Raw genomic sequence first — 54,619 nt, forward strand, 5'->3', positions numbered from 1 at the left:
ATGGCCCGAATGGCGTCAACAGGGGTCGCTGCGCCGACCTTTTGGGCACCGCCTTGCCAGTCGACATGGATGGCCTCAATGGCCTCGAGGCTGACGATCACGGTTCGGTCGACAGGGGTTCCCGTCTTGGCAAGAATACCGCTGACGCGGAAAGGCGTATCCTGATGTTCGCTGAAAGACGCCAGCCCGTGGGCCACGACAATAGGATCGTCGACCTCGTACCCGAGCTGAGCGGCCACATCGGCTCCGATCACCGCATCGAACAGGTCCGCGAACCGGCTGCCGCTGGCAAATTCCAGCGACCGGCCGCCCCGGTATTTGTAGCGGTCGAAATACGCGGCCGCCGTCCCCATGACCCTGAACTGGCGGTGACTGTCGCCCAGCGAGATCGGCACGGCCCAGGTCACTTCGGGGCGGTCGATGATATCCTGGTAGCTCTCCCAGGAAATGTTGTTGGTAGCGTTGCCAATCCGGAAAACGGAATAAAGCAGTAGCTGCACGCTGCCCGAGCGTGCACCGACGATCAGGTCCGTCCCCGAGATGGTGTCCGCAAAACTGGTCCGCGCCCCGTTGCGCAGCTTCTCCACGCCCAGAAACAGGGCAACAGACAGCGCAATCGCCAGAACCGTCATTCCCACAGTCAGCGCCCGCGCGAAAAGCGAGGCCGTAGCAAGGCGCAGGATCATGTCTCGGCCCGTTCCATCTGGGCGATGTCTTCCATGCTCACCACACGATCAAACCTGTCCGCCAATCGGGGGTCGTGGCTTACCATCAGAAGCGAGGTGTCGAGCGCCCGTGTTTGCTCAAAAAGGAGGTCCAGAAACGCGGTTTGACTGGTCGCATCCAAAGCCGAGGTTGGCTCATCCGCCAGAATGACCTGAGGTTGCCCAATCAGGGCCCGGGCGACGGCCACACGCTGTTGCTGTCCCACGCTTAGGGAACCGGCTTTGGCACTCATGATCTCCTTTGGCAGACCGAGTGTGGAACAGAGTTCCGCAGCCGTCGCCTTACTGTCTCCGGCCCGCTTTCTCCGGTTCGGTGCAAATTGAAGCGGGAGCATGATGTTGTCTGCAACGGTCCCGAATGGCAGCAGATTGAACTGCTGAAAGATCACTCCGATATGCTCGGCCCGAAATCTGTCCCGAGCACTACCGGACAGTTTGGTGATGTCGGTTCCCGCAACCGAAACAGTTCCGGTTTGAGGGAGAATTGTGCCGCAGATGAGCGAGAGCAGCGTGGATTTTCCCGACCCGCTCTCCCCCAGCAAAAGCACCGTTTCGCCTTCGCCGACGACGAAGTCAGGCACAGACAAGGCGAACCCTGTCCGACCGGGCCAGTGAAACCCGACATCAGCGACCCTTAGAACGGTTTTCTTCACCTCAGAAAAGGCTCCGCAGATCCAGTACGGGCGCATCGCGTTCCACTTCAAATGCCTGAGCGCCGCTGCCAGTGATGATCTGCACCTCTAGTTCGCGAGCATTCTCAAAGGCGCCGAAATAAGCAAAGGAGATTTCGGTCAGTTCGTTTGGGTTGCCGCAAGTGAGCGTGTATTCTGCGTGAAATTCGGTATGCCCGGCCTCGTCGGAATGGTCTTCGTGATCGTCATGCTCTTCATGCTCGTTGTGGTCTTCATGAGCCTCTTCGCCTTCCAGCCCGGCGCTGGCCAGTGTCACCGAGCATTCAGCAGCAGCCGGCATGACAAACAGGTCCAGCGGAGCCGCGAGCCGTGCAACGGCGGAATCCACGGCAGACCGATCCGCTTCGCTTTGTGCGGCATATTCGAACCCGACGATATCCGCTCCCGGGGCCTCGAACTCCATGACGACCGTCGTGCCGTCGATGGCAATGTTCAACGCGCCCACACCGTGTTCATGGGCGTCAAGCTGGCGCGTACCCTCTGCCAATGCCGGAAGGGCAGCTAGTACGGCGAGGACGGAGAGTGTCAGTCTCATAGCAACTCCAGTGAGGATGACATCAGAAGATCAGGCTGCGCAGCGGCAGCACTGCCCGTGAATTTCAACAATATGACGATCTGCGCAAAACGCGCTTTGATCCGTCAATTCGGTCAGTTTCGGCAGAAGACCGCTTCCATCGTGTTCTTCGACAACGCCGCAATCCTCGCAGATTGCCAGAACCGGGACGCTTTCGTCGTGGCTGCAGCGGCAGGGGACAAAGGCCTTTTTCGATTCCAACCGATGCGCACGCCCCTGATCCGTCAAAGCCGAAAGCGTTCGATACACCGTCGGCGGCGCGATATCGGGCTCGTTCGCCCGCAATTCCTCGAGAATTTCGTAAGCTGTCATCGGTTTGTCGCGTGCGTTCAGCACGTTCAAAACGTCATCCTGCCGGACAGTCGCGCGCTTTCTCATCTTGAGGCTTCCTCCTTGTTAGGTTTGTTATTTTATGAAGTAACAAACGGCAAGGCTTGTTGGATGGGCAATGCGGGCCATAAGGGGACAAAAACTAAGGTGAACACGTCCAAGTTCTATTGCGGAACTGGAGCAAATCAAGCCTCCAAGTTGAACCTAGCCCGCACCGGTGCTCTTAGGGATCTAAGTCAGGAACGCCGAACGAGGATATGTTTCTCAAAGCCGAATCTGGCTTGGGTTTGAGGTTTCCAATACGCAGGCAGCGACGCCAATCGAATGCCGGCTTTCCAATCGTCAGCTTTGTCGGCAATGTACGCGCAATGCGCGACCGTGTTTGGCCAACAGCACTGATCGAAAAACCTCCATCCGGCAGTTAAGGTTCTGTGGCGTGGTTCATTGGACCACAGTGAACTGATTGCTCAAGCCTGTTCCTTCGGTCTGGGCATTTTGTCTGCATTCTGTGCCGTCCATTGATGCATTTGCAGGAGCAGAGGGACCAAGCTCTCGCCCAGAGGCGTCAGGCTGTATTCCACGTGGGACGGTAGGGTCCGGAAGTCTTTGCGGGAAACAAACCCCGACTCCTGCAACTCGGTGAGTTGGCGCGTCAAGGTGCGGTGAGTTATGGCACCGAGGTTACGTTGAAGCTGATTGAACCGGCAGCTTTCTTGGGCCAGCCAGTAGATGATCAACAGCTTCCACCGACCTGAAATTGCAGAGATCAGAGCCTCGATCTGGCAGTGTTCTTCGGGAGCACCTTGCTTCATAGTGGTATCCTGAATGACCGTACTTGCTAGAATGTACGTATGATCCTAGCTGGCGATCAACGCAATCAACCGCAATGAGGTCCGCATGTCCAAAAAGAAAGTTGTCATCGTTGGTGGAGGCTATGTTGGATTCGAAGTCGCCAAGGAATTGGAGGCTTACGCGGACATCACTGTGATCGAACAGCGTAAGGCATTCGTGTTACCGCCTGCCGCGATCCGTGCGCTGGTTCAACCCGAATTGCTGGACGAGATCATATTGCCCTACGACAACCTGTTGAAGCATGGAAAGGTCGTGCGCGGCCGCGCCGTATCAGTTGCACAATCCGAAGTCATTTTGGCGTCCGGGGAAGTGGTGCCGGCAGACTTCATCGTTGTCGCTACCGGATCGTCCTATGCCGCACCATTTAAACCTTCGGGTGAGAGCATCGCCGATTTCCGTCAGGCCAGTTCGGAAATCAGTGCGCAATTGAGAAAGGCGAAGTCCATTGCAATTGTCGGGGCAGGGGCAGTCGGGACAGAGCTTGCCGGCGAAGTGGCCTCGGCACAGCCGGAGAAATCCATCACGCTGATTTCATCCGACGAGACCCTGTTTCCGATGTATCCGGCGCGGATGGGTGCGCAGCTAAAACGCAAATTGGAGCAGCTTGGCGTGACTGTCATTCTCGGCCAGCGGGCCAAGGATTTGCGCCACTTGGATCGGCCCTACGAAGGCTCTGTGACCTTGACCGACGGGCGCAACATTGAGGCTGATCTGATTTTCCCAGTGGTTGGGTCAAAGGCCCAATCGACTTTGCTGGAAAGCCTGCCGGGGGTAACGCATGGATCTTCGGGCAGGGTCAAGACAGACAAGTGGCTGCGCCCGTCCGACTATCCGAATATCTTCGTGGCCGGAGATGTTGCCGAGGTGGGCGACGGAATGACAATCGTTGCAACCACCCGCCAGAATCCTTGGTTGATCAAGACACTGAAGAAGGTTCTTGAGGGTGCAGCCCCCGAGAGCCTGCGACCCTACAGTCCATGGAAGAAAGCGCCCATCCTCCTCCCACTTGGCCCCGTGATTGGCAACAGCTGGATTTTTGCGACGCTCGGTGACCGGGGCACGCGTATGATGAAGGGAAGAGATCTCTTCATTCCGAAATACCGCAAGGCGTTCGGACTGAAATACCGGGGAATCTAGTCTTTGAGTTCATGTCGGGATCTGTTCCTGGTCGCCGACATGTCGCGGCAAACAGACGTTCGCTAAAGTGCCTCAATGATCTGCCTCGTGTGTTTTCGAGGTGTCTGAGCCCGCGTCGCGAATGGTCGATGTTCCACGAAACCAGCGGCCCCATAATCCTGCCGTCACTACCGGTTATCGCACCCCAATTGGAACCCGACATTGCAATGCTCTTGTAGCCTTTTTGTGTCCGCATCCGTCCAGCCCCGAGGGGCGGTTACTTCGACCCAAGGCGAAACATAGTCATGGGCAAAATAGGCGTGGCCGTGGCCGGGTGGGGCGCCGAATGACAAGGCCATGTCCAGCGCAAGCTGAAACTGGGTGACAACCGGTATGAAAACGAGATGCTTGGACACGTCTTCGGCAGGTGGATCGTTCATCCATGGCGGCGCGCGCCACAGGGAAAACGGGTCATAGAACACAATCGGGTCACTTGAATACTGCAGAAAGACGATCCGCAAGCTGCCCCAATTGGCCTCGGCATGGGTCGCGTCGGCAAAATGAGAGGCGTAGCGCACAAAGGATCCGTCTTCGATTGTCGGCAGGACCCACGGGCTGCCCGGACGACGGGCATTCTGGATGCTCTGCCAGAACCGTGATGGGAACGGAGGTCCGGCCCAAAATGCCCCGTCAATCGGGTCATCGACGAGGCGGAAAAGATTGGTGACATACATGGACGACCACGCACCGAGACTGAGCCCGTGGGCATAGAGCCGGGGGCGGTTGTCAGCAGGCAGGGTCTTCCAGTGCTGGTGAACCGCTTCGAGAAGGGCCGTGGCCTGATCCAGACCTGTACGCGTTTCAAGGATCAGCGCCAGAGGCGATTGCAGATAGGAATACTGTGCGCTGACTGTCGCGATATTGCCGTTGTGCATGTACTCCACCGGATCGTGGGATCCGGGGTCCATCCAGCCTGTGCCCGTCGGGCTGGTGACGATCAGCACCTCGCGTTCGAATGCCCTGAGCCGTTTGAGCTCTGCCAGGGCAAGCGCGGCCCGTTCCTCGGGTGTTTCGCCATTGGCACGGCCGACATAAACCCGGATCGGATCCATCGCAGGCTTCCCGGTGAACGCTGAAATGGCGTTAGCATTCGGACCATCCATCACGAAATCCCTGCCGGGTTGCCCCATGGCCCCCCAGTCGATCAGCGACGCAGCCGAGCCGGACTGGTTCGGGTTGACAGGCAGCGGAGGGGCCACGTCAAAGAGTTGCTGTGCGGCCTCATAGCTTTCATCAAGCCCGGTCACGATATGATCGAGAAGTCCATCGCGGGTGACAAAGAATAAGATCAGGGCAACGGTGATCACACCCAGAACGTTGGCGCGGCGTTCAGGCATGAAGCGATAGAACCGGGATCTGATCCAGCGAAATAGTGCGGCGGTCAATGCGCCAACGGCAAAGGCGCCGGAAAAGGTAAGAGCGGCAACGACGAGGATCGTCGTCAGGTGCTTGGCTTCGGCGGGCTCCATGTCCATTTTGACGCGCAGGTCATTTTGCCACTCAAGACTGTTGGTTACAGTCCAGACTGCCAGTGCCACCACTGCGGTCGCGAACAGGAGATTGACGACCAACGCGGGTCTGCCCCGAAGTTGAGGGAAGTCAGCCGCCCGCCAGATCAGCCCAACCGTTTTACCCAACAGGTATCCAAGGGCTATCACAACGCCTCCCAGAACACCCTGAACGACCGGTCCGCGCGGGATCAGAGAGGGGGTCAGCGAAGCGGCAAAAAAGAGCAAGCCGAGCAGCACACAGGGGATCGAGAATCCTGCCAAAAAAGATCTGATCCGGTTCATTGCCCTCTCCCGGCAGTTCAGTCGTGGCAGTTGGCACGAGATTCGTAAAAGATGCCATCGATCATACTATTTGCAAGAAGAGTATCCGGTGGGTGTGGAATGGGAGAGATCAGTTCCGAACGGCCACTGACACTGGCCCGTTACGCGGGGCAGGGGGGCGAGCGGCGCTGAGGTCCGGCATGCGGGACTGCCGGCATGTGGCGCGGTTTTCTTTGTCAGTAGCGAAAATGCCGAAGCACCTTCGGATCTACACAGGCTGCAGCAAGAAGCCCGCCCCATAGCGCACCGGGAATACCCGGACTGGCCACGTCCTGACCTGCCAGAAAGAGACCCGGAATGGGTGTGCTGGCCCGAAGTCCGTCGCACATGACACGTTCGGGTGTCACGTCGAGCCCATAGAACGCGCCCTTGCGATGTCCGGTGAAGGTAACCGTGGACAACGGCGTGGCCAGTTCCCGGTAGACCACAAGTTTGGCGAGTTCGGGGAAATGGTGCCGGAACTGTGCCATCAGCGTGTTTTCGGCCCGGCGTTTGAAGTCCGCATAATCGTCGCCGCGCTCGTCCGGATCCAGGTCGGCCCAGGGCTCGACGCCTGACCAGTCTGACCAGACGATAAACTGCCCCATATGCCGGCCCTCCGGGCCGGGATCATGCGCCGGATTCTTGATTGAGCCAAAAGACGCAACCATGCACGGCGGGGGGGCATCCGGTGCTGCCGTCCAGATCACGTCGGTTTCTCCTGTTGGATAGATCCAGTGGTTCGCCCGGGTGGCTCCGGCGGCCTCGACATCGCCCTCGAAACCCAGAAACAGAGTGTAATGCGCGATGCTGGATGGCAAAGCGCGGATTCCGGCGATCCAATCCTGATGCCCGCATGTCTCGGGGAGCAGGTGGTCGACAGTTTCACGGGCGCCGATATCCGAGATCACGGCCTTGGCCCGGATTTCGGTCCCGTCGTCGGTCCGGACGCCGACAACAGCATCCTCGTCGAACAACAGCTCAGTGACATGGACACCCGAGCGGGTTTCGCCGCCCTGTTTGGCAATGGTTGGGAGGATGTGATCGGCAAACGCAGGGCTGCCACCAACCGGATACCACGACCCGCTTTGCAGATATGACGCGGAAATCAGGGCGTGCATCGCAAAGCTGGCCTTGCTTGGCCGTCCTCCGTGGTCGCCCCATTGCGCCGCCATCACGGCGGCCAGCTCCGGATCGTCAGTGATGTCGTCAATGACTTCCTTGGTTGTCCGGGCGCACCATTTCTGAATGGCCCGACGGTTCCACCAATCCAGAATGTCACCGGCGAATTCCGGCATCGCGCGTGTCGGGATGATCTTGAAGAAAGTCTCGCGGGCAGCGCGCAGTGCGCGGGTCCACGCTTCGATGGCGTCGGCCTGATCCGGGAAACGGTCCTTGAGGTCCCTTTCCTGCGCCTCAAAGGGGCGTGACAGGGCCAGCGGTTCTGCCGAGCCAATGTGCAGAATGTCATAGACGGAACCCAGCGAAACAAGTTCAATCGGGGTGTCCGACAGCCAGTCAAGCATCTCTCGGTCACGATCATCCGGCGCCAGCCCGCTGAGGTAATGAATGCCGACATCCCATGAAAACCCGTTGCGGGAGAAGCTGTGGGTCAATCCGCCCGGCGTATGGTGCTTTTCCAGCAAAAGCACCTTTTGCCCGACATTTGAGAGTGCGGCAGCTGCCGCCATCCCGCCCATACCCGAGCCGATGACAATGGCGTCCCATTGGGTTGTGTCTGTATCAAGCATGTTCTCTCTCCCGTGTGTCGCCCGGCACGATGTCCCAGACCTCGGCGATCCGACCGTCGACGATGCGCCACACCACCACGACGTCTATGGCAACTGGCTTGCCCCTGAAGGCCAGCGTGTTTCGTGACTGCACGACAACCAATTCGTTACCAACAGGTGTGGCCGAAACAGGATGAACCTCAAAGGAACCGCCCGACGTTGCGCTGATCGCTTCAAAGAACGTCCGGACACCATCCACTCCGTGATAGTCTCCCTGCAGTTCGGGAAGATTGGGGTTGGCGTAGTGCCAGATGACATCTTTGGCGAACAGATGCCTTGATGCGGCGAGGTCGCGCAGGTCAAGGCGCTGCAAAAGCGCGATATTTGGATGGACTTCGCTCATATCTGTTCCTTCGCAGGAAACCGGAGGAGCCAGTCGAATTCATTGCCGGTTTGATCTAGGGTAGCACTTCGCGCCTGTGCGCGCGTTGATCGGCATCAACTTAAAGCTCCGAACAAAGTGCGGGATCCGCCGTCAGCCGGCAGGGTGCCAAAATTGCTTCAGACCAAACCAGTGATTTTCGGCCCCTCAGCCGGCTAGTCCTTTCGTATCAAACACAGCGTTTCAAAGCGGACAAAGATTGCGAAAGGTTGAAAATCTGCTTCACTTTCCTCATCGGATTCTGTCCTCGACAGTGATGGGCAATTTGGAGGTATTTGGTGTGAAACGAAACAGAGTGATCAAAGGGCTCCTGTCGGGGCTTGCGGCCTGCGCCTTGATGGTGGGAGCTGCAGCGGCGCAGGTGCCGATCGGAGAGCCGTCATCGGACGAGGACATTCAGGCCGCACTGGGCGGCGGCGTGCCGATGGGGCGCTGGAAAGAAGGCCTGACATTCGAAGGTATCAGCCCGCAACCCTGGCTGAAAAGCGCCGCGAACTGGTTCCCGGGGACCGAAGACGTTCAACCCAACGAGATGCGGATCATCTTCATGGGGTCGGCCCCCTTTATCCGCCCCGGACAGATGAACACCGCCATTCTCGTGGAACTCGGCAACGGCAAGATCTTCATGTTCGACATTGGCGAAGGATCGCCCTCGAACATTATTGCCAGCGGCTATGCGCTGAACCAGATTTCCGATGTGTTCATCAGCCACCTTCACGTCGATCACTTTGGCGGTCTGCCATACTTGTGGATGTTCGGCACCTGGGCTGGCGGCTGGCATGAGAACCTGACGGTTCACGGACCCTCGGGCCGGACCGAGGAATACGGCACCAAGACCATGGTGGAGGGCATGAAGATGATGACCGGCTGGCACCGGGACGCATTCAGCGTGTTCCCGGTGGGCAAGGGCTGGGACATCGTCGTCAATGAATTCGATTTCCGCGACAATGGCGGCGTGATCTATGACGAGGACGGCGTGCGGGTCATTCACTGGCAGCGCAGCCACGCCAAGGACGGCGCCTCGGGTTATCGGCTGGACTGGAACGGCATGTGCTTCATCTGGACCGGCGACGGGCGCCCGAACATGATCGATATTCCCTTTGCCAAGGGTTGCGACGTGTTCGTGACCGAACAGCAGCAGGAGATCCTCGAGATTTCCTCCGGGGTGCAGGGGGTTCCGCCTTTCCTTGGACGTTACACCGTCGATACCCACCACACGCCAAGCTACGCTGCGGGTTACATCGCCAATCTCATTCAGCCGCGTCTGCTGATGAACACGCATTTCAGCTATGATCCTTACCAGATCGAAGAAACCGTGGCCGAAATCCGCGAGCACTGGAAAGGGCCTTACCATTTTGGTGCCCCGGACGGCATTGTGGTGAATGTGACCAAAGATCAGATCTGGGTCCGCGAAGGCATCCTGCCGGACTTCCCGAACTCACGCTCGCCGCAGTTCGATTTCTCCAACGGTCAGCTGGTCGTGCCACACCCACCGCATCAGCGCGCGGATATTCAGGAGCCTTATGTGCGTGAAATGGAAATCGACCCCAAGCTCTACTATCCCGAGGGGTATCACCCGGAGCTGCTGACCGAATGGCCCGTCGATAGCGATCTCGTTGTGCCGATCGAGAAGCTTCCGGATGCGCTGAAGGAGAGCATGGGAGCCGCTTGGCGCCTGCGCGAGGCAAACCAGAAAGTTCTCAGGGAGCAGGGCGAAAACTGATAGGCAGGTTTGCCCCTGCAGTATGAACCCGGCGCGTGCTGCGCCGGGTTCCTTGTTTCGATCGTGCTATGTGGCCAACAGCTGTTTCAGAAGAACACAGACAGTCCCAGCTTGATCTGGCTGTCCGGACCGCCGGTTGGTTTACGATCCAACGCGTAGTAACCAAGGCTGAGATCAAGCGCCGTTCCCTTGGCTTCGTTGATGATCGATGTCTTGCCGACCGTCAGTCCCACCGGAATGGTCCAGGCTTCGCGGCTGCTAGGAGCCTTCCAGTTGTATGAGAGCACGTTGTTGTAACCAAAGTACCAGCCTTTGCCCAAGCCATAAGTCAGAATCGGTTGCATGATCGATACGCTGAAATCGTTTTCCCCCCAGATATGCCCGAGCACGCCCCCCCATGACAGATCGCCGGTCTGACCGAAGACAACAAACGCAGGACCTGCGCCCCAGCCCGCGCCGGCCAGTGCGGAGTCGGTTCGCGTCGGCAGAGAGACCTGAAGACCGTAACCGATTGCAGTTCCGCTTGGACCCGGCGTGGGAGAATAGAACGCCTGAATTGTGGTGTCGCCAAGACCCCAGGTCAGATCGTTTGCCGGCGACGGGGTGTTGTTCCCGGGCGGCAGGACCGCGCCCGGCTGAACGCCCTGAATCGGTATGATCCCCCGAAGAACCAGAGAGGCATTGTTCAGAGGGACCGAATAGACCGGTTGCAGTTGGAAATTGTAGCTGTCCTCATCAAACGTGCCGGTGCGGAAGGCAATCGTGTTGTCGGTGATCAGTGCCTTGGTGTCCGCAAGCGGGTTCGCCGCCTTGCGGGCAGCCTGACAGGCGGCATCGCAGGCGGCGGCACCTGATCCTGAAAAGAGATGGAGTGCCAGCGCTAGGGCAGGGACCCAGCCAAAGTGATTTCGCGTCATGTTCGGTTCCTCGCCTGAGAAAATGCAGCGGTCAATTTACATCCCGTCGCGGTGGGTGAATTCACCATTCAAAAGGGTTCCAACGACAAGCGCTTCTTCGATCATGTTTGCGGGTTCGATCTCGCGCAGGTTCTTCTGCCAAATGGCGATGTCGGCGTATTTGCCAACCTCCAGCGATCCGATCACGTCCTCCATTCCCATCTGCCACGCCGGCGCGACTGTGTAGGCGTTCAGCACCTGATCGATGGTCATCACTGGACGCCAGTCAGGGAAGGGTTCTGCACCTTCGATCGTCGGTTCGATCAACGTCATCGCCTGCTGGAACAGGAATGCCGGATAGGCCCGTGCGATAGGCGCGCCGGGTGCGTCGCCGGAAAGCGAGAGATTGTCGTACATCTGGGCGATCTGTGAATACTGCCCATGCGCCTCGCGAGCAAAGGCCTCCTGCATGATCTTGAACAGTTCCGATCCGTTCCGGCCGGCATCCAGTTCGTTGTAAAAGAGCGGGCTCGCGTTGGTGGGGATGTTATGTAGCACCACCCGGTCGCGGGTCTCGTTGTCCATTGATGTGAAATGGTCGATCCGGTTCCGCGCGTTCGGATAGGCTTTTTTCGCATCGATGATGATGTCCACATACCGCTTGATCAGGCGCGAGCCATCTGCATGGGTGATGACATTGATGTCGTTTGCGTTCGCGCGATTTACCACCTCGAAAATTCGGTCCGGTGTGACGCCATATTCGCCCCAGGTCGGCGCGTCGCCCGGATTTGCCGGCAGATAGGGAACAAGCTGCGTCGCCCCGCGTGCCAGCCAGGCATTCTCGGGGTGGATCTTGATCTTGTCGGTCCGCAACATGTCGGTGTCGTAGAGCGTGCGCATCTCCAGCGCGAAATCGACGATGTCCTGCGGGTCGGCATCCTGCAGCTTGAACCAAGGCATCACATTCAGGCGCAGTTTGGCATGACCGCTGTCTTCGCGCTCTTTCAGAACTCCCATGATCTCGCGCATATCCTGCTTCATGTTCTCGGTGCTGATGGAAAACCCCGGAGTCACCAGCCCCGGAACCATGGCCGTGGTCACACCTTTGCCAGACAGGAAGTCCTGTAGGACGTCCGCCGATTCCGGCACGATGGTGTCCGGGTTCCAAGCGCCCATTTTCACGAAGGACTCAAAAAAGATCGTCTCGATGGCCAGGCCGGTCGGATTGCCGTCGGCATCCCGCTCCCAATAGATGACGCCCGGCTGCTTATCCGGTGTATCACGAGTCACGCCAGCGGCCTCCATCGCCAACGTGTTCAGCACCGCGTCATGGCTGGAGTTTCCGATCACCATCGTCGGCCGGCCGAGATCCCATTTGTCCAGATCGGCGGCGCGCGGTTGCTGGTTGCCCAGATTGGCCGGTGCCCAGCCATAGCCGATCAGTGGCCCAGTTTCCTCGGGATTGGCATCGACATACTCTTTCATCAGCCGCCCGACATCGTCGACCGACCGTGCGGCGCTGACGTCCACACCGGTGGTCATCCAGTTCGACGACACAACATGGTTGTGAGATTCGATCATGCCGGGCGTGGCATATTTACCGCCCAGGTCGATGACGTCTGTGCTGTCGCCAACAAATGCACTGGCGTCCTTGCTGGAGCCGATGAAGAGTATCTTGCCATCCTTGATGGCAACCGCCTCGGCAGTCGGTTGGGCGCTGTTCATCGTTTCGAACATGCCGTTCACAAGCAGTCGGTCTGCGGTTTGTGCCCAAGCACCTGCGGTTGCCATTGTCGCGATTACAGTTGCGAGAAAAACTTGCTTCATTTCAGACCCCAAAATTTCCCTGACTCTGCGTGAACCGTAGGTTGTGGCGCGGGGCGGATCAAATCACTTTAGTGAAACGCATCGGAATTTTCTGCACCCTGAGAACAGCTTACTCGGAGCAGTGTTCTGCACGTCTCGGATAAAGGGAAGGATCGGCCGCGAAATGCCCGGCTGACACAAGCCGGACCGATTTCTGGTTCCGGAGTTGAATTTTCCCCTTTTTTTATGGTTGCCAACCGGCCTGTCAGCACCGGATCTTCTCCATTCCCGGATCATAAAGCGGTTTGAGAGAGGCCGTGGCCTCAACCATGTCTTCTGCTATCTGGATCTGCCAATGCCCGCTATGCACCAATTCTGCCGTCAGCGGTTTGTCGTGCTCGGCAAACCCGATGCCAACCGCTCCACCCAGAGAATGACCGTAGCCACCGATCTGAACATAGCCGACTTCTTTGCCATTCAGATAGATCGTCTCGTTGCCGTACAGCAGCGGCTTTGGGTCTTTCAGCAGGAACTGCAACATCCGCGTGGACGGAACCCCTTTGGCCTTTATGGCTGACAGCGCGTTGCGCCCGACGAAGCCGCCGGGCTTGTCCAGTTTGACGGCAAAGCCGAGACCGGCCTCGATCGGGTTGTCGGTGTTGTCCACATCAAGTCCGAAATCGCGATATGCCTTTTCCAGACGCAGACTGTTAAGCGTCTGCATGCCGGCATCTCGCAGGCCAAACTCGCGCCCCACGTCTTTCAACAGGTCATAGACCTGAACCGCCGCGTATGAGGGCACCTGAAGCTCCCAGCCGAGCTCACCTACGAACGTGACACGAAACGCTTTCACGACCCAGTACCCGACATCAATGTCCTGCCATGTCATGAAGGGAAATGCCGCGTTCGACATGTCGGCGTTGGTGACTTTCTCCATCAACTGGCGCGCTTTGGGCCCGTGGATGTTGATCTGCGTGATCGCAGGTGTGAGATCGGTGATCACTACGACTTCGCCGTCACGAACAAACCGTTTCATGCGCATCAATGTGTGTCCGTGGCTGTTTTCACCGACGACCACCATGAATTTGTCTGTTGCCAGACGCGTCACGGTCAGATCGGCTTCGAACCCGCCCTGTTCATTGACCCATGCCGTATAGACGAGGCGGCCGGGCTCCACGTCGATCTCGTTGCAGGAGAGGCGGCTCAGCAACGCCAGCGCATCCGGTCCTTCGACGTTGAACTTGGACATGGTCGACATGTCCATGATGATGACATCTTCGCGCGCGGCGCGGTGTTCCTCGGCATGCCACTCGAACCAGTTCTGGCGGTGCCAGCTATAGGTGTCGATTTTTGCCTCGGCCGGGGAGGGGGCAAACCAGTCGGGCATCTCCCAGCCGTGGCCTTCGGTAAAGAATGCACCGTTTGCGGCCAGTCGGTCGTGCAGGACCGAGCGTTTCAAATCCCGGGCGGTTTCATATGCTTCGTTGTGATAGTGCTGGCCGAACATCTTGCCCAGCAGTTCGGGGCCTCGGTCTCGGCGAAAGGCCCGCGTTGCCTCGTGGCGGGTAAAGCGGTTGACGTTGATGCCTGTCACGTCGATCGGCGGGATGCCGTCTACAATCCAATGCGCCAGCACCCTGCCTGTGCCAGCGCCGTTGAGAATACCCAGCGAGTTCATTCCGCAGGCCACATAGCAATTGCGCAGCTCGGGCGTCTCGCCAACCAAGGGCGCCAGATCCGGCGTGAAGCTTTCCGGCCCGCAGAACAGTTTTCTCACGCCGATATCAAGGGTGGAGGGAACCCGCGAATAGGCCTTTTCGAGATGCGGCCCGACACGGTCCCAATCCGGTTCGATCTCGCCAAAGGAAAAATCTTCGGGGATGCCATCGAGCTTCCACGGCGCGGCGCCGGGTTCGAACAGGCCCAGCATCAGCCCGCCAACCTCCTCGCGGTAGTAGGTATAGGTCGAGGGATCTTCGAGCACGGGCAGATCGCGGCTGAGGCCGGGGACGTTTTCGGTAATCAGGTAATAATGTTCGGCGGCCTGCAATGGCAGGTTGATGCCTGCCTTTGCTCCCAATTGTCGGGACCACATGCCACCGCAGATCACGACGTTTTCTGCAACGATGGTTTTCCCGTCTGCGGTCTTCACACCGGTCGCAGTTCCATCCTTGGTCATGATCTCCGACACGGTGATGCCTTCGAAGATCTTTGCACCGCCCATGCGCGCTCCCTTGGCGAGGGACATGGTAACGTCGACAGGGTTCACACGGCCATCTTCGGGAATGTAGAAGCCTGCCAGCACGTCGCTCAGGTCGCCAACCGGAAACAGCTCAGCCGTTTCCTGCGGTGAAATCTCGTAGATATTGATGCCATGTCGCCGCATGAACGGGGCAAGACGGCGCATTTCGTGGACACGTTCCTCGTTGTTGGCAATCTGCAGATAGCCCACGTCGCGGAACCCTGTCGGCAGGCCTGTTTCCTGTTCCAGCTTGGCATAAAGATCGCGGCCGTGAGTATAGATCTCGCATTCTGCTTCCGACTTCAGAAGTCCGGCAACGACCAGCCCGGCTGCGTGCCATGTGGTGCCACTGGTAAGCTGGTCGCGTTCGAGCACCACCACATCTTTCATACCCAGTTTGGTCAGATGGTAGGCGGTGTTGCAGCCGATGGATCCACCGCCAATGATTACGGTCTGTGCATGGGTGGGAAGCTTTGCCATGGAGAGTTTCCTTGCATCCGGGTTTTTGCGCTGTGGAACGGCGTTCGGTCCAGTGGGAAGCCGGCACGATATTTGTCGGGTTGGCCGACGATGTGCGCCGCCGCAACGGGGCCTTGCGGTTTGATCAAATTAGTATCGTGCCTGCAGAGAATTCAATAGCTTTATTGACTAAATGGTCATTTAATGGAGTTGGCAATTTCATACTGCTTTGAGAAGGAATGAACTCTGTGATTTTGGTAAAGGGGTATTAAAATATTGGCCCTGACAGCCAGTAGGTGTAAGGCGTTCTGTCGGTCGGAAATTGACGATATTGCCTCCGCGTTGACTTGGCAGAAGGAAGCGGTTGAGGCTCTCAGTGTCAGGGCATATCGAGGATAGGTGGCGGCAAACGTGACGCAGGAGACGCAATGAACGATTCATCCCCGCAGGCAGACGATCCGCAACGAAAGCCGCGTACGGCGTCGAAGGAGGTGCGTCGTCAGCAATTGATAGATGCGACCATCGAAAGCATCGCCAAATATGGCGTTTCGGGGACGACGATGACGACCGTTACAGGGTTTGCGGGGCTGTCGATCGGGTTGGTGAATTTTCACTTCAAGAACAAGGAAACCCTGTTCGAGGAAACCCTGCGCTTCCTTGCAGAGGAACACCGGGATCAATGGAAAAGGAGCTATGAAAAGGCGGATCTGTCTCCAGAAGCCAAGCTCTTGGCCATCGTCGACGCGCATTTTCACTCCCGCATCAACAACCGCAAGAAACTGTCCGTTTGGTTTGCGTTTTATGGCGAGGCATCAAGCCGGGCCAAGTATCGCAAGATCATGCAGGAGATTGATCCGGAACGGTGGAAGCTGTCAAATACCCTGATCCGCGCGATTATCGCAGAGGGGGGCTATGAACAGGTCGAATCCGAAGTGGTCGCAGATACGCTCGAAGGCTTGTATGACGGGTTCTGCCTCAATATTCTGATCTACCCCGGCGAGTTTTCACGTCAGGATGCAAAGCACCGAATTCGCACCTATCTGTCGGGCGTGTTTCCAAGGCATTTTGACCGGCCTGCCGCCCCCGCATGAGCGGCCCGTATCCGACCCCTGGATGAATTTGACAATTGCGGATTGAAAGCTTGGGCCAGATGCGCAGGGCCCAAACTCAATCCGTCACCTCGGCCGAGATTACATTTTGGGGAAATAATCCTGACAGGTTCCCTCGCGATAGACGTCGGCGGTGCAGCAATGCAGGCCGCCGCCAAACGCATAGGCGTCGCGCAGATCGACCGGCACGACCTCCAGGCCGAGCTTGTCCATCTGTTCAGCCTGATAGACTTCTGACTTTTCGACGCAGACTGTCTTGGGATCCAGTACGAGCACATTCATCGACAGCCAAGTAGAGGAATAGCACAACGGCGGCGGCGTGTTGTGAGCCGGGTGCGCCGCATCCACGATTTCCCAGTCATTGTCCTCGAACATCTTGCGCTGATCGTCCGGAAGCCGCCGCTGCGGATTGTTGAGAATGAGGCCGGGCCGCAACGGCGTGAACGTCGCGTCGATGTGGATCGGGTAGGGGTCACCGGGAAAGTTGACAGTGTGCACACGGTGATCCGGGAAATGCCTGCGCAGCCATTCGATCCCCTTGAGGTTCGTCGTAAAGCCGTGCTGAACGACGAGGTCCCGCCCAAATCGCAGTACATCAGCCGCATCGAACAGCGGTTCCTCTTCGGTGGTGACAAAGAACTTTTCCGCGGCCCACTGTAGACGCTTTTCGACGCCGATCTTGTCGCTCAGATAGTCCGGGTGGTAATCCTTGTCGGTCAGCCGGGGCTTGGGGGCGCACTCATGCCGAAAATTGGGGTCCTCGTCAAAATACTGCTGCATGAGGGGCCTGTAGTTCAGGTATTCGAACCAGCGGCAGCGATACGACATCGTGGCCTCGAGCATCTCGGAGCCAACCGTCAGCAGCACATCGCGTGGCGGCATGCACCCGAACTGGCTGTCGGTGTGGAAATCCGGGGTTGTCGCAGGCAGCGAGTGATCGATCGGCGTGGGCCGGTCAACCCGGATACCCCTTGCTTGAAGCTGAGCGGCAAAACCGTCAAGCAACTCGTTCGCCCGGTCGATGGTTTCTTGCGGACGCCGACCCCATTGGCCCCGCATATCGCTGTCTTCTGGCACCTTGGCGTCCAGCGCGGGCTCTTCCGGGGGGATGTGGCAATCGTCGGCCCGGCCGACGATCACATGCTTGAGCGGATCCCATTCATTCCAGCTGTTTACAACGGTCTTTTGCACGCTGCTTTCCCCCAATTATAAGTTTGCCGGAACGTCTTAGGGATAAAGTTTTTTCACGGCAAGTGGCGTCCCGACAAAATGGGAGCTCATTTGGCGTTCTGTCCCCTTTGTAGCAATGAGCATCCGGCGCGACGGTCGACCACGTGTTGTTATCGCAACAAGAGTCTTTGGTGGCAGAGACAAGAGTGTTAGCGTTGCCCGAAGTCGAGGTTCCGGCAGGATGGTGGCGACCAATGAAAAGACAATCACTCATATACGGGGCAGTCGTGTTCGCCGCTGTGTTTTTTGTTGGATGGATCACCGGAATGGGAGGGTCGTTCATTCCCAACCTGGGCTTCAGCGCACTGATGGGTGTGTTTGCAGCGGTCTGTTTTTCACTTGTCACACGGTTCGGCGGCAAAGGCTGAAAGCTGGTATCGTGAAAGGATGGGCCAATGTGCCGACGGACTGTTGGCGCGAAAGCGCCACATACAGGTTGTGGGGGCCAGTGGCGGGAAGGAACGGATGAGACGGGCAAGCAGAAACCTTGTGCAGCTGACTGGCGCATTGTTCCTCAGTCTTGTTGCACTACACGGCAGTTCCAATCCCTTATTCGCCGGCAACTGTCCCCGTGTTGGAGCGTTGGAAACCGTTGCCGAGACTGGCGCTTCTCCGGTGGGATCCGTCTGCGTGACTTTTCGCGGGCTGGCCGCTTCTACCGGCGTGTCCTGTTTCTGGGATCACCCCTATCGGGATCCGTCTGCCGCATGGTTGGCGGCGTCGCTGTGGGATGAATTGCTGGCGTGTCGTGATGGCGTCCGGCCGGGGCCTGATGACCGGGTCAATCATCCTGACAGCTATGATCTGAAAACGCTGACCGTGGGAGAAAACGCCTACAGCGTGTCGTTGAAGGACAAGGGAGAAGAGGGCCGCACACTCGTCTTTCTCAGGCTCGAACGTCAGACCAAGACAAGCCCCTTGTCCGACTGAATTTGGATCAGGCGCTATCCCGCCTCGCGTCCGGGCTCTAGCTTCCGCGTGTGCACTCGGCGCAGCGGGACAGGGCTGGGTCTATGGCGAGCCGATCCGGTGGGATCTCTTCGCCGCAATCGGCGCAATAGCCGAATTCGTCACTTTCGAGCCTGTTCAGCGCGGCCTGCAGCCTGATGCGCTCGGCCGCGCGGCGGCGGGCGCTGGCCTGTGCCATGGCCTGATGTTGCAGGGCATCCATCCTGCTCAGCCTGCCGACGCGGGTCTGGTCCAGATCGACGATTGCCTGACTGTCCTTGCCGGCACTATCTTCAGCGTCCAGTGCCGCCAGCATCGACAGGAGGGTGGCGCGGTACGAATGTGTCATATCAGCAGACTGACACGGGTGAAGCTCGATCAGCAAGAAGCGCAAAAGACTTGGGCATACGAATTGATTGAGCCCGGAAATTTTGGATTGGCACGCGGCACGGAGGATCAGACTTGCTGCCTTGACCGGCTGATATAGACTAATTGCAGACGCGCGAGTCCGATTTCAGTCCGGAACTTTCATCTCCATCATCGGGTGCCCCAATGAAAAAAACCCTGTTCTTCAACGCCGCCGCTCTGGCCGCTTTCATGGCGCAGCCTCTGGCCGCGCAGTTGAAATATGACAATGCGTCAGGCGGATCCGTCACGCTATACGGTCAGTTCAATCCCGCCTGGCAATCGGTTGATGACGGTGTTGAGAAATACAACAACCTTGTCGACAGCACGCATTCCAACTCGCGGGTCGGGCTGTGGGTTCGGCAGCCTACATCTGCGGGGCAGTTTTCGTTCAACTTCGAAACGGCCCTTGGTCTGCGGCAGTCCAATATGGTCAGTCAGAATTTCAAACCCGATGCACTGCATTGGCGGCGTGTGAATATCCGCAAGGTCGACTTTGCGCTCGAAACCGATCGGGCGGGCAAGTTCTATTTCGGACAAGGCAGTATGGCCAGCGACCTGATTGCGCATTCGGACCTGTCGGGAACTGCACTGGTCATTTACTCAGCAATTGGCGATTCTTCCGGCGGCTTCCGGTTCAGGGATACCACCGGAGCTCTGACCGGGCCGACCATCGGCGCGGCGACGCCGGATTTCGATGGCGGCCGCCGGGGGCGGATCCGCTATGACAGCCCAAGTTTCAGCGGTTTCACGGTTTCGGCCTCTTATGGCGAAGAGATCCTTGCCCAGAATGTGGATTTCAAGGCCACCGATATCACGCTGCGCTACAAGGGTGAATTCGGGGCAACAAAAATGGTGGCCGGACTGGCATATGCTCACCGCAAGCCCAACGCCAATACGACGCTCAAGGACACGCTTGGATCCTTCAGCCTTCTTCATGAGTCCGGTTTCAATTTCACCATGGCAGCGGGCAGCCGGCAAAACGCCGGCAGCTATACCTATGCCAAGTTCGGCTATCAGGCCGACTGGCTTGCTGTCGGAAAAACTGCACTGGCCATTGACTATTATCACGGTCGGGACACCGGGTTGACCAACGGTTCCCGTGCCAAGGTCTTGGGGGTGGGCGCCGTGCAGAAGTTCGACAGCCAGAATGTCGAAGCTTATCTTGGGCTCAGAAAGTATGAATACAGCCAGCCCGGCACCGCCTATCAGGATATCAGCTCTCTGTTCATGGGCGCCCGCTGGAGGTTCTGAGGTCGAACGCAGAATCATCGCTTCGCTTGATCGAACGAACGCGCCCCGGCCGGGCGCGTTTTTTGCCGTTGCAGGCGGCGATTGAAGGCCGATCCGGCCAGATGCCCCTTGCGCCGGACAGACAGGGCAAATAGAAGGCCTCAAATTATGCCGGCGCGCGGGATTCCCGTGCGCCCCGATACTCATGGGGACTACCAAATGCAGGTTACCGAGACGCTGAACGAAGGTTTGAAACGCGGCTACAACATTGTCGTCACCGCCAACGAACTGGATGAGAAGGTCAACGAAAAGCTGGTCGAAGCGCAGCCTGAAATCGAGATGAAGGGCTTTCGCAAGGGCAAGGTGCCGATGGCGCTGCTGAAAAAGCAGTTTGGCCAGCGTCTGCTGGGCGAAGCGATGCAGGAAACCATCGACGGTGCCATGAGCAAGCATTTCGAGGACAGCGGCGATCGGCCGGCGCTTCAGCCTGCGGTCAAGATGACCAACGAGGACTGGAAAGAGGGCGACGACGTTCACGTCGAAATGTCCTACGAGGCTCTGCCCGAGATCCCCGAAGTTGACCTGAAAGGCATCTCGCTCGAGAAGCTGGTCGTAAAGGCCGACGAGGCATCCGTGGAAGAAGCGCTGGGCAACCTCGCCGAGACCGCGCAGGATTTCAAAGATCGCCGCAAGGGCTCCAAGGCCAAGGACGGCGATCAGGTCGTCATGGATTTCGTCGGCAAGGTTGACGGAGAAGCATTCGAAGGCGGTTCTGCCGAAGATTATCCGCTGGTGCTGGGTTCGAACTCGTTTATTCCCGGTTTCGAAGAGCAGTTGGTTGGCGTGAAGGCCGGCGAGGAAAAAGACGTCGAAGTTTCTTTCCCCGAAGAGTATCAGGCCGAGCATCTTGCCGGTAAGGCCGCAGTCTTTGCCTGCACCATCAAGGAAATCAAAGAGCCGGTTGCGGCCGAGGTCAACGACGAGCTGGCCAAGAAGTTCGGCGCCGAAGACTTGGCTGCCCTGAAGGAACAGATCGGTGAGCGTCTGGAAGCCGAATATGCCGGTGCATCCCGCGCGGTGATGAAGCGCGGCCTGCTGGACAAGCTGGACGAAATTGTTTCTTTTGATTTGCCGCCGTCGCTGGTGGAAGCCGAGGCCAAGCAGATCGCGCATCAGCTGTGGCATGAGGAAAACCCCGAGGTCGAGGGCCACGATCACGAAGAGATCGAACCCAAGGACGAGCACAACAATCTGGCCGAACGTCGCGTGCGTCTGGGCCTGCTGTTGGCTGAACTCGGTCAGAGAGCCGAGGTTGAGGTTACCGACTCGGAGATGACCCAGGCGATCATGAACCAGGCCCGTCAGTATCCGGGTCAGGAACGCCAGTTCTTTGAGTTTGTGCAGCAGAATGCACAGATGCAGCAGCAACTGCGTGCGCCGCTCTTCGAAGACAAGGTTGTCGACTACATCTTTGAACTGGCTGAAGTCGCCGACAAGGAAGTCAGCAAGGACGACCTGCAGAAAGCTGTCGAGGAACTGGAAGACGAGTAATCGTTTTCCGGCTCCGGGCGATCAGCCTGGTATCGGCACAAACAGAAAGACGAGAGCCGCCCGGGGGGGCGGCTCTCTTTTTGTTCGAGGGTAGCTGAGTGGCCGTGGGGATCATTTTTCCTCGAACAATTCGGGATGCGCCAGACGCATGATCTGCCGGCACTGTTCCGGCGTCAGCCTGTCTGACATCGCGCGGACCAGACGTTCGGTTGCTTCGGCTTCTGCCGGGTCGTTCGCCGCGTCTCGCATCTGTTCCATCATATATTCCTGCAACGCGCCGGCTGGTGCTTGTGTGACGGGTTCCGACGTAATCCGCATCAGAGGCTTCTGATCCCGCAGGGCAAATCGTTCCAGAGCTTCCTGCTCTGTCAGAAAGACGTCATGTCGGATCCCTGCAAAGTTGCGAATGCCGTCGATGCGGTTGTCTGAGCAATCCATCAGGGCCGCCATCGCCTTGACCTTTCCCATTTGCTTGGCGCTACCAAGATAGTCGTTGGGTGCATTGCCGGAACGTTGCAGCACGCGGTTCATCACGGGGTCGATCACCGCGACAGCATCCAGAACACCGGCCCTTTTTGCATATTCAAACGCGCCGATCATCACCTCGCTCGTGACGTATGAAATCGAGTTGCGGGTCTTGCCACCGCAGAGCTTTACCGTGTCGACGCAGAACCGGGTCGCTTCCCAGACCTGAGCGCTGCGAAGCGGTGGTTCGCCATCCAGAATGGCCGCGAACACATCAGCCAGCATATGCGGGCCAGTGGTTTGCAGCAATCGCATGCATCCAACCACGTCTCCGTCGTCGTCCAGGCTGACCACATGCACCGGATCGAGCGCGTCGAATTCGTCTATCTCCTTGTTGTTGCTTACTTTCACATCCCAGCCGAGCCGCCCCTGAAAGACGCGGGCCCGCAATTCGAACATCTGGTCCAACACGTCGCCGAACAGGTGTTTATTCAAAGAGTCGATTACAATAATCATGGCATCCCCATACCGTTTTGAGCTACGGCCCCAAGTTAACCATGGGGCAAAGAAGCTCTATTGGGGGATTCCCGTAGTGCGGAGAGTTTTCGGAAAATGCTACCGGTTATTCAGGTTGCACGAGGCCAAGGCCAATTGCCCGACCAACGGCCTGAACCGTGGTCAGTGCACCCAGCTTTTCCCGGCCCGAACGCAGATGAACCTCGACGGTTCGATGCGAAATGCTGAGAATATCCCCGATGTCCTGCTGGGATTTTCCGGCAGCAACCCATTGAAGGATTTCGACTTCCCGGGTTGACAGGGACGGACGATAAAGTGTTTTCGGAAGGACACCCGAACGCAGGACATTGTCATGCATGTGAACAGCGGCGACCTGCAATTCACCCATAACGTAGTCTTTGAACGCATCCCATTCCCTGTCCTTACAGTCCCGGGTGACACTTAGCAGTCCGCATTCGCCATAAGGGCCCCGGATGGGAACGGTAAGGCCGCGATCGGTAATGCCGAAATCGCTGGCATCACGGAATACGGTCTTGAACTTTTCGTCACAGCGCAGCCGGCTCCAATCGACGGGCGCGACGCTTTTGACCGATTTGGTCAGGGTTGGGTCAAACTGATGAAATCCGCGCTGTCCGTAGTGCAGTTTCCACGCGTCCGGGTAGGTTGCATAGCCCTGTACATCACCAGTGATCGGGTTCGATGTCGCATAGGAAGCAAAGTCGAATCCGAGCCTGTCGCAAAGTTCCCGCAGGTAGGCATCTGCGTGATTCTCAATGTTGTCGATCGCGCTCAGATCAATAAGTTTCATGTGTCATTCCATTCGCTTCCGATCGCGATTGCCGAGCGCCTTTTAGTGAGGATGCTATCGCGAAAGCCGTATTGAATTCATATTGGGGCAGCATCTTTGGCAATGACAAGTCTAGTTTACGTAGGGGCAGCGACAAGCACCTAATAATGCGACAAAAAGTTTCCTTTATGTGCGCAGTTTAAATTACTTTTCCCAGAACGCGGAGTTTCGCTGGGCTCGAAAGGCTTGAATTTGCCCATTTGAGTTGACCAGAGAATCAGCAAGTAAACCGATTGTCTGGGTGAATTGGTAAGCCTGCCGGGCCCCGATTTGCCTCAGTTGGCGAGGGCAGCGCAGAAACGGGCATCCATTTTGCAAATTAGTGCTAACATGGGGCATCCTGTTCGAATTTGCGGAAGAAGGGTTTTCATGATGACTAACAAGTTGCTTGCCGAATTTGTCGGCACTTTCTGGCTTGTCTTTGGCGGCTGCGGCAGCGCCGTCCTTGCGGCCGGAGTTGCGGATGTGGGAATCGGATGGCTGGGAGTTTCCTTTGCATTCGGCCTGACAGTGATGACCATGGCCTTTACGGTTGGTCACATCTCGGGTGGCCATTTCAACCCGGCCGTGACGCTGGGTCTTGTCATGGGCGGGCGCCATGACGCCAAGGAGATGATCCCGTATTGGGTGGCGCAGGTTCTGGGCGCGATCGCGGCGGCAATCGTTCTCTATGTGATCGCCTCTGGTGGTCCGGCCGGGCAAAACGGTGTCGGCGGCTTTGCGTCGAACGGCTACGGAGCAGCGTCACCTCAGGGCTATTCGATGATGGCCGGGCTGGTGGCCGAGATCGTTCTTACAGCGGTCTTCCTGATCATCATCCTTGGCAGCACCTCAGAAAAAGCGCCTCCGGGGTTCGCGCCGATCGCGATTGGCTTGGGTTTGACACTGATTCACCTGATCTCGATTCCGGTGACCAACACCTCCGTCAATCCGGCACGTTCAACCGGGGTGGCATTGTTCGCGGACGGCCCGGCTCTGGCACAGCTCTGGCTGTTCTGGGTTGCGCCCCTTGTCGGTGCAGCTCTCGGTGCCATCATCTGGAAGGCGCTGGACAGCGGGGAAGAGTAAGCAAAGTATGGGGCGCCGTCGCAGTTGCGGCGCCCTTACTGTTTGACCAGAGGTTGGGCAAGACCGGTTTCCACCAGCATGCCCCGTCTCTTGGCTTCGTGGTAATAACCGCGAGAGTAGTGTTTGACCGCGTTGTCGTGGCTGCCATCCGAAATCAACCACGCCCCGCGCAGGTATTTGACCGAGAACTCAAGATTGGTGTCGGCGTCCAGCAAATCCTGTGGCTGACCGCGGAACCCCATCGAACGCGCCGTGGCTGGCAAAATCTGCATCAGACCATAGTAGGGGCGGTTGATGGCATGCGGCCGATGGGTGCTTTCCCGGATAACGACGCGGTGCACCAATTCCCTTGGAACTTCGTAGTAATCTGACCAGTAGTTGATCTTTTTCCGCAGCTCCGGGGTTTCATTCGGATAAAGCGGCGGATCGAAGGGAGCGTTACGCGTGCTTTTGCGCCGTGTGCTGCAGGCGGACGTGACCAGTGTGGCTGCGGTTAGAGTGAGCAGGGTTCGGCGGGTCAGCTGGGCCATAGTGTGTCTCCGAAAAACGTTGAACGCAGAGTAACGGCGTGGGCAAAGATGCGGAACCGGTGGTCGGTGACCAAGCTCGGGCCGTGCGGGAATCCGCTTGCCGGGGCGTTCGGGCAGAAAAAAAACCGCGCAGAATACTGCGCGGTTTCCGTCGTCGTTAAGTTGAGGCGATCAGCTGGTGCTGTCGTCCTCGGCCGGTGCTTCTTCTTCGGCAACCGGTGCATCTTCGTCGTCCGAAGCGGCGGCGCCCATGTCGTCGAACAGTTCGGCGATCTCGAATTCGGCGGCGGCTTCTTCTTCGGCGGCCAGATCTTGGATGGATTTGCCCGATGCCTGAAGTTCGGCTTCCTCTTCCGAGCGCGCCACGTTCAGCGCAATTCCGACTTCGACCTCGGGGTGCAGTTTCACGGCGACGTTGTGCAGGCCCAGTTCCTTGATCGGAGCGACCAGTACAATCTGCTTTTTGTCGACGGTGAAGCCGGCTTCGGTGGCTGCGTCGGCTGCGTCGCGCGGAGTGACCGAGCCATAAAGTGCGCCAGAATCCGATGCTGAGCGAATCACGATGAACTGTTGACCGTCGAGCTTTTCAGCCAGTGCTTCGGCTTCTTTCTTGGTTTCCAGGTTGCGCGCTTCAAGCTGCGCTTTCTGGGCTTCGAAAGAGGCGATGTTGGCGTTGCTTGCGGTCAGAGCCTTGCCCTGCGGCAGCAGGAAGTTGCGCGCATAACCGGGCTTGACGTCAACGACGTCGCCCATCTGACCCAACTTGGCAACACGTTCCAGAAGGATAACTTGCATTGGTCAGGTCTCCTTACTTGACGGCGTAGGGCAGCAGGGCGAGGAAGCGCGCGCGCTTGATGGCACGAGCCAGTTCGCGTTGCTTCTTGGCCGAAACGGCGGTGATGCGCGAAGGCACGATCTTGCCGCGCTCGGAAATGTAGCGCTGAAGCAGACGGGTGTCCTTGTAGTCGATCTTGGGTGCATTGTCGCCCGAGAAGGGGCAGACCTTGCGGCGGCGGAAAAATGGTTTTGCAGCCATGGTTTAGTCTCCTGTACTCAGACGGTTATCAGCGGCGCTCGCGACGGCCGTCGCGCTCGTCACGTTTCTGCATCTGGATCGAGGGGCCTTCGGCGTGCTCGTCCACCTTGATGGTCAGAACCCGCATCACGTCGTCATGCAGACGCATCAGGCGCTCCATTTCCTGAACGGCCGGTGCCGGGGCATCGGTCTTGAGGAAGGAGTAGTGACCCTTGCGGTTTTTGTTAATCTTGTAGGCCATCGTCTTGACGCCCCAGTACTCGCTGTCGACGACTTTGCCGCCGTTGTCCGCGAGGACGGTGCCGAAATGTTCAACGAGGCTTTCTGCCTGCGCGTTGGACAGGTCCTGACGCGCGATCATGACATGCTCATAAAACGGCATGTGAACTCCTGTTTCTGTCGAGGCGCATTTCATAGACGGGGCCAGATGCCTTTCGCGGCCCTGTCACGAGAGACTGCGCGGATAAACGTAGCTTGCGAAAGGATGGCCTCATATACACGCTGGCGCGCGGGAGGCAAGCGGAAACCGGGTAGTTACGGCCGTTTCCCTATGCCCCGTTTAATCCCTGTATCTGCCCCAATCCTGACGTTTTGTTAACTGAGATTGATGGGACAGGACCGCAGTGGCGGCCCTTTTGAAACCTGAACAGGACACAGAGACAATGAGCGCCGCAGACCAGACCCTTCAGAAGGCAGTTGCGATCCCGGCATTCGAGGAAACGGTTCCTCTGATGATCAACTTCGCACCCAACTGGCCGGTACGCACCGTGCTGTTCCGTATTTGCGGCACCGCGCTCGTCCTGAGCGCCGCCGGAATGTGGCTGTTGCCGGGCGCCCAGTTGTCGGCGGAACTGGTGCTGATGAAGCTCGGCGTGTCGATCTTCTTCTTCCTCTGCGGTCTGGCCTTGTTGATGATGCATCACGCCGACAATCAGCCGGATGCCTATTTTGATCCGATCCGTCGCGAAGTCCGGGTTCTTCAGAAGAACAACCGCGGGCGCCCGCACACGGTTCTGCGCCGTGCTTACGACAGTCTTGGCAGCGCAAAGTTCTTCGAGACCAAGGTTGAGCTTTATGACATGGACGGCAGCCTGCTGATGCGCCTGCCGCTGGAAAATGTTGAAATTCGCCACGCCCTTCGGTCGCAGTTGACCGGAATTGTCAATATCCATTCCTGAACCCGGATCGACCCGGGGACAGCCGGCGAACTCTGTTCGTTCTGTCACACAATCTGTTTATTTATGTTGACTTGTCTGCCGCCTCCGGGCGGCACAAGTTTTTGGGGATGTTTCATCCACTCCCGGATTAGAGACAACGCATGAAAGACGGAGCTTCCCCAATGAAAACGACCCTCCTTGCCGCCGCTTTTGCTGTCACCGCGACTGCCGGTTTCGCCGCGCCTGAGAAATATGTTCTTGATGCCAGCCACAGCCAGATCGTGTTCAGCTACAACCACCTAGGCTATTCAACTACCTACGGCATGTTCTCGGGCTTCGATGGCGAAATCATGTTCGATCAGGAAGATCCGGCCGCGTCGAGCGTGACGGTTTCCATGCCTGTAAAGTCGATGATGACTGGTTGGGAAAAGCGGTTGGGCCATTTCATGTCGCCCGATTTCTTCAACGCTCAGGACGGGGACATGGTCACGTTTACCTCGACTGGCATCGAGGTCAGCGGCGACAATACCGCCAAAATCACCGGCGATCTGAGCATGAACGGAGTGACCAAGTCTGTAGTTCTGGACGCCACTCTGAACCAAGTTGGCACCCACCCGCAGGCCCAGAAACCATGGGCGGGATTTGACGCATCCACGACGGTTCTCCGGTCCGACTTCAATGTCGGTGCGTTCGCCCCCTACGTAAGCGACGAGGTTCAGATCATGATCTCGATCGAGGCGATGAAAGCCGAGTAAGGTCTAGCCAATCTGAAGGTTTAAACGCCGGGCCCGTGGGTCCGGCGTTTTGTTTTCGAGTCAAAGACCAGTGCGCAGCGAGACGGGGCCAGCCTGCCCGGCCGGGCGTTAGTCGTTTCCTGCTGACGCGCCCCGTTTGGCCGAAAGGCTGATCGAAACGTCGACAGCAAATCCGACCGAGCTTTCATCCTTCAGTGAAGCGCCGATGCCGTAGTCGAGCCGTTGCAGCCAGGTCTGGCCGGTCATTCGGGCCGTGTCTCCGTCAAGCTCAAGGTCGAAGGGCAGGGTGACGGGCACGCTCTGGCCTTTGAGCGTCAGGGGACCGGTCGCGATATAGCCGGATTCGGTTTTCTCGATCTGTGCGACGAAGCTTGCGGTTGGAAACTGGGCGGCATCGAAAAAATCGGCGCCCATCGCCTGTTGCGTGACAGAGCCCAAGGTCAGCGAGGTGATGGCGATGGTGACGTCGACCTCTCCGGCCGGGCCGGGCGCATCCGGCTCGTCAAAGGTGATTGCCGCTGTCCAATCGGCGAACTGTCCGTCGACCTCGCTGCCCATCTGGCTGATTTTGAAACCCAGACTGCCTTCGGTGACCTGCCAGTCCGAACGCACGGCCTCCAGAGTCGCGCTTTGCGAAGTCGCCGTAGAGTGACCAGGGGCGAACATACCAAAACCTGTGCCAATACCAAGCGCTACGCCCCAGGCCACAATCGCCGCACCCAGCGGCAGCAAGCTGTGTTTTTGTTCCTGGGGAGTGGGTGCGTCGCTGGGCCCTGGCAACATCCGGCGCAGAGTGCTGTCCCGGTCGATGACGTGATGCTTCAGAGCGCCGGCAATGTGCAAAAACAAGGCCACGACCAGGACGCGCTCGAAGATCATATGCAGCGATGCAAAGGTCTCGGCGAGGGGTTCATGCTTCGGGACGAAGGGAAGCGATTGACCGAACGGCCACCAGATCGGTGCAAACCCCGTGGTGGCAGAATGGTGAATCCATCCGGTCAGGGGAACCAGCAGGAGCGAGCCGTAAAGAAGCCAGTGCACCGTTTCCGCTGCAAAGGCCTCGGGCTTGTTGTCCGCATTCAGCAATCCGGGTTTCGGCTGGATCAACGCCCAGGATATTCGGGCGAGTGCAACGAAAAAGATCGTTACACCAAGCGTCTTGTGCATCGAAAACAGAAACGCCGCGCGGGCGATCTCGGCCTCGGACGGGGTTATGGCGGGATCGCGCACATGATGGGCGAGATTGTTGGCAACCAAACCAAGCGGGATCACCGAAAAGATCAGCAAGACCGTTAGCCAGTGAAATGTCTTGGTCACGCTTCCATAGGCGCTGAACGTGTTGGACAAGGTCCGGGTCGAGGGGGGCATGGGAATCTCGCTCTTGGTGGTATTCTTTACAAACTATAGCCTTGCGCAGTTCGCTCAAGTGGCGGTCGCGCACAGGTATCGTGCCAGCATGCAGGTGTTTTTGCCTCGCTGATCTGCGCGTTAAGTGAACCTCATACATGACCGGAACCGGCGGGCATTTGGAGGGTGTTCAGAAAGGCGTAAATCGGGGCGATGGCTTGTGTGGCCGCGCGGGGCGGTCTAAACCCTGCGGGAAACAGAAATGAGGACAAGAACGTAATGACACTCGCATTCGTGTTTCCCGGACAGGGCGCTCAGGCCATTGGTATGGGCAAGGCGCTCGCCGAAGCCTATCCGGCGGCGCAGGCCATATTCGCCGAGGTCGACGACGCCTTGGGCGAAAAGTTGAGCGCACTGATCTGGGATGGCGCGATCGAGGAACTCACCTTGACCCGCAATGCGCAGCCGGCGCTGATGGCGACCTCGATGGCGGCGATGCGGGCTCTGGAGGCCGAAGGCGTCTCGGTTTCGGCCGCTTCCTTTGTGGCGGGGCATTCTCTGGGCGAATACTCAGCACTGGCTGCGGCTGGGGCGCTGAGTGTTGCCGATACGGCCCGGTTGCTGCGCACCCGTGGCGAAGCAATGCAAAGCGCAGTTCCGGTTGGAGAGGGCGCCATGGCGGCGGTTCTGGGTCTCGATCTGGAAGCCGTGCGCGAGGTGGCAGAAGCCGCTGCACAGGGCGAGGTGTGCCAGGCTGCGAATGACAATGATCCGACGCAGGTTGTGGTCTCCGGGTCCAAGGCCGCTGTTGAACGAGCGGCTGAATTGGCCAAGGAAAAAGGCGCAAAACGCGCAGTGATGCTGCCAGTTAGCGCTCCGTTCCATTGCGCCTTGATGCAGCCGGCGGCCGATGTGATGGCGGAGGCGCTGGCCGCAGTGGATATCAAGGCGCCCGCTGTTCCTGTGGTTGCGAATGTTCGCGTCGAGGCGGTCAGTGATCCGGATCAGATCCGTGACCTGCTGGTGGCGCAGGTGACTGGCTCGGTCCGCTGGCGCGAGAGCGTTCAGTTCATGGCCGGGCAGGGCGTGGACACCTTTTGGGAAATCGGCGCAGGCAAGGCCTTGTCCGGCATGATCCGAAAAATCGATCGGTCGCTGGCAAGCAAGGCGGTCGGTGCTCCCGAGGATGCACAGGCAGCGGCGCAGTCGCTAGGCTGATCTGGTTAAGGTAATTGGCCGGTATTGCGAAGTCGCCTGAAACGCGGCGACCGAACCGGCGGAGCAGAAAGGAAATTCGAAATGTTTGATCTGACGGGAAAGAATGCCCTGATCACCGGAGCGTCGGGCGGAATCGGTGGTGATATCGCCCGAGCGCTGCATGCAGCTGGCGCAACCGTCGGTCTGTCCGGCACCCGTGTAGAGCCGTTGGAGGCGCTGGCTTCTGAACTGGGCGAGCGGGCGCATGTTCTGCCCTGCAATCTTGGTGACGCCGAGGCAGTGGCAGCCTTGCCGAAGCAGGCTGCGGACGCGATGGGTAGCGTCGATATTCTGGTGAACAATGCCGGGATTACCCGGGACAACCTGTTCATGCGGATGTCGGACGAGGAATGGCAGAGCGTCATTGACGTCAACCTGACTGCGACTATGAAACTGTGCAAAGGCGTGCTGCGCGGCATGATGAAGGCGCGGTGGGGACGGATCGTCAATATCTCGTCGGTTGTTGGAGCCACCGGAAATCCCGGGCAAGGCAACTATGCTGCGTCAAAGGCAGGCATGGTCGGCATGTCGAAATCTCTGGCCTATGAAGTTGCGAGCCGCGGGATCACCGTCAACGCAGTGGCCCCGGGGTTTATCACCACGGCCATGACAGACAAACTGACGGATGATCAAAAATCGGGCATCCTGACCCAGGTTCCGGCTGGCCGCATGGGCGAGCCCTCGGAGATTGCAGCGGCCGTATTGTACCTGGCCAGCCCCGAGGCCGCTTATGTCACGGGCACCACCTTGCATGTGAACGGCGGAATGGCCATGTTGTGACCGGCCTGGGGCGAATGCGAAAGCGTTTGCCTCTGGCGTCGTCTATGCTATAGGCGGCACAGTTTAGCGGGCGCGGTCGATGGGCCGCGCTTTGCCATACCCGGAACTCCGGGACCGAGCCGCCCGGGAAGGGCACAATCAAGCCACCCCGAGCGGGCAAGGGCAGAACCGGGCTTAGAGCCCTGAAGAATGAGGAATAGACATGAGCGACGTCGCAGATCGCGTAAAGAAGATCGTTGTGGAACACCTGGGTGTTGAAGAAGACAAAGTGACCGAGAATGCGTCGTTCATCGACGATCTGGGCGCAGACAGCCTCGACACCGTGGAACTGGTCATGGCCTTCGAAGAAGAGTTCGGCATCGAGATCCCCGATGACGCAGCCGAGACCATCCAAACCTTTGGCGACGCTGTGAAGTTCATCACCGAGGCTTCCTGAGCCACCGGCTGAAAATGCTTTAGAAACGGCGCTTCCATGCAATGGAAGCGCCGTTTTTCTTTGCAATGCCAATTTCTGACTTGCTTCGGGCAAAACCAGTTGTCACCCTGTTGTCGAGCAGAATTCGGGCGGGCAGGCAATGATCCGATCCATTCCTACAATCAACACGGCGCGACTGACCCTAGCAGGGATGCGGCCGGAGGATTTTGAACGTTTCGCCGAGCTTTGGGCGATGCCGGAAGTCGTGCGGCATATCGGCGGCGAGCCGCGCTCGCGCGGGCGGGCATGGGAGAGTTTCCTCCGCAATGCAGGCCACTGGCAGATGGCTGGGTTTGGGCAGTGGGGTATCGTTACGCAACGCGACCGCCGACTGGTTGGCCAGGTGGGATTTTTCTATGAAAACCGCGATCTCGGTGAGGAATTCGACAGGTTTCCCGAGGCTGGCTGGGCTCTGGCGCCCGAGGCACAGGGGCAAGGGCTCGGACGCGAAGCGGCGCAGGCCGCCCATGACTGGTTTGACAGGATCATCACCGGGCCTCTGGTGGCGATGATCAATGCCGGAAACGAAGCCTCGCAACGGATTGCTGATCATCTCGGCTACGCGCCACTCAGAGAGGTGGAGTTTCGCGACCAGTCCGTGATTCTCTTGCACAGGGCCGGCCCACCGCAGGGGTGAGGCCGGGAATGTGCATTCGGGGTGGACAGCCCCTTACGTGCCGCAAAAAGCAACTGTCACGCCGATACCGGAACAGTGCGGGATTTCCGGCGATCTATGCTATCCTGCATGTACAGGTGACCGTGAGTGCGGAGGACATGGCTCATGCGAATTTACCCCACAATGGAATTGCAGGACGGGCGGTGCGTGACACTGGACAAAGGCCGTCTGGATGCAGCGATGATCTGGCATGTGGACCCGATCGAAACAGCGCGAAGTTTTGCGGCAGCGGGCGCGGAATGGATGCATCTGACCGATTTCGATGCCATCGAAGGACGTGATACCAATGCCGAGCTGGTCGAGCAGATCATTCGCGCTGCCGAGATCCCTGTGCAGTTGGGTGGCGGAATTCGCAGCCGCGAAAATGTCGAACGCTGGATCGACAAAGGCGTCGGTCGTGTCGTGGTTGGCACGCTTGCGGCCCGTGATCCGCATCTGGTGAAGGAGCTTGCCGCCCATTACCCGGATCAGATCGTTCTGGCGGTGGATGTCTGGCGTGGTCAGGTGATGACCGAAGGCTGGCGCAACCCCAGTGCCTTCACTCCCGAGGCGTTTCTGGAGGCGTTTGCCGACGTTCCGCTGGCCGCAGTCATCGTGACCGATATCGACAGTGACATGGAGGATCTGGAAGCGCAGCTGGGTTTGATGTCCGGGCTTGCGGCGTCGTCTCGGACGCCGGTGATTGCCTCTGGCGTGGTTCGGACCGTCGACGATATTTCCCGTCTGGCCTATATCCATAACATTTCCGGTGCTCTGGTGGGCCGGGCATTGTTCAGAAAGACTTTGGACCTGTCCGAAGCTCTGAACGTTGCGACCCGGGCCCATGAGCCGGTGGCGCAATTGCAATAGATTTCTCGTTGTTGCTTCGGGCGACGGATCGCCGAAACCTTTCGCACGCGAAAGGGGATAGGGGGTGGTTGCTCTTGCCCCCACACCCATCTGCGGGGTATGAGCGGTTCTCGAACAGGTAGCAGGCATGAGGAAGCTTTATGCGCAGAGTCGTCGTCACCGGTCTTGGTATGGTCACCCCGTTGGCCAGCGGAGTGGAAGAAACCTGGTCACGGCTGCTGGACGGGCAGTCCGGCGCTGGGCCGATCACGCTGTTTGATGCGGTCGCGTCAGGCGTGACCACCACTTATGCCTGCGAAGTTCCGCGCGGAGACGGAACCAACGGCACGTTCAATCCCGATGACTGGATGCCCCCGAAGGAGCAGCGGAAAATCGAGGATTTCATCCTTTACTCCATCGCCGCTGCGGATATGGCCTGCAAGGATGCAGACTGGTTGCCCGAGGACGAGGAAGCACGGGAGCGCACCGGTGTTATGATCGGCTCTGGTATTGGCGGGCTCGGGTCGATCGCTGAGACGGCAAATCTGATCAAGGATCGCGGTCCGCGGCGGGTGTCGCCCTTCTTTATTCCCGGAGCACTGATCAACCTTGCGTCGGGGCAGGTGTCGATCCGCTTTGGATTCAAGGGGCCAAACCATTCGGTCGTCACGGCCTGTGCAACTGGCGCACATGCCATCGGCGATGCCGCGCGCCTGATCGCGCTTGACGATGCCGATGTGATGATTGCCGGCGGTGGTGAAAACGCGATCTGCGAGATCGGCATGGCCGGGTTCAACGCCTGCAAGGCGCTGTCGACCAAGTATGCCGACAATCCGACCGTCGCAAGCCGTCCGTATGATGTGGATCGCGACGGGTTCGTCATGGGCGAAGGTGCTGGCGTTGTGGTTCTGGAAGAATATGAACACGCCAAGGCCCGCGGCGCCAAGATCTATGCCGAGGTTCTGGGTTACGGTATGTCGGGCGATGCGTACCATATTACGGCTCCGTCTGAAGACGGCGAGGGGGGCGAGCGCGCCATGCGCGCGGCTCTCAAGCGGGCCGGGCTGGAGGCAAAGGACATCGATTATGTCAATGCACACGGCACGTCGACAATGGCGGATGTGATCGAACTGGCCGCCGTGGAGCGGTTGATGGGCGAACACGCGGCGAATGTTACAATGTCGTCGACCAAATCCGCTACCGGTCACCTGCTGGGCGCCGCTGGTGCTATCGAGGCGATCTTTTCGATCCTCGCGATCCGCGATCAGGTGGCACCGCCGACGATCAATCTGGACAATCCGGCGGTCGAGTCGGTTGTTGACCTTGCGCCCAATGCCAAGCGCGAACGCAAGATCGACGTGGCCATGTCCAATTCCTTCGGGTTCGGCGGAACCAATGCGAGCGTGATCTTCGGGAAGCCCAAGTAAATGTGGCGTGCTCTTGCTTCGAACATGCTGACCGTTCTTGCGGTCGTCATGTTCCTTGCGGCTGGCGTGATCCTCTGGGGCAAGTCGCAATACACTGCTGAAGGTCCGTTGACCGAGCCGATCTGCCTGCGGGTGGAACGGGGATCGAACATGGACCGTGTGAGCCGGGATCTCGAGGCGCAGGGGGCAGTAGACAGCTCGGCGGTGTTCCGTCTGGGCGCGCGCTACAGCGAGAAGGCCGGACAGCTGAAGGCCGGGGCCTATCTGGTGCAAGACGGCGCTTCGATGGAGAACATCGTCGACCAGATTACCCGCGGCGGTGCAAGCACGTGTGGCACCGAGATCGTGTATCGTATCGGTGTCACGCGCAGCTCTACCGAAGTGCGGGAACTTGATCCTGTAAGTCAGAAGTTTGTCGAATTGGCGAAATTTGACCCTGCCGAGGAGGAAACACCCGAGGCCTATGCCGAGAAACGTCAGGAGGCGGACACACGTTACCGGATTGCTCTGGCCGAAGGCGTAACCAGCTGGCAGGTGGCCGAGGCGCTGAAGGCGATGGACGTTCTGAGCGGCGAGGTGGGTCAGATCCCGCCCGAAGGCATGCTGGCACCTGACAGTTACGAGGTTGTTCCAGGTACTGAACGGTCGGCGCTGTTGGCACAGATGCAGGAAAAGCAACAGCTTCTGATCAATGCTGTTTGGGAGAGCAGACAGCCTGACCTTCCGTTGGAAAACCCGGAAGAGATGCTGGTTCTGGCTTCGATCATCGAAAAGGAAACCGGTGTTTCCGAAGAACGTGGTCAGGTCGCCAGCGTGTTCGTGAACCGATTGGAACGCGGAATGAAGCTGCAGACGGACCCGACGGTGATCTATGGCATTACCAAAGGCAAAGGCACTTTGGGTCGTGGCCTTAGGAGAAGTGAACTGCGCCGTGTAACGCCTTGGAATACATATGTTATAGATGGCTTGCCTCCAACCCCGATCGCCAATCCGGGATTGGCCAGTCTGGAAGCAGCGGTCGCACCGGATGAAACCGACTATGTGTTCTTCGTGGCGGACGGAACAGGTGGCCACGCCTTTGCGGAAACCTTGCAGGAACACAATCGAAATGTCGCGAAATGGCGTGAGATTGAGGCGCAGCGCAACAACAACTGATCCGGTTCGGTCGACCTGAAATTAGGTTTTTGTTAAAAGAACCGGTCGGTTAGGTGTTGCAGCTGTTGCGGATTTTCTTGACTTTCGCGCGGTTTCGTGCTTAGGTTGTGTCATGCTAGAAGAGATGGCAAACGGCCCCGGGGGTGACTCCGGTGGCCGTTTTTTCATGTCTCTCGTGCGGAGATCACTCACGCATGAGGTCACGAGCACACATGACTTTGATTACCCCGGAGGAGCGGGTGTCGCAGACAGCGGAATTGTTGCTGTCTCTGGAGACATCCATTCGCGCTCTGCGTCAGGCAGCGGAAGAACTGCGCAGGCAGATCGTAACCGGGGAGGATGCCGATCTTGCCGGAGCAGGCAAGCAGCTGGGGCAGGTCGACGGCCTGATCCGCAGTTGTCAGAAAGTGGAGACGAGTTTTGTCGAACAACAGAACAGACAGGCCGGAATCGCCCAAGGCGGGTATGCGCTCGACCTTGAGCAGGCTCGATTTGAAATCGGGTGCAGGTTGGCTCGCCTCCGCACCTGCTGCAGTCAGGGAAAGGTTTCTAGGTGAGATCGGGGAGGGAGGGCTTTGTGCCCTCCCTTACCTGTTCGAGTTCTGGGCCATGCCACATCAGCTGCCGCCTGAAGGCGATTGGAGGGCATGGGTCATCATGGGTGGACGTGGCGCGGGCAAGACACGCGCCGGCGCCGAGTGGGTGCGTGGGAAAGTGGAAGGGGGCCGGCCTTTGGAGGCCGGTCAAGCGAAACGTTTGGCGTTGATCGGTGAAACCTTCGATCAGGTCAGGGATGTGATGATATTCGGGGACAGCGGGATTGTGGCCTGTTCTCCGCCTGACAGGAGGCCACGCTGGAAAGCCAGCGAACGCAAGCTGATCTGGCCCAACGGAGCAGAGGCGCAGGCCTTTTCGGCCCATGATCCGGAAGGTTTGCGGGGGCCGCAATTTGACGCCGCATGGGTGGATGAACTGGCCAAATGGAAGAAGGCCGGGGAAACTTGGGACATGCTGCAATTTGCACTTCGTCTGGGCGAACATCCGCAGGTCTGCGTGACGACGACGCCGCGTAACGTGGGCGTGTTGACGGAGGTTCTGAAGGCCGGATCCACGGTGACTACCCATGCAAGGACCGAAGCAAACCGGGCCAATCTGGCGAAGTCGTTTCTTGAGGAGGTTCGCGCCCGTTACTCCGGAACACGGATGGGGCGGCAGGAGCTGGACGGGGTGTTGCTGGCTGATGCAGACGGTGCGTTGTGGACGTCCTCGATGCTGGAAGATGCCCGGGAGAATTCCATGCCGGAGCTGGATCGGGTTGTAGTTGCGCTGGATCCTGCGGTGAGCTCGGGAACCGATGCGGATGAATGCGGAATTGTCGTGGTCGGAGCCCGGGTGCAAGGGCCACCTGAAACATGGCGTGCTTGGGTGCTGGCGGACCGGACAGTTGCCGGGCAAAGCCCTGCGGGCTGGGCGCAGGCCGCCGTGGACGCGATGTCGGAATTTGATGCGGAACGATTGGTGGCCGAGGTAAATCAGGGTGGTCAACTGGTTGAAGAAGTGATGCGGCAAGTGGCGCCGCTGACCCCATTTCGGGCGGTGCGGGCAACGCGCGGAAAAGTGGCAAGGGCCGAGCCGGTGGCGGCGCTCTACGAGCAAGGAAGGGTTCGGCATCTGCCGGGTTTGGCCGAGTTGGAGGAGCAGATGTGCCAGATGACGGCGCGGGGCTTTGAAGGCCGCGGCTCGCCTGATCGGGTGGACGCGCTGGTGTGGGCCTTGCACGAACTGTTGGTGGCACCGGCTTCGGCGTTCCGGCGACCGCGGTTGCGCGCGCTGTGAAGGCAAAGGAAGACTAGGGCAGTGGTTCGAAACAGGGGCGTCCGGAACGGGCGCCCCTTTCTTGTTGGGGGTGTTGCGCAAAGGCCGGGCGGTCAGTTTCCGGCGCTGTAAGCATTTTGCCGGATAACGGTTTCAACGAAAGGCCGGGCGCGGCGCAAAGAGAACAGGAGCAACGGAACATGGTATTTGATTTCTTGCGTCGCGGAACTGGCGGAGAGGTGCCGGAAAGTAAGGCGAGCGCGGCGGGTCCGGTAGTGGCCTGGCACGGTTCCGGTCGTGTCGCATGGAGCGCCCGGGATACGGTTTCCCTGACCCGGACCGGGTTTTCCTCGAACCCGGTTGGGTTCCGGTCAGTCAAGCTGATCGCCGAGGCGGCGGCGGCATTGCCCTTGGTGCTGCAGGATCACGAGCAGCGGTTTGATAGCCATCCCGTGTTGGATCTGGTCCGTCGGCCAAATGCGGCTCAGGGACGGGCGGAGTTGATGGAAGCGCTCTATAGTCAGCTGCTTTTGTCCGGGGATGCCTATGTCGAGGCGGTGCGTGGTGATAACGGTACACCGCTGGAGTTGCATGTTTTACGCTCGGACCGGATGAGGGTTGTTCCCGGTGCAGATGGATGGCCGGTTGGGTACGAATACTCGGTCGGGGCCAAGAAACACAGGTTCGACGCGGACGGGATTTGCCACATACGCAGTTTCCACCCGCAGGATGATCATTATGGCTTCTCGCCGATGCAGGCGGCAGCAATGGCTGTGGACGTTCACAACGCGGCCTCGCGCTGGTCGAAATCCCTTTTGGACAATGCAGCAAGGCCATCGGGCGCTCTGGTTTGGAAAGGCGGCGATGGGCAGGGCGTCATGGCGGAAGACCAGTTCCGGCGCCTCAGCGACGAGATCGAAGCGAATTACCGCGGTGCACGGAATGCCGGGCGACCGATGGTTCTCGAGGGAGGGCTCGACTGGAAGCCGATGGGCTTTTCTCCTTCGGACATGGAGTTTCAAAAGACCAAGGAAGCCGCCGCCCGCGAGATCGCGCTGGCCTTCGGTGTACCGCCGATGTTGCTGGGGATTGCAGGCGACGCGACCTATTCGAACTATCAGGAGGCAAACCGGGCGTTTTATCGCCTAACTGTCCTGCCCCTGGTGACGCGGGTGGCGGCTGCGCTGGCGGACTGGCTGGCAGGATGCTCGGGTGAGGTATTGGATCTGAAACCGGATCTGGACCAAGTTCCGGCGCTGGCTGCGGAGCGCGACGCCCAGTGGGCGCGGGTGACGCGGGCGGATTTCCTGAGCGACGGTGAAAAGCGAGCTCTGCTGGGGCTACCGGCAGCGGAGAGCGATGCAGATGACTGATGGCCCCGACTACGTCGCGTTTGACTGTGCTCCGGGTCTGAAGCTGGCGGCCCACGAGCGCGTTGCCGCAATACAGCATGATCATTTGTGCCGGAGGTTGGACCAACTGCAGGAAATGATGGAGCGACAAGAGCGGCGTTTGTGGCTGACCGTTTATGGGGTTGCAGCGGCGATACTGGGGCAGCTCTTTCAAGGTTTGATGACGGTTTCTCCGTAAGAATTACAATGGGTTGCGAGGAGTGTTTCATGGGCTTTGAAGCAGGGTTTACCACACCGCTGGAGCGCAAGTTTGCCCGGTTCGGCGAGAGTTTGAGCGTCACCGACGGTGCGGTGATCGCGGGATATGCAAGCCTGTTCGGTCAGACCGATCAGGGCGGAGACAAGGTGCAATCCGGCGCTTATGGCGGGTCGCTTGCGGCGTTGGCCAGCGAGGGGCGCCGGGTCAAGATGCTTTGGCAACACGATCCGGCTGAGCCGATTGGTGTCTGGGACGAGGTGCGTGAGGATGAGCGCGGGCTCTGGGTAAAGGGTAGGCTGCTTGACGGAACTCAGAAAGGGCGCGAGGCGGCGGCGCTGATTGCGGCGGGCGCAATCGACGGGCTGTCGATTGGATATCGCACCCGGCGCGCCGTAAAGGATGACAGGGGCTGCAGGCTCCTGACCGAACTGGAGCTGTGGGAGGTCTCGCTGGTGACCTTTCCAATGCTGCCCAGTGCGCGGGTGGCGGCGAAGGGGACCACCCCGGAGGCCGAGGACGCCTGGCGTTCGATTGCCGAGGTTCTCGATGAGGCCCGGCGGGAACTGGCGCTGCGATAAGCGCCTCAAACCAAAATGAACAGGACATGCCGATGAGCAAGACCGAGAACCCGGCCTTGGCCGGAGAAGCTGTGCCCGCGGTTCGGGAAGTGAAGCAGGCCCTTGCCGGCTTTGTGAGCGAACTTAAGGGGTTTCAGGGTGAAGTTGAAACAAAACTGCAAGCAACGGAAGAGCGACTGACCATGCTGGATCGAAAATCTCAAACCGCGGCGCGACCGCATCTTGCGGCCGCGGCAGATGAGGGCGCGCCACACCAGAAGGCATTCAATGCCTATCTTCGTTCTGGAGACGATGACGGTCTGCGTGGCCTGGAGGTCGAGGCCAAATCGATGTCCGGCACCGTGAACAGTGACGGCGGCTATTTGATTGACCCGGCAACGGCCGAGACGATCAAGTCCGTGCTAAAGTCGACTGCGTCGATCCGGTCCGTGGCGTCGGTGGTGAACGTGGAGGCGAATTCCTTTGATGTGCTGATCGATCACACTGATGTCGGTGCTGGCTGGGCCGATGAAACATCGAACACGGCGGAAACAGCGACACCGTCGATCGACCGGATCCCGATTGCTTTGCATGAGCTAAGTGCGCTGCCCAAGGCGTCTCAGCGGCTGCTGGACGACAGCGCCTTTGATATCGAAGGCTGGCTGGCGGGCCGGATCGCCGACAAGTTTGCCCGCGCCGAGGCCGATGCCTTTATCAACGGGGACGGCAACGACAAGCCGCGCGGTATCCTCGCACATCCTTCTGTCGACAACGACATCTGGACATGGGGCAATCTGGGCTATGTGCCGACCGGCGTTGTCGGTGGCGTCGAGGCGGATGCAATTGTCGACGTGGTCTATGCGCTGGGAGCGCAGTATCGCGCTAACGGCACCTTCGTCATGAACTCCAAGACTGCGGGTCTCGTTCGAAAGCTGAAGGATGGCGATGGCCGCTTCTTGTGGTCTGACGGTCTCGCTGCGGGGGAACCTGCGCGTCTGATGGGATATCCGGTCGTCATTTCCGAAGACATGCCGGATGCGGCCAGCGACAGTTTCTCGATTGCGTTTGGCGATTTCAGCGCAGGCTACACGATCGCGGAACGGCCAGATCTGCGTGTCCTTCGTGATCCATTCAGTGCCAAGCCGCATGTGCTGTTCTACGCCACCAAACGTGTGGGCGGCGATGTCAGCGACTTTGCCGCGATCAAACTGCTGAAATTCGGCACCGCCTGAGGCGGGACCGGATCCGGGGCCGGGTGACCGGCTCTGGTGAGCGGGCGCGTGCCGGGAGGAGACATCCACCTCGCGTTGTCTAGCTGCTCCCCTCCGTCCGAGCAACGTGAGGCGAGGTGCGGGCCCGCTTTTGACAGGGAAAACGGCCGGGCGGGGGCCGAGCTTGCGGAGTGACTAAATGATGCTGATCGAAGAGACCACTGTTCCCGACGCCGCCTTGCCGGTGGAGCAGTTCAAGTCGCATTTGCGACTGGGTACCGGATTTGCCGAGGACGATGTTCAGGACGCGGTTCTGCACAGCTTTCTGCGCGCGGCGGTGGCGGCCATTGAAGCGAGAACCGGCAAAGTTCTGATTGCCAGGGAATTTTCCTGGACGGTGAATGGCTGGCGGGACCGATCGGGAGAGGTTTTGCCGGTCGGGCCGGTGCGGGCTGTCACCCGGATTGTTCTATGCGATGCGACCGGATCCGAAACCGTTCTGGATCAAGCCAGTTACAGACTTGAGCAGGATGGCCAACGTCCCCGCCTGCGGCCAGCCGGGGCTTTGTTGCCCACGATTGCGACCGGCGGATCCGCCAAGATCGTGATGGATGTCGGCTTGGCGAATGAGTGGGGTGGGTTGCCCGCTGATCTGGTTCAGGCGGTGCTGCTGCTTGCGGCGCATTACTACGAGTATCGGAACGAAACCTCGTTGGGCGACGGGTGTATGCCCTTTGGTGTCACCAGCCTGATCCAGCGGTATCGGACCTTGCGGATTGGAGCAGCTCGATGAGGAAACCGCATCTGACTCGCAGACTGGAACTCGAGGCCCCGGAACGGGTTGCCGACGGAGCTGGTGGTTTCAGCGAGAGCTGGATCGCCCTCGGCCAGCTCTGGGCGGATCTGCAGCCGCGCTCCGGGCGGGCCCGGTCAGAAGCCGGTATTCCGATCAGTTCGACAGGATTCCGCGTTCTGGTGCGGGCGGCCCCCGCAGGTTCAACCATGCGGCCCGGACCCGGGCAAAGATTTCGCGACGGTGGGCGCGTGTTCATGATCCGGGCGGTGACGGAATTCGACCCTGCCGGGCGGTTCCTGTTGTGTTTTTCGGATGAGGAGATTGCGGCATGAGTTATGGCTTGGCGGCGGCGCTGCAAAGCGCGATCTATCAGCGTCTGACTTCTGATCCGAACTTGTCGGCACTGGTAGGCGGTGCGGTATTCGACGCGCTGCCACAGGGGGACATTCCGGAGCTTTACATTGGTCTCGGCCCCGAAGAGGTGAAAGACGCATCGGATCTTGATGGGTCTGGGGCCGTTCACCGGTTCACGCTGTCGGTGGTTTCGGCGCGGACAGGGTTTGCTGCGGCAAAGACCGTCGCCGCTGCGATCAATGACGCTCTGTTTTCGTCAGCGCTGATTTTGGACCGGGGCCGACTGGTGGGGCTGTGGTTCGAGCGCGCCCATGTGCGACGCGACGGCAAGGCCGGGCGGGTCCGGCGCATCGACCTGAAATTCCGCGCCCGCGTGGAAGACAACTGATCAATCACAATTCGGAGAAACGACTATGGGTGCTCAGAACGGAAAAGACCTGCTGGTCAAGGTAGACATGACCGGGGATGGCCAGTTCGAAAGTATTGCAGGGCTGCGGGCCACGCGCGTGAGCTTTAACGCCGAGAGCGTGGATGTCACCAGTTTGGAAAGCCAGGGCGGCTGGCGTGAATTGCTGTCCGGCGCCGGTGTCAAGTCGGCAGCAATTTCGGGGTCCGGCGTATTCAAGGACGCCAACACCGACGAGCGTGCACGGCAATTGTTCTTTGACGGGGAAACGCCGGATTTTCAGGTGATCATTCCGGACTTTGGTGTGGTCGAGGGGCCATTCCAGATCACCGCTATCGAATATGCCGGGTCGCATAACGGAGAGGCGACCTATGAAATCTCGATGGCCAGCGCCGGCGCGCTGAGCTTCATGGTGCTTTAAGCGATGGCCAATCCATGGGCAGGCGAGGTGGCGCTGACTATCGATGGGAAACGGCGTCTGTTGAAGCTCACGTTGGGCGCCTTGGCAGAGCTGGAGCAGGAGCTGGAAAGCGGGTCTCTGGTCGATCTGGTGCAACGGTTCGAAGGTTCCCGGTTTTCCAGCCGTGATGTTCTGGCGCTGGTCGTGGCCGGTCTGCGTGGCGGCGGGGCCGAGGTGGCGCGGTCCGATCTGATGCAGGCAGAGATTGATGGTGGCCCAATGGCTGCGGCACGGGCGGCGGCAGAACTGCTGGCGCGGGCCTTTATGCTGCCCGATTCCAAGTGAACCGCTTTGACTGGCCAGCCCTGATACGCGCGGGGCTTCAGGGGCTACGGCTGCGGCCCGAACAATTCTGGGAACTGACCCCGGTTGAGTTGCAGATGATGCTTGGACAGGCGGCCGGGCACGCACCGATGGGGCGGACCGGTCTGGACGCACTGCTGGCTGCTTATCCGGACGAGAAACAAATGGAGCGTGACGATGGAGCATGACGGAATATCCCAACTGGAGCAGCAGAGCGAGGCGCTCGAGGATTCGCTGGGCGATGCTGCCGTGATGGCCGCCGGGTTCGACAACGAATTGCGGCGGGTCCGCGAGTCGCTGGCGGCGACGGGCAAGGATGTGGTGACGTTGGAACGCGGCCTTTCAAAGGGGCTCAGGCGCGCCTTTGACGGCGTGGTCTTCGACGGCATGAAACTGTCCGACGCGCTGGAAACCATGGGCCGGTCAATGATCCAGACCACGTATTCGGCAGCAATCAAACCGGTCACGAACCATTTCGGTGGTTTGCTTGCCCAAGGTGTAGGTGGGCTGGTCGAGGGGATTTTGCCTTTTGCCAAGGGTGGCAGCTTCAGCCAGGGCCGGGTCATGCCTTTTGCCAATGGTGGCGTGGTGTCGGGACCTGTGGCGTTCCCCATGCGCGGGGGAACCGGATTGATGGGCGAAGCCGGGCCAGAGGCGATCATGCCGCTGACGCGTGGACCGGATGGCAAGCTAGGAGTGCGCAGCGCCGGGAGCGGACGGTCGGTGACCGTGGTGATGAACGTATCGACGCCGGATGTGCAGGGCTTCCAGCGCAGTCGGGGACAGGTCGCCGCTCAGCTGAACAGGGCACTGGGTGCCGGAAACCGCAATCGTTGAACGAGGGGACAGCATGAACTTTCACGAGGTGAGATTCCCGGCCAATCTGAGCTTCGGTTCGGTCGGGGGGCCAGAAAGGCGCACGGACGTAGTGACGCTGGCCAATGGGTTCGAGGAACGCAACACGCCATGGGCGCATTCACGTCGGCGCTACGACGCCGGGCTGGGTATGCGTTCGCTCGACGATGTCGAAACTCTTATCGCTTTCTTCGAAGCGCGGCGCGGGCAGATGTATGGGTTTCGTTGGAAAGACTGGTCAGACTACAAGTCTGGCCGGGCGACGGCTGAACCGGCGTTTGAGGATCAGATTATTGGCGTAGGCGACGGAAAAAAAACAATTTTCCAAATCTCAAAAACGTATCGATCGGGTGAATTCTCCTATCAGCGGGAGATAACCAAACCCGTTCAGGGCACTGTGCGGATTGGCATCGAACAGGATCAGTTGCGGGAGGCGGTCGACTACCAGGTCGATCATGGAACCGGGGTGGTCACCTTCGAACAGGCTCCGGCAGACGCGATGTCGGTGTCGGCCGGGTTCGAGTTCGATGTGCCGGTTCGCTTCGATACCGATCGGATTCAAACCAGCGTTGCCAGCTTCCAGGCAGGAGATGTTCCCAATGTGCCGGTGGTGGAGGTGCGGGTCTGATGCATGGAATGACACAGGACTTTCGAACACATCTGAAAACCGGGCTGACCACGCTGTGCCGCTGCTGGGCAATTAAGCGCCGTGATGGCAAGCTGTATGGTTTCACCGATCACGATCGGTCTCTGGAGTTCGATGGAATTGTATTCAAAGCGGAGTCCGGATTGTCGGCAACCGCGCTGCAACAAGGCACGGGACTGTCCGTGGACAATACCGAGGCTATTGGTGCCCTTTGCGATGCTGCAATCCGGGATGCAGATATCGAAGCCGGTCGCTTTGACGACGCCGATGTTCAGGCCTGGCTTGTTAACTGGGCGGACCCGGATGTTCGATGGCTGCAGTTTCGAGGGACGATCGGTGAGATCCGCAGAGCCGACGGTGCATTTCATGCCGAGCTCAGGGGACTGACGGCTGCTCTGAACCAGCCTCTTGGTCGTATTTACCAGAAACCTTGTACGGCGGTTTTGGGCGATGCGCGATGCGGGTTCGATGTGGAAACACCCGGGTATTCTACGGTTCTATCACTTGCTGGACAGGAGGAGAATCGTATCTTTCGCTGGGCTTCGATTGATGGCTTCGAACCGGGTTTGTTCATCCGCGGCGTTCTGAAAGTGCAGAGCGGAGACGCAGCCGGGCTCTGGGGTCTGATTAAGCATGATCGGCAAGTGGACAGAAAACGCGTTATCGAGCTTTGGGAACCGATCCGAGGGGAGATACAGCCGGGTGATACTGTGCGGCTGGAGGCCGGTTGCGACAAGCGAATGGAAACCTGCGCACTGAAGTTTGGCAATATACTGAACTTTAGCGGCTTTCCGGATCTTCCCGAGGAAGATTGGGTCGTGGCCGTCCCCAAGACGTCACAGGCGAATCCGGGTGGAAGTCGCCGGTGATGGCGACGCGAATGGAAGTCGTACAAGCGGCGCGGCGCTGGATCGGTACGCCATATCGGCATCAAGCTGCCTGTCGTGACGCCGGAACCGATTGCCTTGGCCTTGTTCGGGGTCTCTGGCGGGAGCTGTACGGACGGGAACCGGAGAAAGTCCCGGCCTATTCCATGGATTGGTCGGAGCCGCAGGGTGAAGAACGTTTGTGGCAGGCGGCCGGTCGGCACCTAAAGCAGTTGCCTGATGGTCCATGCCGGGCCGGCGAGGTCATTCTGTTTCGGATGAGATCGTGTGGGGTGGCGAAACACTTGGGTGTTGTCAGCATAAGCGAGCCTGACGGCCGTTTCATCCATGCCTATTCAGGTCATGGGGTTGTTGAAAGCCCTCTCAGCGGGCCTTGGCGGCGCCGAATTGTGGCGCGGTTCGAATTTCCTTTGGAGGTGTAGAAATGGCAACGATTTTGCTATCAGCGGCCGGTGCGTCGCTGGGCGGAGCTGCAGGTGGCACACTTGCGGGGCTATCGACCGTCGCGGTTGGGAGGGCTGTCGGGGCGACACTGGGCCGTGTCATCGACGAACGCCTTTTGGGGAATGGCTCGGACGCGGTGGAAACCGGGCGTGTGGACAGGTTTCGCCTGACCCAGAGTGGTGAGGGGATGCCAATCGCTCAGGTTTTCGGGCGGATGCGCGTCGGGGGGCAGGTCATCTGGGCGACCGAGTTTCAAGAGAGCGTTGCAACAAGTGGAGGGGGGAAAGGGGCGCCGCGCCAGCCGAAAATAACTCAATACAGTTACACGGTTTCGCTTGCGATTGCCGTTTGCGAGGGTGAGGTCGCGTCGGTCGGTCGGGTTTGGGCTGACGGAGAAGAAATCTCTCCTGATGACCTGAACATGAGGGTTTACACCGGAGCTATGGATCAGATGCCAGACCCTCTGATCGAGGCGGTTGAGGGCGAGGGGCAAGTACCCGCATATCGTGGCACGGCATATGTGGTGTTGGAGAACCTTCCGCTGGAGCAATTTGGAAACCGGATTCCGCAGTTTTCATTCGAAGTTGTGCGCCATGAACAGCCAGATGCTCCGAGCTTTGCCGATTCAGTCCCTGAACTTGTACGTGGGGTTGCGATGGTCCCGGGCACCGGAGAATACAGTCTTGCGACGACCCCGGTGTATTACTCGGATGGACCGGGCAGTTCCTGGCCTGCGAACGTGAATTCTCCCTCTGGCCGAACGGATTTCGAAGCTTCGTTCGGGTCGTTGCTGGATGAGTTGCCACAATGCCGAAGCGCCTCGCTTGTCGTGTCCTGGTTCGGGGGCGACTTGAGGTGCGGTGAATGTGAGTTGCGACCCAAAGTGGAACGGCGCCATGTAGAAGGCCAGAACATGCCGTGGTCTGTGTCTGGGGTGCACCGCCAAGCCGCAATCGAAATCGAGATGCAGGATGGTCGGCCGATCTACGGCGGAACCCCGTCTGACCGATCGGTGGTAGAAGCCATCCGGCACATGCGCGAGGCCGGCCAGGAGGTCATGTTTTATCCGTTTATACTGATGGACCAACAGCAGGGAAACGGCTTGCCCGACCCATGGACCGGGGCTAAGGAACAACCGGCTCTGCCATGGCGGGGCCGGATCACTTTGTCGGTCGCGCCCGGGCGCGATGGCACTCAGGACAGAACGGTCGCGGCAGATGCGCAGGTGAAATCGTTCTTCGGGACTGCGCGTGCGGCGGACTTTGCGATCGGCGACGGTGTCGTGACTTACACCGGCCCTGACGAATGGAGCCTGCGACGGTTCATTCTGCACTATGCGGCGTTGTGTGCGTGTGCGGGGGGAGTCGAGTCCTTTTGCATCGGATCCGAGATGCGCAGCCTCACACAGATCCGGGGCGCTAACGGATTTGCCGCGGTTGAAGAGCTACGTTCTTTGGCGGCGGAAGCGCGGTCTCTGCTAGGGGCAGAGACAAGGATCGGTTATGCCGCTGATTGGTCGGAGTATTTCGGGTATCAACCACAGGATGGCAGTGGTGATCGTTATTTCCATCTCGACCCGCTTTGGGCGGACGATAACATCGATTTCGTGGGAATCGACAACTACATGCCATTATCCGACTGGAGGGAGGGCGAGGACCACCTTGACGCAACCACCGAGTGCACTGGGGTTCATGATCTTGGGTATCTTCGATCCAACATTGAGGGCGGTGAAGGATATGACTGGTATTACCATTCGCCCGAGGCAGAAGCTGCTCAAATTCGAACCCCGATCACTGATGACGTGCATGGTGAGCCGTGGGTCTGGCGCTATAAGGATGTTCGCAACTGGTGGGCAAAGCCGCATCATGAGCGGATAGGGGGCGTTCGACAGCAGGGGCCAACGGCTTGGGACCCAATGTCGAAACCGATCCGTTTCACGGAACTAGGTTGTGCCGCGATCGACAAGGGCACAAACCAGCCCAACAAGTTTCTTGACCCAAAATCTTCGGAATCGCAATTGCCGCGGTTCTCGAATGGTCAACGCGATGACCTTATTCAGTTGCAGTACCTGTCAGCGGTTTTGGGATACTGGCGGAAGCCCGGGATCAATCCTGTTTCCGAAGTCTATGGCGGGCAGATGATTGACCTGGACCACATGTATGTCTGGGCTTGGGATACCCGGCCCTTTCCATTCTTTCCAAACAATCGCGATCAGTGGATGGATGGCCGCAACTATGGCAGAGGTCATTGGCTGAACGGTCGTTCAGGAACGCGCAGTCTGGCCTCGGTGGTTGAGGAGATCTGCCGTCGTTCCGGTGTCCCGCAAGTGGACGTCTCGGGGTTGCGTGGCGTGGTTCGTGGCTATGTGATCGATCAGGTGTCGGATGCGCGGACAGCCTTGCAGCCCTTGATGCTGCGCCATGGATTTGATGTTGTCGAGCGGGGAGGCATTCTCAGATGCGTCATGCGGACGGGACTGGGAGCATTTCAATTGCCGAAAGGCGCATTGGTGGATGCCTCGGAGAACGGCGCTCGTCTGGAGCGTTCCCGCGAGGCGGAAACGGAGATGGCTGGGCGTGTACGGCTGCGTTTCGTTCAGGCCGAGGCCGACTTTGACATCGTGGCCGAAGAAGCAGTCTTGCCCGATGACGAAACCCACTCTGTTTCCTCCAGCGAGGTTGCCATGGTGCTGACCCGGGGTGAGGGGCGGCAAGTGGTTGAACGCTGGTTGACCGAAGCACGGGTTTCGCGGGAAACGATGCGGTTCGCTCTGCCGCCGTCTCTGATGGAGATCGGTTCAGGGGACGTGGTTCGATTGCCAAAGGACCAAGGGGGAGGGGTTTTCCGGGTTGATCGGGTTGAGCAGACGGACATGCAGGTTGTCGAGGCGGTCCGGATCGAGCCGGAGGTGTATAGGCCGTCTGAGATTTCAGAGGATTTGCCTTCTGCAACGCGGTTCTCTGCGCCTGTTCCGGTATTGCCCCTGTTTCTCGATCTTCCGCTAGTGAGCGGTGAGGAGGTGCCGCATGCGCCACACTTGGCGGTTGCAGCAAAACCATGGCCGGGAACTGTCGCGGTTTATGCCTCTGACACGGACGAAAACTATGCGCTGGACAGGTTGCTGGCTGCGCGATCGACGATCGGTGTGTCCGAAACGCCGCTGGGCGCGGCTTCTGCTGGGCTATGGGACGAGGCGGATGCCCTGCAGGTTCGTCTTATTTGTGGGACGTTGGAAAGTCGCCCGGCAGGGTCGGTTCTCAACGGTGCAAATCTTGCTGCGATCGGTGATGGAAGCAGTGGAAACTGGGAAGTTTTTCAGTTTCGGAATGCGGAACTGATCGGGTCTGACACTTACCTGATCTCTGGCCGATTGCGAGGGCAGCTCGGAAGCGATGCCCTGATGCCGGAGATATGGCCAGCGGGGTCGTGGTTCGTGTTGCTGGACGGATCTCCGGCTCAGGTCGCGTTGTCGAGTTCCCAGCGCAGAGTTACCAGAAATTTTCGGATTGGCCCGGCCCGCAGAGGCTATGACGATCCCTCCTATGTTCACAAAGTGGAAGCTTTTGACGGGAACGGACTACGCCCGTATTCCCCCGTGCATCTATCAGGCACGCAAATTTCCGGTGGGGATTGGCTCTATTCTTGGATTCGTCGCACCCGGATCGATGGAGACAGTTGGGACACGCCCGAAGTGCCTGTTGCCGAAGAGCAGGAGGCCTATCTTGTCCGGGTTATGGCAGGTTCTGCGGTCTTGCGTGAGGCAACCGTCGAAAAGCCGCAATGGACCCATGCCGGACCAGACGTCGCGGCTGATTTGTCGGCTGGGGCGGATCGTATCGAGATCGCTCAGATTTCGGCCAGGTTTGGTCCGGGGTTGCCGGCCAGCCTGAACTTGTCGGCCTGACAAATGAGACCTGTTCTACACGGAGACGTCAGCAGTGCGGCGCGGGCGCTGCTGCCAGTTCAGCCCGAGCTGCGCGCAAGGCTTTGCCGGAAACTGATCCGGGAGGCAGAAATGGCGGACGAGTTTGTCTTGAAATATGGGAAGTTGCATCCGGTTTTTGGGAACGGATCGCTCATGGCAAGTGCAAGAAAACGCCAATTGGTGCCGGAACCGGATTTCGACAATTCTGACTACTGCGAGTGTTTTGTCGTGGTTTTGAACGAGTTGCTGGCGCTGCGCTCTCTGGAGGACGGTTCTGTGGAACTGATGTGAGGCAATGTGTTCTGCCCGGCGATCTTGCCATTGCGTCTGGAGAAATGTGGTCTAAATGAGTATCCTGTGCTCAGGAAAGGATCCAGAAGCCATGGCTGACACCAAGATCAACATTGCCGAAATTGACCCCGTTTGGGATCGGATTCGTCGCGAGGCGGAAGAGGCAGTTCGGAAAGAACCCCTTATGGGGGGGTTGGTGCACGCCTGTATCCTGCATCACAAGAGCATAGAAAAGGCGCTGTCTTATCGGATCTCAGCCAAGCTGGCTTCGAACGAGATGTCGATGGTCATTTTGCGCGAGATCGCGGAAGAGGCTTACAGGGATGACCCAAGCCTGATTGACGCCGCGCGTGCCGATTTGGTGGCCGTTCACGAGAGAGATCCGGCGTGCCACCGGCTGCTGCAACCGATCCTGTATTTCAAAGGCTACCAGGCCGTTCAGGCGTACCGCGTAGGTCACTGGTTGTGGAAGCGTGGCCAGCGCGATCTGGCCTATTTCTTCCAGATGCGGATTTCGGAGATCTTCGGGATTGATATTCATCCGGCTGCTCGTGTCGGTAAGGGGATCATGATTGATCACGCTCATTCCATTGTGATTGGTGAAACGGCAGTGGTCGGTGACAATGTATCGATGCTGCATTCTGTGACCTTGGGCGGGACCGGCAAGGAAGAACAGGATCGCCATCCCAAGATTGCAAACGGTGTATTGATCGGAGCAGGTGCCAAGGTTCTGGGCAACATCAAGGTGGGAGAGTGCAGCCGCATTGCAGCCGGTTCCGTTGTTCTAGCGGAAGTTCCACCATGTAAAACAGTCGCCGGAGTTCCGGCTCGTGTCGTCGGGGAAGCCGGATGCGACCAACCCGCCGTCAGCATGGAACAGGGCCTGCCGGATATCCAGTAACGTCAGCCCCGGCCCGGCGATTGCGTGCTCGGGATGACTACGAAATCAGAAAAGGCCGGAGAGTGTCTCCGGCCCTTTTTTTGGTTTTTTGAATGTCTCGGGGTATTAGGCCAGCATTGCAATCGGGTTTTCCAGGTTTTCGACGATGGCTTGCAACAAGTTGGCTCCGAGCGCCCCGTCGATCACCCTGTGGTCAACTGACATAGTAACCGACATAACGGTTGCAACGGACAGCTCGCCGTCATCTCCTACGACCGGTTTTCGGACCCCGGCACCGACCGCCAGAATACCTGCGTGTGGAGGGTTCACGATGGCGTCGAAATTGTCGATGCCGAACATCCCCAGATTGGAAATGGCAAAGCTGCCGCCTTGATATTCGTGCGGTGCAAGCTTGCGATCGCGGGCGCGAGAGGCGAGATCCTTCATCTCGATGGAAAGCTTTGAGAGGGATTTGCTGTCGGCATCCTGAAGTACCGGAGTGAACAATCCCCCTTCGATAGCAACCGCGACGGCTACGTCGGATGCTTCAAGCTGGAGCATCCTGTCGCCTGCCCAAACGGCATTGCAGGCAGGAACCTGCTGCAAGGCCAGGGCCACGGCCTTGATGATGAAGTCATTGACGCTGAGCTTCACGCCGCGAGTTTCAAGTTGTTTGTTCAGCTGAGACCGGAATTTCAACAATGCGTCCAGTTTGATATCGCGGCGCAGGTAAAAATGCGGAATGGTCTGTTTGGCCTCGGACAGGCGGGCCGCGATTGTTTTTCGCATCCCATCCAGTGCGATCTCTTCGAAGGCACGGCCTTCGTACATGCGGGCCACTGCGTCCGCCGATGGGCCAGCAGCGGGCGCTGCTGCCCGAGCAGCGGGAGCCGATGCGGGGTGTCCGGCTGGGGCAGGAGCGGCGGTGGTGGCCGCCGGCGCTCCCTCGAGATCCGCCTTGACGATCCGCCCATGCGGACCGGACCCGGTAATCCCTGCCAGATCAATGCCCTGCTGGGCCGCGATGCGTCGGGCGAGGGGTGATGCAAAGATACGCCCCCCGTCTGGCGATTTACCGGCAGATGGGGCCGGTTGCACAGAGGCCGGTTGCGGAGATGCAGCAGCGGCCGGGGCGGCCACAGGTTCCGGAGCGGTGGATTTTGACGTGTCCGCGGGCGCGGTGATATCATCGGCGCTTTCACCGTCGTCCAGCAGCACTGCAATCGGCGTGTTCACTTTAACCGCCTCGGTTCCCTCGGCCACCAGAAGTTTGCCGACCACGCCTTCGTCAACGGCTTCGAACTCCATGGTGGCCTTGTCGGTCTCGATCTCCGCCAGCAGATCGCCGGAGGATACGGTATCGCCTTCTTTCACAAGCCATTTTGCCAGCGTTCCTTCCTCCATCGTCGGAGAGAGGGCAGGCATCAGGATTTCGGTGGGCATGTCAGCGCTCCTCAATCAGAGTGATTTCGTCGAACGGCGCCTTGGGGCGCCCTGTGCCGCGGACGAGTTTTTTGATTGCGGCTTCGATTCTTCTTTTGTTTTCAGCCATCCAGACATAGGCGGTCTGATGTGATGGCCGCGATCCGATCAGGCGAAGATCCTGCGCCAGACGTTCCGGCACAAGTGCCATGACCTCCGCTCCATCAATGGTCATGGTCACGCGGTAACTCTCCGTTTCGGGATCGCGGCCCCTGATTTCCATGGTGTCCTACCGGTATGTCACTTGCCGGACCGCCGCGATGACCTCTTCGGTGGTCACCAGCGCCAGTTTCTCGAGATTGGCTGCATATGGCATCGGAACATCCTTGCCTGTGCAGTTGATCACAGGGGCGTCAAGGTAATCGAATGCCTCCTGCATCACCACGGACGAGATGTAGCTCCCGACCGAACCTTGCGGCCAGCCTTCTTCCACCGTCACAATGCGATTGGTCTTTTTCACCGAGTTGAGAATGGCTGCCGTGTCCATCGGGCGGATTGTGCGCAGATCGATAACTTCGGCCGAAATGCCGTCTTCGGCCAGTTTGTCCGCCGCCTCGAGCGCATATTGCATGCCAATGCCAAAGCTGACGATGGTGACGTCAGTGCCCTCGCGCCAGATCCGCGCCTTACCCAGTGGCACCACGAGGTCATCCACAACCGGGATGTCGAATGACCGGCCATACAGGATCTCGTTTTCCAGAAAGACCACCGGGTTGGGGTCGCGGATCGCGGCCTTGAGCAGACCCTTGGCGTCAGCGGCGGAATAGGGCATCGCCACCTTGAGGCCGGGAACCTGCATGAACCATGCGGCGAAATCCTGACTGTGTTGCGCGGCAACGCGCGCGGCCGCACCATTTGGGCCGCGGAAGACGATCGGGCAACCCATCTGGCCGCCCGACATGTAAAGCGTCTTGGCCGCCGAATTGACGATTTGGTCCATCGCTTGCATGGCGAAGTTAAAGGTCATGAACTCGACGATCGGCTTGAGACCGCCGAAGGCGGCGCCAACAGCGACACCGGCAAAACCGTGCTCGGTGATTGGTGTGTCGATCACCCGTTTGGCACCGAACTCATCCAGCATACCCTGACTGATCTTGTAGGCGCCTTGATACTCGGCGACCTCCTCGCCCATCAGGAAAACATCCTCGTCCGAGCGCATCTCTTCGACCATGGCATCGCGCAGAGCTTCGCGCACCGTTGTCTGTTTCATCTGCGCGTCGGCAGGCCAGTCCGGAGAGAGATCGGCGACCGGCGCCTCGGGCGCGGCGGTCGAAATCGGTGACGGGGCAGGGGCCTCGGCTGTCGGTGTCTCGGGTGCAGGGGCAAGCGCGACCGCATCCCCGACCTCTTCGCCGTCCTCGACAAAAATGGCGATGGGTGTGTTGACCTTCACCGCTTCGGTGCCCTCCTGAACAAGGATCCGGCCAACGGTTCCCTCGTCCA

59 protein-coding genes (2 of these 59 cut by a window edge) are annotated in these 54,619 nt (G+C 59.0%); 36 read left to right on the top strand and 23 right to left on the bottom strand.

Annotated elements, in window-relative coordinates:
- The 5 genes from ACP15U_RS12045 to ACP15U_RS12065 form a co-directional block, all read right to left on the bottom strand.
- Positions 1-686, bottom strand: partial view of an ABC transporter permease gene (locus ACP15U_RS12045; protein WP_425045391.1) — the 5' portion only. Its footprint begins 565 nt before the window's first position; only the first 686 of its 1,251 coding nucleotides appear in the window; the start codon lies at positions 684-686; the stop codon falls past the left edge of the window.
- Positions 683-1,378: an ABC transporter ATP-binding protein gene (locus ACP15U_RS12050; RefSeq protein WP_425045392.1), complete on the bottom strand. Its 696-nt coding sequence runs from the start codon at positions 1,376-1,378 to the stop codon at positions 683-685. Before ACP15U_RS12050 ends, ACP15U_RS12045 begins: the two co-directional genes overlap by 4 nt.
- Before the next feature lies 1 nt (position 1,379).
- On the bottom strand, positions 1,380-1,952 hold the full coding sequence (locus ACP15U_RS12055; RefSeq protein ID WP_425045393.1) for a DUF2796 domain-containing protein: 573 nt from the start codon (positions 1,950-1,952) through the stop codon (positions 1,380-1,382).
- Between the two features lie 30 nt (positions 1,953-1,982).
- Positions 1,983-2,369, bottom strand: a complete 387-nt coding sequence (locus tag ACP15U_RS12060) for a Fur family transcriptional regulator (RefSeq protein WP_425045394.1) — start codon at positions 2,367-2,369, stop codon at positions 1,983-1,985.
- 419 nt (positions 2,370-2,788) lie between these two features.
- Positions 2,789-3,133: a winged helix-turn-helix transcriptional regulator gene (locus ACP15U_RS12065; protein ID WP_425045395.1), complete on the bottom strand. Its 345-nt coding sequence runs from the start codon at positions 3,131-3,133 to the stop codon at positions 2,789-2,791.
- A 64-nt stretch (positions 3,134-3,197) separates the two neighbouring features.
- On the opposite strand from ACP15U_RS12065, the gene ACP15U_RS12070 reads away from it, so the two are divergent.
- Positions 3,198-4,310: an NAD(P)/FAD-dependent oxidoreductase gene (locus tag ACP15U_RS12070; protein ID WP_425045550.1), complete on the top strand. Its 1,113-nt coding sequence runs from the start codon at positions 3,198-3,200 to the stop codon at positions 4,308-4,310.
- Between the two features lie 167 nt (positions 4,311-4,477).
- Here the strand turns inward: ACP15U_RS12070 and ACP15U_RS12075 are convergent, their stop codons facing one another.
- The 3 genes from ACP15U_RS12075 to ACP15U_RS12085 all read right to left on the bottom strand — a co-directional run bounded on the left by ACP15U_RS12075 (position 4,478) and on the right by ACP15U_RS12085 (position 8,293).
- Positions 4,478-6,142, bottom strand: coding sequence for an alpha/beta hydrolase (locus ACP15U_RS12075; protein ID WP_425045396.1), 1,665 nt, complete (start codon positions 6,140-6,142; stop codon positions 4,478-4,480).
- Between the two features lie 215 nt (positions 6,143-6,357).
- Positions 6,358-7,911, bottom strand: a complete 1,554-nt coding sequence (locus tag ACP15U_RS12080) for a phytoene desaturase family protein (protein ID WP_425045397.1) — start codon at positions 7,909-7,911, stop codon at positions 6,358-6,360.
- On the bottom strand, positions 7,904-8,293 hold the full coding sequence (locus tag ACP15U_RS12085) for a nuclear transport factor 2 family protein (protein ID WP_425045398.1): 390 nt from the start codon (positions 8,291-8,293) through the stop codon (positions 7,904-7,906). Before ACP15U_RS12085 ends, ACP15U_RS12080 begins: the two co-directional genes overlap by 8 nt.
- Before the next feature lie 319 nt (positions 8,294-8,612).
- Here ACP15U_RS12085 and gntH point away from each other — a divergent pair, with 319 nt between their 5' ends.
- On the top strand, positions 8,613-10,055 hold the full coding sequence (gene gntH, locus ACP15U_RS12090; RefSeq protein ID WP_425045399.1) for a guanitoxin biosynthesis MBL fold metallo-hydrolase GntH: 1,443 nt from the start codon (positions 8,613-8,615) through the stop codon (positions 10,053-10,055).
- An 86-nt stretch (positions 10,056-10,141) separates the two neighbouring features.
- On the opposite strand, the gene ACP15U_RS12095 is transcribed toward gntH, so the two are convergent.
- The 3 genes from ACP15U_RS12095 to ACP15U_RS12105 form a co-directional block, all read right to left on the bottom strand.
- The gene (locus ACP15U_RS12095; protein WP_425045400.1) at positions 10,142-10,972 is read right to left on the bottom strand and encodes a hypothetical protein; all 831 of its coding nucleotides are present in this window, start codon (positions 10,970-10,972) and stop codon (positions 10,142-10,144) included.
- Between the two features lie 36 nt (positions 10,973-11,008).
- Entirely contained in the window at positions 11,009-12,778 is a 1,770-nt protein-coding gene (locus ACP15U_RS12100) for an amidohydrolase (RefSeq protein WP_425045401.1), read from the bottom strand.
- 244 nt (positions 12,779-13,022) lie between these two features.
- Complete coding sequence (locus tag ACP15U_RS12105; protein WP_425045402.1) at positions 13,023-15,479, bottom strand: GcvT family protein; 2,457 nt, start codon at positions 15,477-15,479, stop codon at positions 13,023-13,025.
- A 407-nt stretch (positions 15,480-15,886) separates the two neighbouring features.
- Here ACP15U_RS12105 and ACP15U_RS12110 point away from each other — a divergent pair, with 407 nt between their 5' ends.
- Positions 15,887-16,549: a TetR/AcrR family transcriptional regulator gene (locus tag ACP15U_RS12110; RefSeq protein WP_425045403.1), complete on the top strand. Its 663-nt coding sequence runs from the start codon at positions 15,887-15,889 to the stop codon at positions 16,547-16,549.
- Between the two features lie 99 nt (positions 16,550-16,648).
- Here ACP15U_RS12110 and ACP15U_RS12115 read toward each other — a convergent pair whose 3' ends face one another.
- Positions 16,649-17,758 carry a serine/threonine protein kinase gene (locus tag ACP15U_RS12115; protein ID WP_425045404.1) on the bottom strand — a complete coding sequence of 370 codons (1,110 nt, stop codon included), beginning with the start codon at positions 17,756-17,758 and terminating at the stop codon, positions 16,649-16,651.
- Positions 17,759-17,991: 233 nt separating this feature from the next.
- On the opposite strand from ACP15U_RS12115, the gene ACP15U_RS12120 reads away from it, so the two are divergent.
- Positions 17,992-18,165 carry a hypothetical protein gene (locus tag ACP15U_RS12120; protein ID WP_425045405.1) on the top strand — a complete coding sequence of 58 codons (174 nt, stop codon included), beginning with the start codon at positions 17,992-17,994 and terminating at the stop codon, positions 18,163-18,165.
- 97 nt (positions 18,166-18,262) lie between these two features.
- Positions 18,263-18,727, top strand: a complete 465-nt coding sequence (locus ACP15U_RS12125; RefSeq protein ID WP_425045406.1) for a hypothetical protein — start codon at positions 18,263-18,265, stop codon at positions 18,725-18,727.
- A 37-nt stretch (positions 18,728-18,764) separates the two neighbouring features.
- Here the strand turns inward: ACP15U_RS12125 and ACP15U_RS12130 are convergent, their stop codons facing one another.
- The gene (locus tag ACP15U_RS12130) at positions 18,765-19,094 is read right to left on the bottom strand and encodes a TraR/DksA family transcriptional regulator (RefSeq protein WP_425045407.1); all 330 of its coding nucleotides are present in this window, start codon (positions 19,092-19,094) and stop codon (positions 18,765-18,767) included.
- A gap of 203 nt (positions 19,095-19,297) precedes the next feature.
- Here ACP15U_RS12130 and ACP15U_RS12135 point away from each other — a divergent pair, with 203 nt between their 5' ends.
- Together ACP15U_RS12135 and tig are read left to right on the top strand one after the other, a co-directional pair.
- Positions 19,298-20,404 (top strand): porin, encoded by a 1,107-nt coding sequence (locus ACP15U_RS12135; RefSeq protein ID WP_425045408.1) that lies wholly within the window; start codon positions 19,298-19,300, stop codon positions 20,402-20,404.
- A gap of 198 nt (positions 20,405-20,602) precedes the next feature.
- A complete protein-coding gene (gene tig, locus ACP15U_RS12140; RefSeq protein WP_425045409.1) occupies positions 20,603-21,934 on the top strand; it encodes a trigger factor in 1,332 nt (443 codons plus the stop codon).
- Positions 21,935-22,045: 111 nt separating this feature from the next.
- On the opposite strand, the gene ACP15U_RS12145 is transcribed toward tig, so the two are convergent.
- On the bottom strand, positions 22,046-22,915 hold the full coding sequence (locus ACP15U_RS12145) for an acyl-homoserine-lactone synthase (protein ID WP_425045410.1): 870 nt from the start codon (positions 22,913-22,915) through the stop codon (positions 22,046-22,048).
- Positions 22,916-23,021: 106 nt separating this feature from the next.
- Entirely contained in the window at positions 23,022-23,723 is a 702-nt protein-coding gene (locus tag ACP15U_RS12150) for an autoinducer binding domain-containing protein (RefSeq protein WP_425045411.1), read from the bottom strand.
- Positions 23,724-24,134: 411 nt separating this feature from the next.
- On the opposite strand from ACP15U_RS12150, the gene aqpZ reads away from it, so the two are divergent.
- On the top strand, positions 24,135-24,830 hold the full coding sequence (aqpZ, locus tag ACP15U_RS12155) for an aquaporin Z (protein ID WP_425045412.1): 696 nt from the start codon (positions 24,135-24,137) through the stop codon (positions 24,828-24,830).
- A gap of 35 nt (positions 24,831-24,865) precedes the next feature.
- On the opposite strand, the gene ACP15U_RS12160 is transcribed toward aqpZ, so the two are convergent.
- The 4 genes from ACP15U_RS12160 to rpsF form a co-directional block, all read right to left on the bottom strand.
- On the bottom strand, positions 24,866-25,351 hold the full coding sequence (locus tag ACP15U_RS12160) for a transglycosylase SLT domain-containing protein (protein WP_425045551.1): 486 nt from the start codon (positions 25,349-25,351) through the stop codon (positions 24,866-24,868).
- 180 nt (positions 25,352-25,531) lie between these two features.
- Positions 25,532-26,155 carry a 50S ribosomal protein L9 gene (gene rplI / locus ACP15U_RS12165; protein ID WP_425045413.1) on the bottom strand — a complete coding sequence of 208 codons (624 nt, stop codon included), beginning with the start codon at positions 26,153-26,155 and terminating at the stop codon, positions 25,532-25,534.
- Positions 26,156-26,168: 13 nt separating this feature from the next.
- On the bottom strand, positions 26,169-26,396 hold the full coding sequence (gene rpsR, locus ACP15U_RS12170; RefSeq protein ID WP_005982441.1) for a 30S ribosomal protein S18: 228 nt from the start codon (positions 26,394-26,396) through the stop codon (positions 26,169-26,171).
- A 28-nt stretch (positions 26,397-26,424) separates the two neighbouring features.
- Positions 26,425-26,778 (bottom strand): 30S ribosomal protein S6, encoded by a 354-nt coding sequence (rpsF, locus tag ACP15U_RS12175; protein WP_425045414.1) that lies wholly within the window; start codon positions 26,776-26,778, stop codon positions 26,425-26,427.
- Positions 26,779-27,058: 280 nt separating this feature from the next.
- Here rpsF and ACP15U_RS12180 point away from each other — a divergent pair, with 280 nt between their 5' ends.
- Complete coding sequence (locus ACP15U_RS12180) at positions 27,059-27,574, top strand: hypothetical protein (protein ID WP_425045415.1); 516 nt, start codon at positions 27,059-27,061, stop codon at positions 27,572-27,574.
- Positions 27,575-27,735: 161 nt separating this feature from the next.
- A complete protein-coding gene (locus ACP15U_RS12185) occupies positions 27,736-28,308 on the top strand; it encodes a YceI family protein (RefSeq protein ID WP_425045416.1) in 573 nt (190 codons plus the stop codon).
- Between the two features lie 108 nt (positions 28,309-28,416).
- Here the strand turns inward: ACP15U_RS12185 and ACP15U_RS12190 are convergent, their stop codons facing one another.
- Positions 28,417-29,676 carry a cytochrome b/b6 domain-containing protein gene (locus tag ACP15U_RS12190; protein ID WP_425045417.1) on the bottom strand — a complete coding sequence of 420 codons (1,260 nt, stop codon included), beginning with the start codon at positions 29,674-29,676 and terminating at the stop codon, positions 28,417-28,419.
- A gap of 258 nt (positions 29,677-29,934) precedes the next feature.
- On the opposite strand from ACP15U_RS12190, the gene fabD reads away from it, so the two are divergent.
- The 26 genes from fabD to cysE all read left to right on the top strand — a co-directional run bounded on the left by fabD (position 29,935) and on the right by cysE (position 51,715).
- Positions 29,935-30,873 carry an ACP S-malonyltransferase gene (gene fabD, locus ACP15U_RS12195; RefSeq protein ID WP_425045418.1) on the top strand — a complete coding sequence of 313 codons (939 nt, stop codon included), beginning with the start codon at positions 29,935-29,937 and terminating at the stop codon, positions 30,871-30,873.
- Between the two features lie 81 nt (positions 30,874-30,954).
- On the top strand, positions 30,955-31,692 hold the full coding sequence (gene fabG / locus ACP15U_RS12200; protein WP_425045419.1) for a 3-oxoacyl-[acyl-carrier-protein] reductase: 738 nt from the start codon (positions 30,955-30,957) through the stop codon (positions 31,690-31,692).
- 202 nt (positions 31,693-31,894) lie between these two features.
- Positions 31,895-32,128, top strand: coding sequence for an acyl carrier protein (locus ACP15U_RS12205; protein WP_028091986.1), 234 nt, complete (start codon positions 31,895-31,897; stop codon positions 32,126-32,128).
- A gap of 139 nt (positions 32,129-32,267) precedes the next feature.
- Positions 32,268-32,804 carry a GNAT family N-acetyltransferase gene (locus tag ACP15U_RS12210; protein ID WP_425045420.1) on the top strand — a complete coding sequence of 179 codons (537 nt, stop codon included), beginning with the start codon at positions 32,268-32,270 and terminating at the stop codon, positions 32,802-32,804.
- Positions 32,805-32,948: 144 nt separating this feature from the next.
- The gene (locus ACP15U_RS12215) at positions 32,949-33,692 is read left to right on the top strand and encodes a HisA/HisF-related TIM barrel protein (protein WP_425045421.1); all 744 of its coding nucleotides are present in this window, start codon (positions 32,949-32,951) and stop codon (positions 33,690-33,692) included.
- Between the two features lie 140 nt (positions 33,693-33,832).
- Positions 33,833-35,098 carry a beta-ketoacyl-ACP synthase II gene (gene fabF / locus ACP15U_RS12220; RefSeq protein ID WP_425045422.1) on the top strand — a complete coding sequence of 422 codons (1,266 nt, stop codon included), beginning with the start codon at positions 33,833-33,835 and terminating at the stop codon, positions 35,096-35,098.
- A complete protein-coding gene (gene mltG, locus ACP15U_RS12225; RefSeq protein WP_425045423.1) occupies positions 35,099-36,253 on the top strand; it encodes an endolytic transglycosylase MltG in 1,155 nt (384 codons plus the stop codon).
- A gap of 212 nt (positions 36,254-36,465) precedes the next feature.
- Complete coding sequence (locus ACP15U_RS12230) at positions 36,466-36,810, top strand: hypothetical protein (protein WP_425045424.1); 345 nt, start codon at positions 36,466-36,468, stop codon at positions 36,808-36,810.
- A gap of 52 nt (positions 36,811-36,862) precedes the next feature.
- On the top strand, positions 36,863-38,089 hold the full coding sequence (locus tag ACP15U_RS12235) for a DNA-packaging protein (RefSeq protein ID WP_425045425.1): 1,227 nt from the start codon (positions 36,863-36,865) through the stop codon (positions 38,087-38,089).
- Positions 38,090-38,268: 179 nt separating this feature from the next.
- Positions 38,269-39,441 (top strand): phage portal protein, encoded by a 1,173-nt coding sequence (locus tag ACP15U_RS12240; protein WP_425045426.1) that lies wholly within the window; start codon positions 38,269-38,271, stop codon positions 39,439-39,441.
- Entirely contained in the window at positions 39,434-39,658 is a 225-nt protein-coding gene (locus ACP15U_RS12245; RefSeq protein WP_425045427.1) for a GTA head formation protein, RCAP_rcc01685 family, read from the top strand. The genes ACP15U_RS12240 and ACP15U_RS12245 overlap by 8 nt, the downstream gene beginning before the upstream one ends.
- Before the next feature lie 29 nt (positions 39,659-39,687).
- Positions 39,688-40,257 carry an HK97 family phage prohead protease gene (locus tag ACP15U_RS12250; RefSeq protein WP_425045428.1) on the top strand — a complete coding sequence of 190 codons (570 nt, stop codon included), beginning with the start codon at positions 39,688-39,690 and terminating at the stop codon, positions 40,255-40,257.
- Positions 40,258-40,289: 32 nt separating this feature from the next.
- The gene (locus ACP15U_RS12255) at positions 40,290-41,468 is read left to right on the top strand and encodes a phage major capsid protein (RefSeq protein WP_425045429.1); all 1,179 of its coding nucleotides are present in this window, start codon (positions 40,290-40,292) and stop codon (positions 41,466-41,468) included.
- Positions 41,469-41,646: 178 nt separating this feature from the next.
- Positions 41,647-42,240, top strand: coding sequence for a head-tail connector protein (locus tag ACP15U_RS12260; RefSeq protein WP_425045430.1), 594 nt, complete (start codon positions 41,647-41,649; stop codon positions 42,238-42,240).
- Positions 42,237-42,575, top strand: coding sequence for a head-tail adaptor protein (locus ACP15U_RS12265; RefSeq protein WP_425045431.1), 339 nt, complete (start codon positions 42,237-42,239; stop codon positions 42,573-42,575). The genes ACP15U_RS12260 and ACP15U_RS12265 overlap by 4 nt, the downstream gene beginning before the upstream one ends.
- The gene (locus ACP15U_RS12270; RefSeq protein ID WP_425045432.1) at positions 42,572-42,985 is read left to right on the top strand and encodes a DUF3168 domain-containing protein; all 414 of its coding nucleotides are present in this window, start codon (positions 42,572-42,574) and stop codon (positions 42,983-42,985) included. The genes ACP15U_RS12265 and ACP15U_RS12270 overlap by 4 nt, the downstream gene beginning before the upstream one ends.
- 25 nt (positions 42,986-43,010) lie before the next feature.
- The gene (locus ACP15U_RS12275) at positions 43,011-43,424 is read left to right on the top strand and encodes a phage major tail protein, TP901-1 family (protein WP_425045433.1); all 414 of its coding nucleotides are present in this window, start codon (positions 43,011-43,013) and stop codon (positions 43,422-43,424) included.
- A gap of 3 nt (positions 43,425-43,427) precedes the next feature.
- Complete coding sequence (locus ACP15U_RS12280) at positions 43,428-43,748, top strand: gene transfer agent family protein (RefSeq protein ID WP_425045434.1); 321 nt, start codon at positions 43,428-43,430, stop codon at positions 43,746-43,748.
- The gene (locus ACP15U_RS12285; protein ID WP_425045435.1) at positions 43,745-43,954 is read left to right on the top strand and encodes a rcc01693 family protein; all 210 of its coding nucleotides are present in this window, start codon (positions 43,745-43,747) and stop codon (positions 43,952-43,954) included. The genes ACP15U_RS12280 and ACP15U_RS12285 overlap by 4 nt, the downstream gene beginning before the upstream one ends.
- Positions 43,944-44,603 carry a phage tail tape measure protein gene (locus tag ACP15U_RS12290; RefSeq protein WP_425045436.1) on the top strand — a complete coding sequence of 220 codons (660 nt, stop codon included), beginning with the start codon at positions 43,944-43,946 and terminating at the stop codon, positions 44,601-44,603. The genes ACP15U_RS12285 and ACP15U_RS12290 overlap by 11 nt, the downstream gene beginning before the upstream one ends.
- Before the next feature lie 13 nt (positions 44,604-44,616).
- Positions 44,617-45,249 carry a phage distal tail protein, Rcc01695 family gene (locus ACP15U_RS12295; RefSeq protein WP_425045437.1) on the top strand — a complete coding sequence of 211 codons (633 nt, stop codon included), beginning with the start codon at positions 44,617-44,619 and terminating at the stop codon, positions 45,247-45,249.
- Positions 45,249-46,136 (top strand): DUF2163 domain-containing protein, encoded by an 888-nt coding sequence (locus tag ACP15U_RS12300; RefSeq protein WP_425045438.1) that lies wholly within the window; start codon positions 45,249-45,251, stop codon positions 46,134-46,136. Before ACP15U_RS12295 ends, ACP15U_RS12300 begins: the two co-directional genes overlap by 1 nt.
- On the top strand, positions 46,136-46,576 hold the full coding sequence (locus ACP15U_RS12305; protein ID WP_425045439.1) for an NlpC/P60 family protein: 441 nt from the start codon (positions 46,136-46,138) through the stop codon (positions 46,574-46,576). The genes ACP15U_RS12300 and ACP15U_RS12305 overlap by 1 nt, the downstream gene beginning before the upstream one ends.
- 2 nt (positions 46,577-46,578) lie before the next feature.
- Positions 46,579-50,502, top strand: a complete 3,924-nt coding sequence (locus tag ACP15U_RS12310) for a baseplate multidomain protein megatron (RefSeq protein ID WP_425045440.1) — start codon at positions 46,579-46,581, stop codon at positions 50,500-50,502.
- A gap of 3 nt (positions 50,503-50,505) precedes the next feature.
- Entirely contained in the window at positions 50,506-50,814 is a 309-nt protein-coding gene (locus ACP15U_RS12315) for a hypothetical protein (protein WP_425045441.1), read from the top strand.
- Positions 50,815-50,905: 91 nt separating this feature from the next.
- Entirely contained in the window at positions 50,906-51,715 is an 810-nt protein-coding gene (gene cysE / locus ACP15U_RS12320; protein WP_425045442.1) for a serine O-acetyltransferase, read from the top strand.
- 105 nt (positions 51,716-51,820) lie between these two features.
- Here the strand turns inward: cysE and ACP15U_RS12325 are convergent, their stop codons facing one another.
- The 3 genes in view from ACP15U_RS12325 to ACP15U_RS12335 are tightly spaced (at most 6 nt apart) and all read right to left on the bottom strand, a layout consistent with a single transcriptional unit that may run on beyond the window.
- The gene (locus ACP15U_RS12325; RefSeq protein WP_425045443.1) at positions 51,821-53,137 is read right to left on the bottom strand and encodes a pyruvate dehydrogenase complex dihydrolipoamide acetyltransferase; all 1,317 of its coding nucleotides are present in this window, start codon (positions 53,135-53,137) and stop codon (positions 51,821-51,823) included.
- A 1-nt stretch (position 53,138) separates the two neighbouring features.
- A complete protein-coding gene (locus ACP15U_RS12330; RefSeq protein WP_425045444.1) occupies positions 53,139-53,399 on the bottom strand; it encodes a hypothetical protein in 261 nt (86 codons plus the stop codon).
- Between the two features lie 6 nt (positions 53,400-53,405).
- A protein-coding gene (locus ACP15U_RS12335; protein ID WP_425045445.1) for a pyruvate dehydrogenase complex E1 component subunit beta crosses the window boundary here: on the bottom strand, positions 53,406-54,619 show its 3' portion. 151 nt of this gene lie beyond the right edge of the window; the window shows 1,214 of its 1,365 coding nt (coding positions 152-1,365); its start codon lies beyond the right edge, outside the window — the gene reads right to left on this strand; the stop codon is at positions 53,406-53,408.

The organism is Primorskyibacter sp. S87 (assembly GCF_049801055.1).
Lineage (GTDB): Bacteria > Pseudomonadota > Alphaproteobacteria > Rhodobacterales > Rhodobacteraceae > JBNAGF01.

What these genes read in the sequence shown, in the direction of transcription:
- ACP15U_RS12055 (WP_425045393.1), bottom strand. Translation starts at nt 1,952, where the DNA reads ATGAGACTGACACTCTCCGTCCTCGCCGTACTAGCTGCCCTTCCGGCA.
- ACP15U_RS12060 (WP_425045394.1), bottom strand. Translation starts at nt 2,369, where the DNA reads ATGAGAAAGCGCGCGACTGTCCGGCAGGATGACGTTTTGAACGTGCTG.
- ACP15U_RS12065 (WP_425045395.1), bottom strand. Translation starts at nt 3,133, where the DNA reads ATGAAGCAAGGTGCTCCCGAAGAACACTGCCAGATCGAGGCTCTGATC.
- ACP15U_RS12075 (WP_425045396.1), bottom strand. Translation starts at nt 6,142, where the DNA reads ATGAACCGGATCAGATCTTTTTTGGCAGGATTCTCGATCCCCTGTGTG.
- ACP15U_RS12080 (WP_425045397.1), bottom strand. Translation starts at nt 7,911, where the DNA reads ATGCTTGATACAGACACAACCCAATGGGACGCCATTGTCATCGGCTCG.
- ACP15U_RS12085 (WP_425045398.1), bottom strand. Translation starts at nt 8,293, where the DNA reads ATGAGCGAAGTCCATCCAAATATCGCGCTTTTGCAGCGCCTTGACCTG.
- ACP15U_RS12095 (WP_425045400.1), bottom strand. Translation starts at nt 10,972, where the DNA reads ATGACGCGAAATCACTTTGGCTGGGTCCCTGCCCTAGCGCTGGCACTC.
- ACP15U_RS12100 (WP_425045401.1), bottom strand. Translation starts at nt 12,778, where the DNA reads ATGAAGCAAGTTTTTCTCGCAACTGTAATCGCGACAATGGCAACCGCA.
- ACP15U_RS12105 (WP_425045402.1), bottom strand. Translation starts at nt 15,479, where the DNA reads ATGGCAAAGCTTCCCACCCATGCACAGACCGTAATCATTGGCGGTGGA.
- ACP15U_RS12110 (WP_425045403.1), top strand. Translation starts at nt 15,887, where the DNA reads ATGAACGATTCATCCCCGCAGGCAGACGATCCGCAACGAAAGCCGCGT.
- ACP15U_RS12120 (WP_425045405.1), top strand. Translation starts at nt 17,992, where the DNA reads ATGAAAAGACAATCACTCATATACGGGGCAGTCGTGTTCGCCGCTGTG.
- ACP15U_RS12125 (WP_425045406.1), top strand. Translation starts at nt 18,263, where the DNA reads ATGAGACGGGCAAGCAGAAACCTTGTGCAGCTGACTGGCGCATTGTTC.
- ACP15U_RS12130 (WP_425045407.1), bottom strand. Translation starts at nt 19,094, where the DNA reads ATGACACATTCGTACCGCGCCACCCTCCTGTCGATGCTGGCGGCACTG.
- ACP15U_RS12135 (WP_425045408.1), top strand. Translation starts at nt 19,298, where the DNA reads ATGAAAAAAACCCTGTTCTTCAACGCCGCCGCTCTGGCCGCTTTCATG.
- tig (WP_425045409.1), top strand. Translation starts at nt 20,603, where the DNA reads ATGCAGGTTACCGAGACGCTGAACGAAGGTTTGAAACGCGGCTACAAC.
- ACP15U_RS12145 (WP_425045410.1), bottom strand. Translation starts at nt 22,915, where the DNA reads ATGATTATTGTAATCGACTCTTTGAATAAACACCTGTTCGGCGACGTG.
- ACP15U_RS12150 (WP_425045411.1), bottom strand. Translation starts at nt 23,723, where the DNA reads ATGAAACTTATTGATCTGAGCGCGATCGACAACATTGAGAATCACGCA.
- aqpZ (WP_425045412.1), top strand. Translation starts at nt 24,135, where the DNA reads ATGACTAACAAGTTGCTTGCCGAATTTGTCGGCACTTTCTGGCTTGTC.
- rplI (WP_425045413.1), bottom strand. Translation starts at nt 26,155, where the DNA reads ATGCAAGTTATCCTTCTGGAACGTGTTGCCAAGTTGGGTCAGATGGGC.
- rpsR (WP_005982441.1), bottom strand. Translation starts at nt 26,396, where the DNA reads ATGGCTGCAAAACCATTTTTCCGCCGCCGCAAGGTCTGCCCCTTCTCG.
- rpsF (WP_425045414.1), bottom strand. Translation starts at nt 26,778, where the DNA reads ATGCCGTTTTATGAGCATGTCATGATCGCGCGTCAGGACCTGTCCAAC.
- ACP15U_RS12180 (WP_425045415.1), top strand. Translation starts at nt 27,059, where the DNA reads ATGAGCGCCGCAGACCAGACCCTTCAGAAGGCAGTTGCGATCCCGGCA.
- ACP15U_RS12185 (WP_425045416.1), top strand. Translation starts at nt 27,736, where the DNA reads ATGAAAACGACCCTCCTTGCCGCCGCTTTTGCTGTCACCGCGACTGCC.
- ACP15U_RS12190 (WP_425045417.1), bottom strand. Translation starts at nt 29,676, where the DNA reads ATGCCCCCCTCGACCCGGACCTTGTCCAACACGTTCAGCGCCTATGGA.
- fabD (WP_425045418.1), top strand. Translation starts at nt 29,935, where the DNA reads ATGACACTCGCATTCGTGTTTCCCGGACAGGGCGCTCAGGCCATTGGT.
- fabG (WP_425045419.1), top strand. Translation starts at nt 30,955, where the DNA reads ATGTTTGATCTGACGGGAAAGAATGCCCTGATCACCGGAGCGTCGGGC.
- ACP15U_RS12205 (WP_028091986.1), top strand. Translation starts at nt 31,895, where the DNA reads ATGAGCGACGTCGCAGATCGCGTAAAGAAGATCGTTGTGGAACACCTG.
- ACP15U_RS12210 (WP_425045420.1), top strand. Translation starts at nt 32,268, where the DNA reads ATGATCCGATCCATTCCTACAATCAACACGGCGCGACTGACCCTAGCA.
- ACP15U_RS12215 (WP_425045421.1), top strand. Translation starts at nt 32,949, where the DNA reads ATGCGAATTTACCCCACAATGGAATTGCAGGACGGGCGGTGCGTGACA.
- fabF (WP_425045422.1), top strand. Translation starts at nt 33,833, where the DNA reads ATGCGCAGAGTCGTCGTCACCGGTCTTGGTATGGTCACCCCGTTGGCC.
- mltG (WP_425045423.1), top strand. Translation starts at nt 35,099, where the DNA reads ATGTGGCGTGCTCTTGCTTCGAACATGCTGACCGTTCTTGCGGTCGTC.
- ACP15U_RS12230 (WP_425045424.1), top strand. Translation starts at nt 36,466, where the DNA reads ATGACTTTGATTACCCCGGAGGAGCGGGTGTCGCAGACAGCGGAATTG.
- ACP15U_RS12235 (WP_425045425.1), top strand. Translation starts at nt 36,863, where the DNA reads ATGCCACATCAGCTGCCGCCTGAAGGCGATTGGAGGGCATGGGTCATC.
- ACP15U_RS12240 (WP_425045426.1), top strand. Translation starts at nt 38,269, where the DNA reads ATGGTATTTGATTTCTTGCGTCGCGGAACTGGCGGAGAGGTGCCGGAA.
- ACP15U_RS12245 (WP_425045427.1), top strand. Translation starts at nt 39,434, where the DNA reads ATGACTGATGGCCCCGACTACGTCGCGTTTGACTGTGCTCCGGGTCTG.
- ACP15U_RS12250 (WP_425045428.1), top strand. Translation starts at nt 39,688, where the DNA reads ATGGGCTTTGAAGCAGGGTTTACCACACCGCTGGAGCGCAAGTTTGCC.
- ACP15U_RS12255 (WP_425045429.1), top strand. Translation starts at nt 40,290, where the DNA reads ATGAGCAAGACCGAGAACCCGGCCTTGGCCGGAGAAGCTGTGCCCGCG.
- ACP15U_RS12260 (WP_425045430.1), top strand. Translation starts at nt 41,647, where the DNA reads ATGATGCTGATCGAAGAGACCACTGTTCCCGACGCCGCCTTGCCGGTG.
- ACP15U_RS12265 (WP_425045431.1), top strand. Translation starts at nt 42,237, where the DNA reads ATGAGGAAACCGCATCTGACTCGCAGACTGGAACTCGAGGCCCCGGAA.
- ACP15U_RS12270 (WP_425045432.1), top strand. Translation starts at nt 42,572, where the DNA reads ATGAGTTATGGCTTGGCGGCGGCGCTGCAAAGCGCGATCTATCAGCGT.
- ACP15U_RS12275 (WP_425045433.1), top strand. Translation starts at nt 43,011, where the DNA reads ATGGGTGCTCAGAACGGAAAAGACCTGCTGGTCAAGGTAGACATGACC.
- ACP15U_RS12280 (WP_425045434.1), top strand. Translation starts at nt 43,428, where the DNA reads ATGGCCAATCCATGGGCAGGCGAGGTGGCGCTGACTATCGATGGGAAA.
- ACP15U_RS12290 (WP_425045436.1), top strand. Translation starts at nt 43,944, where the DNA reads ATGGAGCATGACGGAATATCCCAACTGGAGCAGCAGAGCGAGGCGCTC.
- ACP15U_RS12295 (WP_425045437.1), top strand. Translation starts at nt 44,617, where the DNA reads ATGAACTTTCACGAGGTGAGATTCCCGGCCAATCTGAGCTTCGGTTCG.
- ACP15U_RS12300 (WP_425045438.1), top strand. Translation starts at nt 45,249, where the DNA reads ATGCATGGAATGACACAGGACTTTCGAACACATCTGAAAACCGGGCTG.
- ACP15U_RS12305 (WP_425045439.1), top strand. Translation starts at nt 46,136, where the DNA reads ATGGCGACGCGAATGGAAGTCGTACAAGCGGCGCGGCGCTGGATCGGT.
- ACP15U_RS12310 (WP_425045440.1), top strand. Translation starts at nt 46,579, where the DNA reads ATGGCAACGATTTTGCTATCAGCGGCCGGTGCGTCGCTGGGCGGAGCT.
- ACP15U_RS12315 (WP_425045441.1), top strand. Translation starts at nt 50,506, where the DNA reads ATGAGACCTGTTCTACACGGAGACGTCAGCAGTGCGGCGCGGGCGCTG.
- cysE (WP_425045442.1), top strand. Translation starts at nt 50,906, where the DNA reads ATGGCTGACACCAAGATCAACATTGCCGAAATTGACCCCGTTTGGGAT.
- ACP15U_RS12325 (WP_425045443.1), bottom strand. Translation starts at nt 53,137, where the DNA reads ATGCCCACCGAAATCCTGATGCCTGCCCTCTCTCCGACGATGGAGGAA.
- ACP15U_RS12330 (WP_425045444.1), bottom strand. Translation starts at nt 53,399, where the DNA reads ATGGAAATCAGGGGCCGCGATCCCGAAACGGAGAGTTACCGCGTGACC.